Origin of the sequence: Hyphomonas sp. GM-8P (genome assembly GCF_003263315.1) — a bacterium.
Classification (GTDB): domain Bacteria; phylum Pseudomonadota; class Alphaproteobacteria; order Caulobacterales; family Hyphomonadaceae; genus Hyphomonas.
On the sequence record NZ_AWFE01000083.1, the window covers coordinates 113,562 to 157,293 of the forward strand.

A 43,732-nucleotide genomic window follows, 5' to 3' on the forward strand; every position below is an offset into this window, starting at 1 on the left:
ACCCTGTTCGAAGCGATCGCACTGGTCTTCATCGTCATCTTCGTTTTCCTTCAGAGCTTCCGGGCATCTTTCATTCCGCTGATTGCCGTGCCCGTCGTTCTGCTGGGGACGTTTGCCGTCCTGCTCATCATGGGCATGTCCATCAACACGCTGACCATGTTCGCCATGGTTCTTGCCATCGGTCTTCTGGTCGATGACGCGATTGTTGTTGTGGAGAACGTCGAGCGTGTGATGTCGCAAGACAAGCTGCCGCCCCGGCAGGCCACCATCAAATCGATGGAACAGATTACTGGCGCACTGGTCGGGATTGCTGTTGTTCTGTCGGCCGTCTTTATTCCGATGGCCTTCTTCCCGGGGTCTGCAGGCGTTATCTACCGGCAGTTTTCCGTCACCATTGTATCCGCAATGGCCCTATCGGTTCTGGTGGCAATTATCTTGTCCCCTGCTCTCTGCGCGACGATCCTGAAGCCTGGCCATGGCGAGTCCCATTCGCTGCTTTCCGCACCGGCGCGCATATTCAACAATGGGTTTGACCGGCTTTCGCAGGCTTATGAAGCCACGGTCGAGCGCGCCCTGCGGCGCAAGGGAATCATGCTGGCAGGCTTTGCCGTGATCGTCGCCCTGACCGGGCTCGCCTTTATCCGATTGCCTGCATCCTTCCTGCCCGACGAAGACCAGGGCAACTACTTTACGCTCGCCCAGCTGCCGGCCAATGCCAGCCTTGAGCGCACGGCAGAAGTAATGGATGGCGTTGTCGATTATTATCAGACGAACGAAGCCTCGAATGTTCGGGGCATCTTTTCGCTCGCCGGATTTAGCTTTGCTGGCCAGGGACAGAATAATGGCATTGCCTTTGCCTCGCTGAAGGATTGGTCAGAGCGTCCCGGACAGGAAAACTCCGTTCAGGCAATCGTCGGACGCGCCATGGGCGCTTTATCCCAGATCGATGAGGCCCGGGTATTTGCAATTTCCCCGCCTGCGATCCGGGAGCTTGGCAATTCGAGCGGCTTCGACCTCTTCCTCCAGAATGATGGAAACTACACGCACGAAGAGTTCATGAGCATCCGCAACCAGCTGTTGGGCATGGCCAGCCAGGACCCGCGTCTGACTGGTGTGCGCCCGAACGGTCTGGAAGATGGTCCGCTGTTCAATATCGACCTCGACTATCAGAAGGCCCAGGCCCTCGGCGTGTCGATCTCCGATGCCACCAACCTGCTGTCTGTCGCTTTCGGCGGCACCTATGTGAACGACTTTATCGACCGTGGCCGTATCAAGCGTGTCTACGTTCAGGGCGCGGCAGCTGACCGAATGCAGCCGGACGATGTCGGCGACTGGTTCGTCCGCACCAACACGGGCCAAATGGCGCCGCTGGAAGAGATTGCCAGCTCCAACTGGTCCTACGGCCCGCCACAACTACAGCGTTTTGACGGTGTGCCAGCATTCAACATTCAGGGCTCGGCGGCACCCGGTCAGAGTTCCGGTGTCGCGATGCTCGCAATGGAAGAGCTGATTTCGCAACTCCCGGACGGCATTGGCTATGCGTGGAGCGGCCTCAGCCGGCAGGAGCGTGAATCCGGCAACCAGGCCATGGCGCTGTACGGTATCTCGATCCTGTTTGTCTTCCTTTGCCTCGCCGCCCTGTATGAGAGCTGGACAGTGCCTATTTCGGTTCTGCTGGTTGCGCCTCTCGGCGTGGCCGGTGCCGTCGCTGGCGCCAGCCTTGCCGGACTGTCGAATGACGTCTTTTTCCAGGTTGGCCTGCTGACCACGGTCGGACTTGCCTCCAAGAACGCGATCCTGATCATCGAATTCGCACGATCCCTGGAGGACCAGGGAAAAGAACTGGTTGCTGCAGCGATTGAAGCCGTCCGCCTGCGGATCCGTCCGGTTCTGATGACATCGTTTGCGTTCGGCTTCGGCGTCCTGCCGCTCGCACTCAGCACAGGCGCCGGGGCAGCGGGCCGCAACGCCATCGGCATTATCGTGCTGGGCGGCGTGATCGCAGCGATGACGTTCAGCCTGCTGTTCGCGCCGATTTTCTATGTAGTCGTCCGGAAACTCACCAACCGCTTTTCCGGTCCTGACAATCAAGCGGAGACCCCCGCATGAATACCAAGTCACTCCTCGCAACAGCGCTGAGCACTCTGATGCTGGCAGGCTGCGTCAATCTCGCCCCGGCGTACAGTTCAGGTGAGCTGCCTGTTCCGGCCGCCCTACCCGGCGCGTCTTCAGATGCAGAAGCGGCCCAACCGCTCCTCTGGGACGAGGTCGTCACCTCCCCTGCCCTCAAACAGGTGATCGGCATTGCGCTGGAAGAGAACCGTGACCTCCGCGTCACGGCAGCAAACGTCCGCGCCGCGCGCGCGAACCTGCTCGTCTCCCGCTCGGCCCGCTGGCCCGCCATCGGTGCGAATGCATCGGTCCAGACAGGCGATGCCTTTGATGAAGGCTCCACTGGGGCGGCGGTTTTCGGCGACAGCACATACGCCCAGATCGGTGTCTCCGCCTGGGAACTCGACTTTTTCGGTCGGGTCCGCAATCTCAATGACGCCGCGCTACAGGCCTATCTCGCCAGTGAAGAAGGCGAACGCGCTGCAAAGATCTCTCTCGCCGGAACAGTTGCGGAAACCTGGATGCAGCTTGCGGCAGATCATGAATTGCTGAAGCTCGCGAACCGGACAGCCGAGAGCCAGACAGAAAGTCTCGACCTCACACGGGAATTGTTCGCAGCCGGAACCGCCAGCGAGCTGGATGTGCGCCGCGCGTCAGCTTCGGTCGCGCAGGCACAGGCTCAGGCAGCCCAGTACGAAGCCGCCATGCGCCGCGATATGAATGCCCTGCAATTGCTGGTCGGCGCACCCCTGCCGGGCGCACTGCTGGAGGAGGCAATCCTCTCCCCCGCCCCGGTCGCCCTCAACCTGCCCGTCGGCCAGTCCTCGCAAGTGCTGCTGGATCGCCCGGACGTTCGGGCTGCTGAAGCGCGCCTCAGGGCATCCAATGCAAATATCGGCGCCGCTCGTGCGGCCTATTTCCCAAGCGTCTCACTGACCGGTGGTGTCGGCGTCGCCAGCGGGTCCATCGACGACCTGTTCAATGGTGACGGATCGAGCGGCTGGACCTTTACCCCAGCGATCGACCTGCCGATCTTCGATTTCGACCGCCGGCGCGGAAATGTCGAGGCAGCACGCGCCGAAGCAGATGCGGCGCTGGCGACTTATCAGAGCACAATCCAGCAGGCATTCCGCGAAGTCGCTGATGCAGCGGCCGTAGCTGACACAATTGACCGGCGCCTGACGGCCCTTCAACAGCTGGCGGAAGACACACAAGTCACGTTTGACCTGTCAGGCGAGCGATTCAAATCCGGTCTCGACGGGTACCTTACGGTTCTCGATGCCCAGCGTGAGTATTATAACGCCCAGCAGCAGCTCATCCTCGCCCGCCTGGACAACAATCTGAACAGTATCGCGCTCTACAAGGCCCTTGGCACGTGGACCGAGGACTGACGGGAAAGTAAGTCTGGTGGCGGTGCAGGTAGTCGGGGCCGCCTTTCCACCCAGCTCACCGAAATCAGACACGGAACACAATATCAATAAAAATGCCGGACAAGCTTCTGAGCTTGTAGAGTAAACGGTGTTTTTGAATGCGTTCAGGGGCAACTTCCCTTCCCACGCCATGGAGTGAGGCGACAGGGTGGCTTGCAGACGGTGCCAAACGTGCGGGCAATGAAGTCCGGCGTCTTTATGCGTCGTTCGGAACATTTTCCATAAGTTGGTCCGCATACATCACAGCATTCCTGTTCCTACTTGCCGTGACCCTGTCGCAATCGCCTGTACATGGGATGGACCATGTTGTCTTCCCATTGGGATTCATCGCCACATGGCGATACGGCTGGCAGATGACACATTTTGTGCGGGCGGAGCACTACAGGAACAAGGTCTTTCCCCGTTTGCGCCAGCAGGCCCAGACGGTCGCGGCAGACCCCTCGACACTGCCGGAACATATCGGTGTTGTCGTGACCTCCTATCAGATGTCGGCGTCGGAAAACTTTGGCGTCTACTCCTCCCTGTTTCAGGAGCTGGCTGCTTATGGTGTACCGGCCACGGTGGTGGCGTCGGTGACCGATGACGGGGACGCCCGCCTCATCCACCAGATCTTTGACGAGGCCCGTCTGCCGGGACATATCGATCTGATCACCCAGCTCCAGCTCGGAACCGGGAAGCGTGATGCGATGGCAGCCGCACTGCGCGCCCTGCAGCGCAGCGATGAAACCGGCGAAGGGATTGTGATCCTCATGGACGGCGATACCGTCGTCACGCCCGGCCTGATGGAGAAGACCTGTCCTTTCTTCACAATGATGCCGGACCTGGCCGCCCTCACAGTCAACAATTCGGCCGAAGTCCGTGGCGGCGCTCTTGCGCAAACCTGGTACGCCACGCGATTTGCACTGAGGAATCTGTACATGAGTTCGCTGAGTCTCTCCCGCCGGGTTCTTTGCCTGACGGGACGGTTCTCGGTGTTCCGCGCAAATGTTGCACTGGACACGGCATTTATAGACAGGCTCCAGGTAGACATTCTGAACCATTGGCGGCTGGGAAAACTCCCGATGCTGACGGGTGATGACAAGTCTACCTGGTATCACTGCCTGAAGGACGGATGGGCAATGATCTATCTGCCTGACACCTATGTCAGTTGCATGGAAGAACTGCCGAAAGGCGGCTTCCTGAATGCATCCGCCCGGCTGATGCAACGCTGGTTCGGCAACATGCTGCGTAATTCCGACCGGGCCATCCTGCTGGGGCCCCGGCGCATGGGCCTGTTTACCTGGTGGTGCCTCGTGGACCAGCGCCTCAGCATGTGGACCAGCCTGACGGGTCCGATCTTCCTCACATTCTTTCTCCTGCAAGGCCAATGGGTCGCGCTTCCGGCGTACCTGTCCATCGTCCTTGCGACTCGGTTCATCCAGACCGTCAACGTCGCGCACCAAGGCGGCATTGCTTCACCGCTTGTGCCCCTGCTCCTGTTGCATCAGCAGTTTGTGGGCTCGTTCATCAAGATCCAGGTCCTGTTCCATCTCGATCGCCAGAAATGGACCCGCCAGAATATCGATTCGGGTACGGCGCCCGTCCAGCAATTGCGGACATCGATGTATGGAGACTGGCTCAAGGGCCTGGTTATCACGATCTTCATTTGTTCAATGATAACTCTGGCGGCAATCACAGCGGGAACCTGATCCAAACCACGATGAGCGCAGAAAGACGCCCCGACGACACACGGCCGAACCAGCCTGCCGAAAAGGAAGAGGCTGAAGACTTCGTATCGCTTGGAGATGCGATGGAAGCGGCCGGGCGCGACAAACGCAAGTATCCACGCTATTCTGCGCCCCTGACCATAGAGATCAACGGGCACGCCTATCCGGCGCTTGACTGGTCTCTCAGTGGTTTCAGGATCGGCGAAGTGCGCAATCTTGCGCTGGCCGGGGAAAAGGTCCGCACAACGGTCTCTGTCCGGATCTCCGATTTCGAATTCAGGTTTGAGACGCTTGCGGAGCTTCTGCGGATTTATCCGGAGAAACGGGAAGCCGCGTTCACATTCAGGGGCCTGTCACCTGAAGAGGTGCGGGCACTGGGTTTCATCTCCAGCGCGCATTTGTCGGGCAAGCTGAAAAACGTGGATGGCGTGCTCCGCAATGTCAGTGCCGGGACAACATCTGCAACCAGCGAGGAAGAGGTCGATCACGCTCTTCAGATCGGACGGCGCAAGATCCTTGTCCGGCGGGGCATTTTCGCGCTCCTGGCGGTGCTGGCCTTGTTGAGTGCCAGAGCCTCGGTCCTGGCCATGACAAGCGTCAGCAGTGTTGCCGCATGGGTGGACACGCAGCTGATCGAGATCAGCGCGCCGGAACCTTCGGTCATAATGAACATCCTTGCCGACGAAGGCACGCAGGTGAAGCCGGGCGATGCGATCGCGACCTTGTCAAACCGGCCGCTCGAAGCCGAGCTTGCAGACGCCGAAGCCAACAAGCGTGTCATGGAAGTCCGGTTGGAGGGGCTGCATGCCATCCTCGACGGCCGCAGCGGCATGTTGCAGTCGGAATCCGCTCAGGCGGTCAGGGCGCTTCAGAAGGCACAAACGCGCCGGGACGAATTGCAGGAATCACTCTCGGCAGCCATGGCTGAAGTCGAAAAGCTGAGGTCGGTCTCCACGCCGGGTCTTGTTCCTCTCAGTACCCGCACAAATGCAGAGCAGGCAGTTGCGGAGATCACCGAACGTATCGGTCAGGCCGAACGCGATGTTGAAGATGCACGGTCGCGGCTGAGTGCCGCCCGGTCTGGCTACTTCGTCGGCGATGCCCGGGCAACGGGATATGAACCGGCGACCCTGCAGGTGAGCATTCGCGAAGTCGAACAGGAAATCGCCGCGGCCGAAGTCCGGATTGAAGGGCTCAGAAGCCGGCTCGATGAGCTGTCTGTCGTCAGCCCCTGTAATTGCCGCGTGTCTGAAGTCATCCTACTGCCCGGTGAACGTGTGACGGCGCAGGAACCGCTCATGCGCCTTGAGGCGATGGGCGAAACACGCATGGTCTCGGCATTTGTGAAGCATGCAGATGCACGACGCCTGAAGGTGGGCCAGCGCGTCAGTGTCAGGCTCGCCGATGGCCGGCGGGACCAGAACGCAACGATCACCGATATCAGTACGACCATCCAGCTATCGAGCGAAACCAAGCTTTACAGCCGGGACCTCAACCCCGAGCGGTATGCCCAGTTGAGCATCCGGCTGTCGGAGGCATACGCCGACGCGCCGGGCGCGGCTGTTGAAACCACAATCCACCGGCCCATGTTCCGCTGGCTGGCTGAAATTTTCCGCTTGTAGCTGGCGGTGAGACAGGGATTCGAACCCTGGAGACTATTGCTAGCCTACACACTTTCCAGGCGTGCGCCTTCGACCACTCGGCCACCTCACCGTTTCCAACAGCGGTCCCTCTATCTTATGGGGGCGCACCTCGCAAGACTGTGATTGCCGTTGCAGCAGTCAGGGCCCATATGAAAGAACAGCTGAAGGAGGCCGCCATGCTGTTCACACGTAAGCCCGCTGCGATGCCGACGCCGGAAACGGCGCTGAAAGGCCGGGATCATGCTATCCCGACCGCTGATACACATTTCGTGAACGGGAAGGACCTGCTGGCGGATACGCCTGCCGGGTTTGAGCGCGCGGTCTTCGGTCTTGGCTGTTTCTGGGGCGCTGAGCGCAAGTTCTGGCAGCAGGATGGCGTCTGGCTGACCCGGGTGGGCTATGCTGGCGGATACACGCCAAACCCCACCTATGAGGAAGTCTGCACTGGCCATACCGGGCATACCGAAGTCGTCGATGTGATCTTCGATCCGGCGGTGGTGACCTTTGAAGGCCTGATGAAGGTCTTCCTGGAGAATCACGACCCGACCCAGGGCATGCGCCAGGGCAATGATGTCGGCACACAATACCGTTCCGCAGTCTACACGACGAGCGAGACGCAGGCGGACACAGCCCGGCGGATGATTGCCGCTTACGAGACATCCCTCGCCAACGCAGGCCATACCGGGAAGATCACGACCGAGGTCGCCCCTCTGGACAAGATCTATTTCGCTGAAGACTACCATCAGCAATATCTCGCCAAGAATCCGGCCGGATATTGCGGGATTGGCGGCACAGGCGTCTCATGTCCTGTGGGCCTCTCTGTCTGAAATTTGGTGATCTAGGTTCCGAAATTCACGGCGAAGCGCTTTCGCGTTTCCATCAGGCTCTGCGCCTTGAACATGGCGTCGGAAGCGGCCTGTGCACGCATGATGGACGGATCGGTGCGTAGCGCTTCGACGACCTGGGAGAGATAGCCGATCGCCTCTCGCACCAGCTCAGCCTCGTACTTCTTCGCTGCGCGGGCCAGCAGGGCCCGCCCGATATCCATCCGGGCCTGAATGGCGCGTTCGGGGTTCTCCTGAACTGCCCCTTCGGTCAGGTGTTCCCGGCGCAAGGCAATCACGCGGTCCAATCCGGCAAGGTCCCCCGCCTCTTCCGCCACATGGACGGCCGACGCGCAGAAATCCCCCTCGATCTCGTTGCGGAGTGCTGCGGACATGGGGCCGTCATGATCCAGCATGCCGGACAGCGCTTCGGCCAGCAGGCTGATTTTCTCGGGACGGAAGGATTGCGGATTGCCCAGACCGGGCTGCAGTTTCTTGGCCAGCAGGAACGCGGCCACTCTCGGCATCTGCCCCTCCAGGGACGTATCGCGGGCCGGCAGGCTCAAAGTGAACAACCGGGCATTCGCCGGGCTGAGACCGCCACCCCGGGTCAGGCCATGCAGGACCAGTCCATCCTCTTTGCGTCCATGGCGCTCGCCCCACACAAACAGGTCGGCGTCCGCCGCCGCCATGCGCCGGCGTGCCCGCGCGATGGTTTTCGGCGACAGCCCGCCTTGCAGAACGCTCATGCGTGCGATCCTGAACGGCGCCCCGAAATTGAAAGCGGAAAGATGATCCGTGAGGGCGGCCTGCAGCCACTTGATCGTTGCACCGCGCTTGCCTCCGGCCGGGCGGGCCACGATGATGCGGTAACCCGGCGTTTTGTCCATCCGCAGGGAACGGGCCGCCAGCATGTCGCCAAGGCGGCGGACCAGCCGCACGATCAGGCGGAATGTCAGGATCAGGAGAAAAGCGGCGCCGAGCACACCCAGAACAAGCCCCAGCGCTGCGAGATACTGGGTCTCTCGCACATGGGCGCCCGCCCAAGTTTCTGCCGTTGTCAGCCAGTCCGTCACAGGCATGAAAATAGGACCTTTCAAGCCCCTTGGCGATACGGTTCCTCAGCCGGGCATGCAACAGGGAAACGCTGTTGACGCGGGCACGGCGTATCGGACAGCATGCCAATCGGGTCAGGGTTGGCAGCAGAAGGCAGACAGAGCGAAATGACGGAATTCGTCACCCGTTTTGCGCCTTCGCCAACGGGATACCTGCATCTTGGTCACGCCTGTTCGGCGTTTCACGTCTGGGATACCGCCCGGGCCGCGAATGGCCGGGTCCTGCTGCGGATTGAGGATATCGACCAGACCCGCTGCCGGCCGGAATACGAAACAGCCATCCTTGAAGATCTGAAATGGCTGGGCCTCGAATGGGATGGGCCGGTCCGGCGTCAGTCCGACCATTTCAATGACTATGAAGCCGTTCTGCAGGATTTGCGCGGACGGGGACTGGTCTATCGCTGTTTCCGGACCCGCCGGGAAATCGCGGCCGCCATGCCGGCCGGCGGAAGACCGGACGAGTGGGGATTTGTCGGGCGTCCCCTGCCCGCCCTGGAAGAGGAAACCCGTCTGGCGCGCGGTGACGCGTTCGCCTGGCGGCTGTCACTGGCAGCGGCGCGGGACGCCCTGGGGCCGCGCTACGCCAGGCTGACCTATGTCGACGAAAGCACCGGCACCGCCCGCGCCGTACCGGCAGATCCAAAGCCGTTTGGCGATGTCGTCCTCGGCCGGAAGGAGACGCCGGCCTCCTATCACCTCGCCTGCTGTCGTGATGACGCCTTGCAGGGGGTGACCCATGTCATCCGCGGGGAAGACATCAGGGAGATGACGGCCGTGCATGCCCTGCTTCAGGCATTGATGGACTGGCCGCAGCCTGTTTACCGCTTCCATCCGCTCGTGCTGGGGCCGGACGGAAAGAAACTGTCGAAACGTGCTGGCGACAGGGGATTGCGCGCCTGGCGTGATGAAGGCAAGACGCCGGACGACCTTCGCCGGATGACAGGCCTTCCATGACAGCCATACCCGTTTCCCCGCCGACGCCGCGCTCCTGGACGGGGCCACTGATGGTTCTGGCCGGCGGTGTGGGCATCGGCTTTGCCCCGATCGGTCTGCGGTTCGGTCTCGATGATCTGGGCCCTCAGGCCATCGCGTTCTGGCGCTATGTCTTCGCCCTGCCCCTGTTGCTGGCGCTCGTCTTTCTGATTGAGCGGCGCGCGCCGCGCCTGCCCAACCGGTTCATCCTGATGGCAGGCACCTTCTTCACGCTGGATATCGCACTCTGGCATCACGCCCTGACGCTGACGACCGTTTCAAATGCGACCTTCATCGTGAACCTCGGCAACGTCTTGGTCGGCTTCGGGGCCTGGTTCTTCCTGAAACAGCGTCCGCACGGCTTCTGGTTCGTCGCGGCTGCCCTGGCCATCCTGGGCGCAGCCGCGCTGTCTCTCGGTGGAGGCGCGGAAGGCAAAGGCAATATTCGCGGGGACCTGTTCGCCGTCGGCGCCGCCTTCCTCGTCAGCGGCTATATGCTCTGCTCCAATATTGCCCGGCGCACGATTGGCGGCATCGAAGCGATCTTCTGGCTCACGCTGGTCGAGATCATTGTCTCCGGATGTATCGTTATGGCGGCGGGCGAAGCCTTCCTGCCTCAGTCGCTGGCGGGCTTCCGGGTGCCGATATTCCTGGCGCTGGTTTCACAAATCGCCGGCCAGGCTCTGATCGTGACCGGGCTCGGCCGAACCTCTGCCGCGGTCGCCGGCCTGCTCGTGCTCGTCCAGCCCGTGGTTGCCGCAGCCGTCTCCTGGCGCCTGTTCAATGAACCGCTGACCGGCCTGCAGGCAATGGGCGGAGTCGTGATCCTGTTTGCAGTCTGGCTGGCGCAACGCGGCCGCAAACCGCGCGTCGCAGTCGACTGACGGAGAAAACCGTCACACAAACACCTTACGACGCAGCAAAGTCGAATCCATCGGAGGTCCAAATGCGCAATTCATTCACCGCCCTGCCCGTCATTGCTCTCTTCCTTGCAGGTTGCGCGGCCACGCCCGCAGCGACGGATGCAGAGAGTGCGGCGGTGGTCGAGCCGATTGCCTCCCCGGTCGCAACGCTGGCGCGGGAACCCGCTGTGCCGCAGCAGGCAGGTGACGCCTACTACCTGAATGCGCAGGCCGCCATCGATGCAAAGATCGCGGCGCGCGGGCTGCGCCCGGCCAAGAATGTCATCCTCTTTGTCGGCGACGGCATGAGCATTCCGACCGTCACAGCCACGCGCATCTATGCGGGCCAGAAGCGTGGTTTGGACGGCGAATCCTACAAGCTGACCATGGACCAGCTGCCCTATTCGGCCCTGTCCAAGACCTACAGCAATGACGCTCAGGTGGCTGACTCCGCCTCCACTGCCACAGCCATGATGAGCGGCGTGAAAACCAATTCCCGCACGCTCGGCATCACCGGCGAGGCGTCCTATGACAATTGCGCCAGCATCGAAGGTCACAAGACTGATTCCATTTTCGAGATCGCCGAACAGGCTGGCCTCGCCACCGGTCTTGTCACCACCGCCCGCCTGACCCACGCCACACCGGGTGCCGCCTATTCGAAGACGCCAAACCGCGACTGGGAAGCCTATGTCGGCCGGGGCGGCGCGACGGCAGGGTCTTGCGCAGACATCGCGACCCAGTTCATCGACTGGTCGGCCGGCGACGGATTTGAAGTTGCCATGGGCGGCGGCCGCTCTGCCTTCCTGATGGGCGGCGCGGAAGACCCTGAATATCCGGGCAAGACCAGTGACCGGAAAGACCAGCGTGATCTCCTCGCCGACTGGACCGCCAAGCCGGCACACAAGCTCCTCATCGACCGCGAAGGCTTCGAAGCGCAGGATTTCACCAGCGAAGACAAGGTGCTGGCCCTGTTTGAACCGTCCCACATGGAATACGAACTCGACCGCGCTGAAGATCCGGCAGGCGAGCCTTCCATCTCCGAAATGACCCGCGCCGCCATCACCCGCCTGTCGCAGGATCCGGATGGCTATGTGCTTCTGGTCGAAGGTGGCCGGATCGACCATGCCCACCATGCCGGAAATGCCGCCCGCGCGCTGGAGGAAGCTGACCAGTTCGACCAGGCGATCAAGACGGCCCTGGAGATGACCAATCCGGACGATACGTTGATTATCGTCACAGCAGACCACTCCCACACGCTGACCATTTCGGGCTATGCCAAGCGCGGCAATCCGATCCTTGGCCTGTCGTCGACGTCGCTCGACGGCTCGCCGGACAAGGCGCTCGACGGCATGCCCTACACGACGCTCGGCTACATGAACGGCCCGGGCGCTTGTACCGCCTCCGAGGAGGGCTTCGACTGCTCCCGCAAGGACCTCACCGACGTCGATACGACCGACAAGGATTTCCTCCAGCAATCGCTCTACCCGCTGTGGTCGGAATCGCATGGCGGTGACGATGTGGCCATCTTCGCGTCCGGCCCCGGATCGGAACTCATCTCCGGCGTGATGGAGCAGAACGAGATCTTCCAGGTCATGGGCCGCGCCAGCGGTCTCGTCGCCGGGCCGGAGGGCGAGTAACCCCCCAGCCCTCTCTCGCTGGCGTCAGGACGCACGCAGCGCGCCTGACGCCAGGAGGGGGATGAAATAGGCAATCGCGAACGCCGTGTTCGACACAGCGTTCAGCCCAAAACCCGTCGCGATCGATATGATGCCGTCGATCACGTACCAGATGATCAGGGCCAGCGTCAGGGCACGCCAGCCTTTGGCCCCTGCGGCGGAAATGACGGGCAGCAGGAAGGCGATCGTCAGCCCCCAGCCCATCGTGACCACGCCCATCAGGCCCACGCTGAAACGCATGGCCCGGTCCGACAGAATGGCGCCGCCATCCGGCAGGCTGCCGAAAAGCGTGAGCAACGTGTGGGCAGGCTTATACACGCCCGGAAAGGCCCCCGCCGCAAGCAATCCCCCGAAGGCAACCACGCCCCAGGCCCAAATCGTCATCCACGTCTTCCAAATCCCGGTCATCTGACTCTCCTGCTGGTTTGATGCGGCTACCTTGCCGCGAGGCGTAAGCGCCGCAATTACGTGCGAGGTAATGGACATGCGCACACAAGGCTGCGACGGTGGCGCATGCCCCAGACTGACACCCGGTCCGAAGCGCAAGTTCTGGCGGGACGTCCGGCCTTCGCCGACGCCTTGCGGCATCACCGCACGGCCCGCCGGTTCAGCCAGCTGGACCTGTCTCTGGAATGCGGCATCTCGGCCCGTCACCTGTCCTTCCTCGAAACCGGCCGGGCGAAGCCCAGCCGCGAAATGGTCATGCAGCTCGCAGACGGGCTGATGCTGCCACTGGGGACGCGCAACGCATTGCTTCAGGCCGCTGGCTTCACCGCTGCCTTCCCGGCGTCGGAGCTCGATTCCGATGCCCTGAAGCCGTTCCGCGACATGCTCGCAGACATGATCACCCGCCACGCGCCGAACCCGGCCATGGTCTGTGACCGGCACTGGAACATCCTCGATGCCAATCCGGTCGCCGGAACGCTGCTCTCGGCCCTCGGAGAAGGCATCCAGCCGCTCAACGCTGTCCGCATCCTGACCGACAATCCGGACGCGCCCGGCCTTGTTGCGAACCTGCCCGACGTTCTGGCCGAAATGAGCGGCCGCATCCGGCTTGAAGCGATGGAAGCCCCGAGCGATGAGATCCTGATGGGCCATCTCGCCGTGCTGGAAGCCGCCTGCGCGCGCCATCCGGTCAAAGCGGCCGGGCCGCGCAGCCCGGTGGTTCCCCTCATTCTCAACACGCCGGGCGGCCAGCTCAGCTTCCTGTCGACGATTGCCCATTTCGGCACGAGCGAGGACGTCACGATCCGGGACCTGCGCCTCGAACTCCTGTTCCCGGCAGACGATGCGACGCGTCAGGCACTCGCGTAATTCGGCTGATCCGCCCTCACCCAGCGGCAACTCTGGTCAAATCCCGGTTTCGGCGCGATGCTGAGAAAAAACAGAACACAACCGGAGGAAATGCCATGAAAGCTGCCGTGATGCGGGAGCCCAACAAGCCGCTGTCGATTGAAGAGGTCACGATCGACAAACCCGGTCCGCGCGAAGTTCTCGTCCGGCTGAAAGCCGTCGGGGTCTGCCATTCAGACGTGCATTTCTGGGATGGGAACTTCCCGACCGAAGTGCCGGTGATCCTCGGCCATGAAAGCGCCGGCGTTGTGGAGGCGGTCGGCTCCATGGTCTCGGCGGTGAAGCCGGGTGACCATGTCATCTCCATCCTCTCACCCTTCTGTGGCACGTGCGAATACTGCCTCTCCGGGCACATGTCGATCTGCCACACGATCAACAGGGAACAGTTCCAGCGCCAGATGACGGAAGCCCCGCGCCTGTCGATCAAGGGCGAGAAGGTCGGCCAGTTCCTGAACCTCTCCTCCTTTGCCGAACAGATCCTGGTGCACGAGAACACGCTCTGCGCCATCGACAAGGACATGCCGCTGGACCGCGCCTGCCTGATCGGTTGCGGCGTGATCACGGGCGTCGGCTCGGTCTTCCATGCGGCGCAGGTGGAGCCCGGCTCGACCGTCGCCGTGGTCGGCTGCGGTGGCGTCGGCCTGTCCGCCATCAATGGTGCCGCGATTGCCGGAGCCAGCCGGATCATCGCCGTCGACCTGTCGGACGAGAAGCTTCAGATGGCCGTGCGTTTCGGCGCCACCGATGTGGTCAATCCGTCCAAGGTCAATGCGGTCGAGACGATCAAGGAACTGACCAAGGGCGGCGTGCATTATTCCTTCGAATGTGTCGGCCTGAAGCAGACCGCCGAACAGGCCTATCACATGCTGCGCCCGCGCGGCGTCGCCACGGTGATCGGCATGATCACACCGGGCGTGAACATCGAAGTGCCGGGCATCGAACTTCTGGTCACGGAGAAACGCCTGCAGGGCGCTGTCATGGGCTCCAACCGGTTCCGCATCGACTTCCCGCGCTTCGTGGAACTCTACCGGCAAGGCAAGCTGCACCTCGACGATCTCGTCTCCGACCGGATCGGTCTCGACGGCATCACGGGCGCCTTGCAGAACCTGAAGGACAACAAGGGCACCGTCGCCCGTCAGGTCGTTGTGTTTGACTGACCCGGACGCCGGGTCTCGTCGGCTTGCCGCAACGAGACTGCCTGAATATGCTGGCAAACGCTGGTGCGGCCCATGCGGGACGCACCAGCCATTCCTGTGTATTGACTGGTAGTGAGTTCCGACATCGTGAAACCGCCCTCCTCAGATACAGCGGCAGAAGCACCTTATATCGAATTGCTCGGCGTCGCTTATCAGGTCCCGTTGGACAACACGGCCTTTGAAAGTTTCCTGGACACAGCGCACGATTTTTTTGCCGTGAACCTGAAGACCGGCGAGATCAGCCCGTCTGTCCTGCAGAATGAGGCCGCACAATCGGAACTTGATACGCACACGGATCGGTTGCTGGAAATCTTCGACATGGCCGTCGCGCTGGAAAAGTCGCAATCAGTCAGTCAGGATCCGTATCACGCCGTCCTGCAGATCAGGCCTGGCAGCCTGCAGGTCAGCGGCAATGATGCTGCAGGCGTGTTACTGAAATGCGACCTGCCTGTGCCGCTGGAAGAGCTGCCACTGGATCCAGACACGCGGGGGCTGATCCACAAGACGCTGAACCGGGCAGAAGAACAGGACAGGATTTTCCTGGGCAATATCGGCGAAGATGCCGAAAGCACATGTCTTGGCCTGATCCACCGCCCGGCAGACCCGGACGCGGCCCTTCGCATCTCCCTGTCCTTCGTCCATTGGTCCGAGACATTGCTGGACAGGCTGGGCACGGCGCTCGGCCTGACAGAGTCTGAAACTCAGGTGCTCGCCGGCTACCTCTCCAACAAGGCCCCGAAACAGATCGCCGATGAGCGCGGACGTTCGACCGAAACCATCAAGGCTCAGTCAAAGAGCATCCTGCGGAAGACCGGCTGCGCCCGCATTGCCGACCTGGTGCAGCTGTCTGCTGGCATTGCCTTCATGCTCCATCAGATACCCGGGGCGTCCGGTGATGACCTGCTGACGAGCTGGACCACGCCGCGTGAACACATGCATACGCTGCAACGCGCAGGGCGAACGGTTGCCTTTTACCGGCACGGAACAGGCAAGCGTACGCTCGTCTTCCTCCACGCCCTGATCCAGGGGCCGTTCTTCCAGACTGAATTCCTGGAGCATCTTGCAGCGCGGGACGTCACGCTACTGGCTCCTTCCCGCCCAAGCTATGGCTATACCAGCCCGCCGGAGACCGAGGCGGCATTCGAGGAAACAAGCCTTCAGGATGCACTGGCTGTGATCGATCAGCATACGAGCGGAGAAGTGCATGTCATCGCGCAGCAACTTGGTACCAGCCATGGAGCACGGCTCGTCAATGCGCTTGGCCCGCGCGCCGCATCATTTATCCTGGTGAATGGTGGTATCCCCCTCTCGAAGGAACACTATTCCGGCATGGACAGGCGCGTCCGGCTGGCAGCCATGTCTGCACGGCATGCCCCATCGGTCCTGAAACTTAGCAATGCGCTGGGCCTGCGCAGTTTCAGGCGACGCGGCGCCAAGCATTTCCTGATCGACCGCTACAGCCAATCAGAGGCAGACATGCGGGCCCTGGCCCGGCCCGGTGCCTTGGAAGCGCACGCACTGGGAATATTTCACGCCTGCGAACAAGGCGGTTCGCCCTTTTATCTCGACGAATTATCCAAACACTCAGATTGGGGGCCGCATCTCAATGAGGTGCGCTGCCCGCAATATTGGCTGCAGCCAGAGAAATGCCGTATCGTCCGGCCTGACGATGTACGCGCAGTCACCGAACGCCTGCATGATGCACGCTTCACGATCGAGCCGGATGCCGGTTCGATCATCCTCCATGAGCGGCCCGGCCGGGTCGCAGAATTCATTTCGGAGGCAGTGGACGACGCACTATCGCAGAGAGAGTCGAGCCGATAGTGCGTCCCCCCCACCCAGCTCAGCAGCCCTTGCCTGCAGAGATTCCTGTCAGAGCCGTCCGGCGCAGCTCGGCCCGTCTGGCATTTTCTGCCTGTCGTTCAGCCTGCGCCTCGGCCTGTTGTTTTGCGAGGCCACCGGCAGCATTGGCGGCAAAACCCAGCCCGGGCATGCGGCCAAGCGCACCACTATAGAGCGCAGCATTGACCGCCGCACCGGTGGTGGCGCCCGCAGCAGCGCCTGATGCCTCCGCATTTGCCGATGCCTGTTCCGCCTCGACGATCAGCAGGTTCATATTGTCGATTTCGGCAGAGATCTGTTCACAGCTCATGTCACCGTCTCCGGGCTGATTCGCCACCAGCAAAGGGGCAAGTTCCGCCGTATCTCCGGACGCGCCGGCAGTCGTGCTGCAGGCGGCAAGGACCATTGCCAAAGCTGGGACTAGGATCAGGTGTTTCATAGGAGCGGCTCCATCGCTGTCATTGATGGAGCCATAGACGCCGGAAACACCGGCACCTTCATCACCCTGAAGGGTTAAATCTGGAAATTTCCGCCTGTATCAGGCCCGCAACATCAATTGAGCCCGAACCGGCCGGGATTGTCGTGGATCAGGGCTTCCAGCTTTGGCAGACCTTCGGCGATGCCCTTGGCCAGCTGCTTCGAAACAATGCCGCCAAGGAAAAGCGGCGCGCTCGCCTTGCCGGCCCAGCGCAGCTCACAGCCATCCGGTGTTTCGACCACGTGATAGTCTTCAACACCCGCGGAGATCGGCAGGGTCGACTTGTCGAAATAGAAGGCCATCCGCTTGCCCTCTTCCCAGATGAAGAAGACCTCGTCGATGACCATGTCGCCGATCTCGACCGTCCGCGTCGTGCCGACGGCATAGGGTTCCGGACTGGTCCAGGTCACCTTTGTGATCGCAAGCCATTCCGTCCACGCTTTCGCATCCAGCAGCGCCGCCCAGACGGCAGAGGCCGGAAATGGAAAGGCGTGCGTGACTTTAAGCTTCTCTCCCACGGTGGCGAGATACTCTTCGCCCACCGCCTTGTGCTGCTTCAGCTTCTTGGCCATGCGTGATTCTCCGCTTACCAGCGGATCAGACCGCGTTTCACCGGGCAGTGGAACCCGTGACGCCGCGGAACAGAAGCAGGCTGCCTAGTCCCGCAGCAGCTCGTTCACGCCGGTCTTGGAACGCGTCTGGGCGTCGACCGTCTTCACGATGACGGCGCAGGCGAGACTCGGACCGCCTTTCGGATCCGGCAGCGTGCCCGGTACGACGACCGAGTAAGGAGGGATCTTGCCATAGCTGATCTCGCCGGTCGCGCGGTTCACGATCTTGGTGGACTGGGTGATGAACACGCCCATGGCGATCACCGACCCCTCCCCCACGATCACGCCTTCGACGACTTCAGAACGCGCGCCGATGAAGCAATTGTCCTCGATAATGGTCGGGTTCGCCTGCAGCGGCTCAAGCACGCCGCCGATGCCCGTGCCCGCCGAGATGTGGCAGTTCGCACCGACCTGCGCACACGAGCCGACAGAGGCCCAGGTGTCGATCATCGTGCCTTCACCGACATAGGCGCCAATGTTCACATAAGACGGCATCAGCACGGCGTTCGGCGCAACGAAGGCGCCCCGGCGCACGGCGCAGGGCGGCACGGCTCGGAAGCCGGCTTCCTTGAATTCAGTCTCGCCCCAGCCTTCGAACTTGGAAGGCACCTTGTCCCACCAATTGCCGCCGCCCGGTACGCCGCCGATCATGCCATTGGCATTCAGGCGGAAGGACAGCAGTACGGCTTTCTTCAGCCACTGGTGCACAACCCATTCGCCGTCGGCGCCCTTCTCGGCGACGCGGGCCTCACCCTTGTCGATCAGGTCGATGGCGGCATCCACGACGTCACGCACTTCGCCTTTCGTTTCAGTCGAGAGCGTGTCGCGCGCCTCCCAGGCAGAATCGATTACGCGGGCAAGGGCTTCGGTCATGGGTTTTCCCCCAGTTCTGGTTCTTATTTCAGCGTGTCCCGCGCCGCTTCGAGGAAGGCCGCGAGGTCGCCGGTGACATAGTCGATGTGATCCGGCCCGTCATCCTTCAAAATGTCCTCAAGCGTCGCAGGGCGCGCTTCAATGGGCTCGTGGCTCCAGTCCTTTTCGGAATGCACCAGCACCGTCGTGAAGCCCATATCCTTTGCTGGAAGCAGGTTCCGGGCGAGGTCCTCGAAGAAGATGGACTGTTTCGGATCGACGCCGTGCAGGCCGCAGAACCGATCGTAGGAATCCTGCCGGGGCTTCGGCGTATAGGCCGCATCCTCAATGCCGAAGCTGTCATGGAACAGATGCGAGAGCCCCATCTTCTCGGTCACGCGCTCGGCATGACGGCGCGAGCCATTCGTGTAGACGAACTTGCGGCCCGGCAGTGCCTCGATCGCCGAGCGTAAATCCGGCAGATCCGGCAGCGGTGACAGGTCAATGTCGTGCACATAGTGCAGGAAATCGGCCGGCTCGATCTGGTTCACATGCATCAGGCCCGACAGGGTCGTGCCATAGGTCTTGTAATAGTCCTTCTGGACCTTGCGGGCTTCCTGGGGCGGCAGGGCCAGCACGCGGGAGACAAAAGCCGTCATGCGCGTGTCGATCTCGGCGAACAGGTCGCATTCGGCCGGGTACAGCGTGTTGTCGAGATCGAAGACCCAGTCGCTGACGTGGTCGAACTTCCCGAACGGGGCGATGTGGACGCCGGGGGCCTTAACGGTCATTGCCGCCTGCCTTGGCGAAGTCCCGCTCGAAGAATTCGAAGACCAGCTTGCGCTCGGTCGGAGGAGGCGTGGCCGCGAACAGAGCCGTGCGATAGGCCGAGGCCTCGCACTGGTCGCGCCCGGCGATGGCGAATTTCGCGTGGCCGACACAAAATGCATCCGATGCCTTGGACAGCGTGCGGATTTTCGAGCCGTCTTCCATTTCGCCATAGACGTAATATTCGGTGCCCCGCAGCGGCCGGTCGATCACACGGGCACAGCCGCCAGCCTCAAGCAGCCACCAGCCCCGGCTCTCCCAGCCTTCGGCCCCGCGCCGCGCGATGGAGCTCCAGATCCGCTTCTTGGTGCGATTACAGAGCGTGAAGCCGACATTACGGCCCCGCTCCTTCGCAACCTGTTCGAGGAAGTCGATCAGATCGTCGTCCGATGTGTCGGCCGGCAGCTTGTTCTGCTTGAGGAATTCGCCGATCGCGATACGGGTCCGTCGGCCGATGTTGCCATCGATGGCGCCGCTGGCGATGCCAGCCTCTTCCAGCAGACGCTGCAGCCCGGCTGCGCGGGCCTTGTCGAGGCTGTAATTCTCGATCTCGGTCAGGTCCGTCGTCCAGCGGACCTTGCTGGACACTTCCACCGCGCGGAACCCGCGGGCTTCCAGCCCCATGGGTGCGCATTCGGGCGGGTTTTCCAGCGTGAAGCTCCCCGTCGGGTCGACGCACAGCTCTGTACGGCCGCCCCACTCACGCGCACCGCCGCGATGGGCCAGCGAGGTCCGCGCATAGAGGAAATGGTATTTCGGCTCCAGCGGCGTCTCGACGGCAACCTTGCACTCGCCGGGGCGCAGCTTCAGCCAGCCTTCGACCGTGATGTCCTTTTCCTCAGGCACCCCGAAAGCGGCGTCGATGATGTATGACGTCTTGTTGCAAAGCTTCCAGCCGTCTTTCGCGCCGGATTCCTGCGCGGCAGCGGCAAGGCCAGGGAAACACACGGCAACCGCAAGGGCTGCCAGGACGTTACGAAATGAGCGTTCCAGCGCCATGTTCGGTAAACAGCTCCATGAGGAGGGCGTGCGGCGCACGTCCATCCAGAATAACCGCCGCCCCGACACCATGATTTACGGAATGCGCCGCGGTTTCAAGCTTCGGTATCATGCCACCAACAGCTGTACCGTCCTCGATCAGGCGCGGAATGTCGGCCACCTTGATGTCGCGCATCAAATTCTTGTCCTTGTCCAGCACGCCGGCAACATCTGTCAGGAGCAACAGGCGGCTGGCTCCCAGCGCCTCGGCGAGCGCGCCGGCGGCCGTGTCTGCATTGACATTGAAGCGGTGCCCGTCCGGGCCCATGGCGACAGGCGCCACTACCGGAATCAGCTGGGAATCGGCCTGCAGCAACGCTTCGATCACGCTGGTATCGACGCCTGTGGGCTCTCCCACAAAGCCGAGGTCAAGCACCTGCTCGATATGGCTGTCCGGATCGCGCTCGGTCTTCGTGGCCTTGGTCGCCTGCAGCAGCTGGCCATCGGAGCCCGAAAGGCCGACGGCGAGACCGCCTGCCTGGTTGATCGCCCGGACAATGGATTTGTTGATCGGGCCTGAGAGGACCATCTCGACCACTTCCATGGTCGCTTCGTCCGTCACGCGCAGGCCGCCCTTGAATTCCGAGACAATGCCCAGCCGGTCGAGCAGCTTGCCGATCTGCGGGCCGCCGCCATGCACGATCACCGGGTGGAGGCCGAGCGTTTTCAGCAGGACGACATCGCGCGCAAACATGGCGGACAGTCCTTCATCGACCATGGCGTGCCCGCCATATTTCACGACGACGATCTGCCCGACATAGCGCTGAATATAGGGCAGCGCCTCTGACAGGGTTTTCGCGGTGAACTGGGCGGCGGAGAAATCATCAGTCATGGCCGCCCCTTTAACGCGCTTTGTGCAATCACGAAACGGGTATTCGCCGCGGCAATCCGGGGCATCGGTTCCGCCATCCGATTCGCCAATACCGATAAGGCGCTTGCTGCACCTGAAAAGCCACCTAATGTTGCAAGTGTACGAGGTCGAGGGTGTGCAGCTGATGATACGATTTCTGTCCGGTCTCGGGGGGCTCGCCTTGGTCGTTCTTGCAGGTGCCGGGGTCTTCCTGTGGGATCCTCTGCCTGCGAACCCTTCCCCAGCTGTTCTGGCGGCCACCTCCGAAGGCTATGATGCGGAAATCCTGCGCGACGAATATGGCGTGCCCCACATCCGCGGCGAACGGGACCGGGATGCCTCCTTCGGTCTTGCCTACGCCCATGCCGAGGATGATTTCGAGACCATCCAGGAGGTCGTCGCCGTAACGCGTGGACGCCTGTCCCGCTATCGGGGAAAGGACGCCGCGCCCGCCGATTATCTCGTCTCCCTGCTGGGCGTGTGGGAGACCATAGACGCCCGGTATGAGCGCGACGTGCCAGAAGACGTGAAGGCGGTGGCCGAGGCCTACGCTGCTGGACTGAACCTCTATGCGTCGGAGCACCCGGACGAGACCTGGGCCGGACTTGCCCCGTTCACCCCGCAGGACATCATTGCCGGCTTCCTGTTCAAGACACCCTTCTTTTATGGCCTGGACGAAACGCTGACCGGCCTGTTCTCCGGCGATTACTCACAAGCCATCGCCCTTGATCCGCAGGGTGAGAGGAAAGCCTTCCTCATGGCGCCCAAAACCCTGTCCGAACGCGGATCGAACGCCTTTGCGGTGGCACCTTCCCGAAGTGGAGACGGGGTGACGCGCCTGATCATCAACTCCCACCAGCCGCTGACCGGCCCGGTCGCCTGGTATGAAGCGCACATGGTCTCCGACGAAGGCCTCGACATTACCGGCGGCATTTTCCCCGGCACACCGGTCATCCTGCATGGCTTCAACCATGATATCGGCTGGGCCAACACGGTCAGCGCACAGGATCTGTCGGACACCTACGTCCTGACCCGCAATCCGGAAAATGAGGACCAGTATCTGCTTGATGGCGCATGGCAGGATTTTGAAACATCCACTGCCACCCTTCATGTGAAGCTGTGGGGGCCGTTTGCCCTGAAGGTGAAACGCCCCGTCCTCCGCTCCGCCCACGGACCGGTGATTGAAGCACCGACCGGCACCTATGCCATCCGCTATGCCGGCATGGGAGAGATCCGTCAGCTGGAACAGTATTACCGGCTGAACAGGTCGGCCGGGCTGGACAGTTTCCTCGACGCCATGTCGATCAACGCCCTGCCCTCGATCAATTATGTCTTTGCCGACAAGGCCGGGAATGTCGGCTTCATCCATAATGGACAGTATCCCGCGCGGGAAGATGCCTGGGATTGGGACGGTGACCTGCCGGGTGACCGGTCGGACCTGATCTGGCAAGGCTATCGCGACTGGGCCCACGTGCCGAAACTGATCAATCCCGCTTCCGGCTTTGTCTTCAACGCCAACAACACGCCTTACAGCGCGACGGACGGACCGGACAATCTGAGGCCGGAAGACTTCCCACAAAGCATGGGCCTCCAGACCAACCAGACCAATCGGGCGCTCCGCATCATGGAACTTACGGACGGCACGATCACGATGGACCGGGCCCGCCTGCTCTCCATCAAGTTTGATACCGCCTATGCCGAAGGGTCGGAGGCCCGGCAGGTGATCGATGCCGTGCTCACGCGTGACTGGAACGACGAGCCTGAGCTGGCCCAAGCGGCGGCGTTCCTGGCAGAGTGGGACTTTGGCATGGACATGCACTCCCGCCACGCAGCGCTTGGCGGGCTGACAACCCTGCGCGAGATTACGGCGCGCTTCACCCATGAACCCGCACCCCCACCGGAAACAGCGTTCCGGGAAGCCGTCAGCTGGCTGATGGAACATCACGGCCGGATCGATCCGGAATGGAGCGAGGTAAACAAGCTCGCCCGCGGAGACCAGACCTGGCCGATCAGCGGCGGGCCGGATACGCTGCGCGCCGTCTATCCAGCCAAAATTCGTGATGATGGCGAACTGCACATGAATGCCGGTGACACATGGATTGCGCTGGTGGAGTGGGACAGCGACGGCAATCAGACCGCCCGGGTCATCCACCCCTTCGGCTCGTCCACGCTGGATCCGAATTCGACGCACTATGCCGACCAGTCCGAACTGTTTGCTTCGGAAAACTGGCGCAAGGCACATCTGGATTGGCTGGAAATCGCCGAAAATGCGACCCGGCGCTACCATCCCGGAAAGCAGGCGGACTAGATCAGGCCCGCAATCTCGGCGCGCAGTTCCGGGATGCCCCAGCCCTTCTCCGAAGACGTCATGCGCACAACCGGGTGAGCCGCGCCGCGCTTCTTGAGCTTTTCGGCGATCTTTGCGGCGAGCGTGTCGACTTCGCCCTTCGCGACCTTGTCCACCTTGGTCAGGACGATCTGATAGGTCACGGCGGACTTGTCCATCATGTCCATGACCTCTTCGTCCGTATCCATCAGGCCACGGCGGGCATCGACCAGCAGGAAGACCCGGCGAAGCGACGGGCGACCGCGCAGGTAGGACTTGGTGAGACGCGTCCACGCCTCGGTCTGTGAGCGGGACACTTTGGCATACCCGAAGCCCGGCAAGTCCACGAGGTAGAGCTGGCCTTCGCCAATATCGAAATAATTCAGTTCGCGTGTCCGGCCTGGTTCTGCCGAGGAGCGCGCAAGTTTCGCCCGGTTTGTCAGCGCGTTGATCAGGCTGGATTTGCCGACATTGGAGCGGCCCGCAAAGCAGACTTCCGGCCGGTCGGCGGCTGGCAGCTGCTTCAGGTTCACGACGCCCATGACGAAGGTGGCCTCACCTGCAAACAGGAGGCGGCCCGCTTCCAGGGCGTCGTCGCTGGGGCCCTGCCCTGCCGGGGAAATGTCTTCTGTCATCGGATCAGCTGGCGGGTTCCTTGCCACCCGTGAACAGCTTCTTCACGAACTTGCCGATCTCGGTATCCACACCGTTCCGGCGCATGATGAAGTATTGCTGGATGAAGGACAGCGTGTTCGACCAGATATAGTACATGACCAGGCCGGCCGGGAATCCTCCGAACACGAACAGGAAGATCAGCGGCATGAACTGGATCATGCGGCGCTGCATCGGATCCGGCGGCGGCGGAGACAGGGTCTGCAGGGCCGCCATGGTGGCCCCATAGAGGATCGGCAGGATACCGACGCCGATCACCATGCCGATGAACGGGATGGCCTTCAGGTCAGCCGCGGACCACCACGGGATGAGGCCGAACAGATTGCCGATCGCCGTCGGGTCTGGCGCCGAGAGGTCCTTCAGGAACATGAAGGAGGCGTGGCGCATTTCGATCGTGGCATAGAGCGTCTTGAACAGCGCGAAGAAGATCGGGATCGTCACAAGGATCGGGAGACAGCCGCCGAGCGGGTTTGCGCCTTCTTCCTTGTAGAGCTTCATGATCTCCTGTTGCTGGCGCTGTGGATCCGCCTTGAACCGTTCGCGGATTTCCTGCGTCGGCTCCTGCAGCTTCTTCATCTTCGCCATCGACTTGTAGCTCTGGTTATAGAGCGGCACGAGCGGCAGCTTGACGAGCACCGTAAAGGCAAGAATGGCCCAGCCGAATGAGCCAACAATGCCGGACAGCCATTCGAGCGCATAGAAGAAAGGCTTGGTAAGGAAGAACAGCATGCCCCAGTCGATGGCATCTTCGAAATTCGGAATGCCAAGGTTCTTTTCGTAATCCTTCAGCACTTCGTAGCGCTTGGCGCCTGCAAAGATGCGGTTTTCCATCGTCGCGCTGGCGCCAGGCGCAAGATCAAGCGAAGCGGACTCTGTGCGCAGCTCCAGATCCTTGCCGGTCGCAAGCTTCCGCTTGTCGACGAGGCCGGCAAAGAACATGTCCTGCTGCGGGATGAGCGCGCCCAGCCAGTATTTGTCGGACAGGCCCCACCAGCCGCCATCCGACGACGGGAAAGTGCCGTCCGCGGACTCTCCCTTGATGTCTTTCATCTTGTAGAGGCCATTGAACTTCTTCAGGCGCAGCGAGCCGTCGGTATGGCCCATCAGGCCCATATGCGCGGCCGTGGAAACCGAGGAACCGGGGTCCGTCGCTTCAAGGAAGCCTTTGAAATCGCCAAATCGTTCAATCGATCCGATCGCGCGGAAGCTGCGCGCCGTATCGGACGTGTTGGTCACCTTGTCGGTGAAGGTGAACATGTAGTTCTCGTCCAGCGAGACAGTCCGCTCAATCGTGACGCCATCGCCTTCCAGCTTCAGCACAATTGGCGAGGTCGGGGTCAGCTTGTCGCCGGAGACCACGGTCCATGGGGAATTGCGCCCGGCAACCAGCGTGCCGCCGGAAGCCCAGTAATATGTCGCGAAGTAGCCGTACTCACTGTTCTCAGGGCGGAACAGGCGCACTTCCTGCTTCTTCTCCACCGTAAGATAATAGTCGTGCAGGCTGACATCATCGATGCGCGCGCCGGCAAGACGGATGGAACCATCCACGCCCTGGCCTTCGAACCCGATGCGCGGATTGTCGGCGAGCGCCTCTTCCACTGGTTTCAGCTGGTCGACCGCCACAACACCGGTGTCGGTCGTCTTGGCCTGGGTTTCCGCTTCGATTGCGGCCTGCTGTGCCTCATACTTCTTCTGAGCGGGCTCAACGAAGAATTTCTGATAGCCCAGCACGAGCGCAATCATCAGCACCATTGCGAGCAGAAAATTGCGCTGGTCTTCTTTTTCCATCTCGGGGGTCCCGGAATCTTAAAGCAGGAGCGCCCGGATGGGCGGCGGGTTTAATCAGCGGCGAGGCTTATCAGTGCGCTTTCCATATCGTCAAGCAAACGCGGCCAGCCAATATCAGCGGTATCCTGACGCGCAATGAACACATAGTCCCAGCCCGGCTGCCCGAGGCGCGGCAATAGCTGGCGTGCGGCTTCGCGCAGGCGCCGCTTGGCCCGGTTGCGGATGACAGCATTGCCGATCTTTTTCGTGGCCGTGAACCCGGCCCCGGCATGGTGGCCCGGCTGTTCCCCTGCCCGCTTGCGGGCCTGCACCACGAGGGACCTGCGCCGCTCGGCCCGGCCGCCGCGGACGAAAATGAATTGAGGCCGCACGCGCAGGCGTACGACCTCAATCAAAGCTTTGTCGGTATCTGCCGTCACGGCCATCCCCTTCGGAGAGGCGGACTGGCGCCGGTCTTAAGCGGACAGGGACTTGCGGCCCTTCGCGCGGCGGCGTGCCAGCACCTTGCGGCCATTCTTGGTGGCCATGCGCTCGCGGAAGCCGTGCGTACGCTTGCGGCGGAGGTTGCTCGGCTGGAAAGTGCGTTTCATCGGTCTGCTCTGGAAGCTAAGTGTCTCGGAAAGAGGGGCCAATACAGGCCCGGCAGCGCCGGGTCAAGTCATGCAATCAGCATCAAAAGCGGTCATGCCAGCCCGCCGCCTGCCGGAAGAACCTACAGTTTTCACCCGGTTGCATCCATTGATCTTTACACGCGCCGGGAGTCTTGGTGTGAGTGAGCCTGGGCGGGCCGCTGAAGATGAGATGAGAATATGCGTTTCCTGCGCACGCTGGCGATCTGTCTTGCTGCAACGCTTCCGCTTCCCGCCGCCCTCGCACAGTCGATCGACTACAAGCGTCTGGATGAGCGGATCGGCCGTCTGGCGGCCAATGAAGAAATCGTCGGCCTTGCCGTTGCCGTGATCGACAAGGGCGAAATCAGTTTCGCGAATGGCTATGGCGTGACCGAGCGCGGCGGATCGCCCGTGACCCAGGAAACCGTGTTCCGGTGGGCGTCATTGTCCAAAGGCGTCGCGGCAACGGAAGTGGCGATCCTCGCCGACAGGCACCAGCTGAACCTGACCGACACGGTCTCGAAGTTCAAAACCTCCCTCCGGCTGCCTGGAGGGGCGGAAAATCGCGCGACGCTGGAAGATGTGCTGTCCCACCGGCTGGGCATCGTGCCAAACGCCTATGACACACGTCTGGAAGATGGCTGGGATGCCGCAAGAATCCGCCGAAGCCTCGCCAATTTGAAGCCGCTCTGCCCGGTTGGCGATTGCCATACCTATCAGAACGTTGCCTACGACACGGTTTCCGAAATTGTCGAAGACGTGACCCACGCGCCCTATGCGGATGCCGTCCGGCATTCGGTCTTTGAACCGCTCGGCATGGTGACCGCCAGCATCGGGCGGGTCGGGCTTCAGACCTCCCCCTCCTGGGCCCGCCCCCACACCAAGCGGTCCCGCGTGCCGGGCCCGCCGCAGGAAAAAATTGTCAATGACGACTATTACAATGTTCCGGCCGCCGGCGGTGTGAACGGATCCATCATGGACCTCGCCCGCTACGCCCGCGCGCAGATGGGGCTGGCCCCCGACGTGCTCAGCGAAGCGGCGCTGGACATGCTGCAGACTCCACGCGTCTATACGAGCGGCGAGCAGCGGCGCATGTCCAGCCGGTACCGGGGCACCGTGCGCGACGCCCGCTACGGTCTTGGCTGGCGGATCTACAAATATGGAGAGAATGGCGACCGCGTCATCGGCCACCGCGGCGCCGTCGAGGGCTACCGCTCCTACATCCTGTTCGATCCGGAACGCGACACGGGCGTCGTTATCCTCTGGAACTCCAGTTCCCGGCTTCCGAATGGCATCGGGTTCGAGGTCATGGACATGGTCTACAATCTGCAGCCGCAGGACTGGATGGAGATCGATACGCCCGCCACAGGCGGCTGACCGCCTGACATTCCAATCACGGGTCTTTGATCGCTGAAGATCAAGGCGTGACGGGCATATCCCGGCCAGCTGCGCTATGTCATGGCCTCATTTTGCCCATTCTGGAGCCAACCGCCCCATGCCCGGAGCCGCCTGCCGCCTTGCCCTACCTGTGGCCCTCGCCCTGACACCACTCAGCGCACTGGCGCAGCCAGCCGTGCCGGTTTCCGGCATGGTACAGCAACAACCTGCTGAAAAACCGGTGCATGCCGCGTGGACCTGCCTGCTGAAGAAATACGTCCAGCCCGGCATCGATGGGGTGAACCGGGTCGATTATGCCGCCTTCAAGGCCAATGCCGAGGACCGCGCGGCGCTGGATACCTATATCGCGAAATTCGCGGAGATGGATCTTTCCGGGACCGACGCAGCCACCTTCGCGGCGTGGGCCAACCTCTATAATGCTGTCACCATGCGCTACATCCTGGAGAATTACCCCACAGGCTCGATCCGCGATGGCCACTTGTTTGGCGGGCCATGGAAGAAGATCAAAGTGGTGGCGGATGGCCAAACCGTCTCTCTCGACGAGATCGAGCACGCCATCCTGCGCCCGCGTTTCGGCAATCCGCTGGTGCACTATGCGATCAATTGCGCGGCGGTGTCCTGCCCGAATCTTCAGGTCAAAGCCTGGCAGGCCGAGACGCTGGACGAAGACCTCGCCGCTGCCGCCCGGGCCTACATCAACGACCCCCGCGGCGTGACCGTAACGCCCCGTGGCCTCAGGGTGTCTTCCATCTATGACTGGTTCGAAGCCGATTTCGGCGGATCGAAACAGGCCGTCATCGACCATCTTCTGGCCTATGCCGATTCCGGTCTGGCCGAAAAAATCCACTCCAATCCGCGCATTCGTGCGTATGAGTACAATTGGTCCCTCAACGACACCAAGAAGGCCGAGACCGAATGACCGAGACAAATCACAAACCTGCTGCCCCACTCTGGCAGCGCCTCTGGCCGGTTTATGTGATCGCCGGCGGCCTCCTGGCCGGCTGGCGCCTTGGCCTGTTCGACTATCTGTCGCTGCAGACCCTGCGCGAACAGCATGAAGCCCTGCGCAGCTTTGTGGAGGGTAACCTCCTCATCGCGGTGGCGGCCTATGTCCTGATCTACGCGCTCTCCACGCTTTTCATGGTGCCGGGCGCCCTCTGGATCACCATTGCGGGCGGCTTCCTGTTCGGGCTGGCAGGCGGATCGGTCACGACCGTCGTGGGTGCCACTCTGGGCGCAAGCCTCCTGTTCCTTGCGGCTCGCACTGCCTTTGGCGGCATGCTGCGCGAACGGGCAGGTCCGTTCCTGCGAAAGATGGAGTCAGGCTTCCGTGAAAACCCGCGCTCCTACATGTTCGCCCTGCGCTTCCTGCCTATCGTGCCCTTCCCGGTGGCCAATATCGCCCCGGCCCTGCTGGGTGCACGCTATCCCGACTATGCCCTGACCACCGCTCTCGGCATCATCCCCGGCGTGGTCGCTTATACCTGGATCGGCGCTGGCCTCGGCGCGACATTCGAAGCCGGAGAGAATCCTGACATTGCCGCCGTTGCCGGAAACCTTGTTCCCGCCTTCGCCGCGCTCGCAGTCGTGTCTCTCATGCCGGTTGTCTGGAAGAAATTTTTTGGCCGCAAGATCCCCGAAATCGAAAGCCCGCCCGCATGAGTGACTCCGTCAAAACCCTGAAAGCCGACCTTTGCATCATCGGGGCCGGGTCGGGCGGCCTGTCAGCTGCCGCCGGCGCCGCCATGCTGGGCCTGAAAGTCGTGCTGTACGAGAAGCACGAAATGGGCGGGGACTGCCTGAACTATGGCTGCGTACCGTCCAAGGCCCTGCTCAGCGCGGCAAAGGCCGCAGCCGGCGTGCGCGAGGCCAAAAAGTACGGAATCCGGACTCAGGATCCAAAAACGGACTGGGACGCCGTCAAAGCACATGTTTCCGGCGCGATCGCCACGATTGCCCCGGTCGACAGCCAGGAACGCTTCGAAGGCCTGGGCGTCACCGTCATCCGGGAAGCCGCCCGGTTTGCTGACAAGAAGACAATTGTCTCGGACACATCTTGCACCCAGGCCCGGCGCATCATCATCGCCACAGGCTCGCGCGCCTTCATCCCACCCATCGAGGGGCTGAAGGATGTGCCTTTCCTGACCAATGAAACCATCTTCACCCTGCCGGAGCTTCCGGAACACCTCGTCATCCTCGGTGGCGGGCCAATTGGCGTAGAAATGGCGCAGGCGTTTACCCGACTTGGATCGAAGGTCACCGTGATCGAGATGGGGCGCGCCATGCCGCGCGCAGACGCCGATCACGCGGCCATCGCCATCAAGACCCTGCGCGAAGAGGGCGTTACGGTCCTCGAGCAGCATAAAGCCCAGCGCGTCATGCAGGAGAATGGCCATATCCGCGTGCACACGGACAATGGCACAGCGACGCCCGTGATCGATTGCAGCCATCTACTGGTCGCCACGGGCCGCCGCGCGGTTCTGGACGGGCTGGACCTTGAAAAAGGCGGCGTTGAGTACAGCCAGAAAGGCATCACCGTCGGCGACACACTGCGCTCGCACTCCAATCCGCGCGTCTGGGCGCTTGGCGATGCGGCCGGCATGGAACAATTCACCCATATTGCCGGATGGCATGCCTCGGTCTTTACCCGGCGGGCCTTTTTCAAACAGGGCACCAGGGCCTCCAGCCTGCCCGTGCCCGCCGTCACCTATACCAGCCCGGAAGTCGCGCAACTCGGCCTCACAGAGGCTGAAGCACGCACGAAATTTGGCGGCAAGGTCACCACCTCCGCCTTTCCCTTCCATGAAAACGACCGGGCGATCGCCGAAGGCAAGACGCTCGGCGAGTGCAAACTGGTGCTGCACAAGGGGAAACTGGTTGGAGCGTCCATTGTCGGCGAAGGCGCGGGCGACATTCTCCAGCTTGTCTCCGTCGCCATGTCGAACGGACTGAAACTCACCGCGCTGACCAATTTCATCTCGCCCTATCCGACACGCGCAGAGGTCGTGAAACGCGCGGCTTCCGCCCACTTCACGCCCGTCGTGTTCAGCAAGAACGCGCGGCGTCTCGTCGGCTTGCTCCAACGCATCCCGTAGGCTACTTCAGCGCGTGTGAACGGTAACGCACGCGCACCTCTTCCGGCCCCTGTCCGCCAGCCTGCGTCCGCACGCTGGTACCATGGGCTATCGTTCCGGCTTTTCGGCTTCACCCTCGCCGCGATCCTGTTTGTCGAAGGCCTGATCTTCATCCCCAGCGCCTCCGGATTCCGGAATGCATGGCTGGCCGAACGGCTTCAGGCCGCGCGGATTGCCGCTCTCGCCCTCGACGCCTCACCGTCCCGCATGGTGTCGGAAGAACTCGCCCAGCAATTGCTGGAAAATGCCGAGGTCCTTTCCGTGGCCGAAGTCGAAGATGACATGCATATTCAGCTGCTCGATTCCGGCATGGATATCGAGGGCAGTTTTTACCAGCTCGACCTGCGCGAGACGACCGCTGTCAGCCGGGTGATGCAGGTGATGGGTGCCTTCGCTGCCTCGAAAGACCGAATCCTGGTGATCACGGCCGTCGGCTCGACCCCTGAACGCGTCATCGAAGTTGTTGTGCCGCAGGCCCCGCTCCGGGAAGACCTTTACGCCTATGGCCAGCGCATCCTCGGCCTGTCTTTCCTGATCGCCCTGATCGCGGCGACCGTGATCTATGTGCTCCTGCACTTTCTGGTCGTGCGCCCGATGGCGCGGGTCACGGCCAGTGTCGAACAGTTCCGGATGGACCCCGGCGGCTGGTCCCGGCGGCTGCAGCCAACTTCCCGGCGGGACGAGATCGGCCGTGCGCAGAATGCCCTGTCCGACATGGAAGAGGCCGTGGCCGATGCCTTCCGCCAGCGCGCTCACCTCGCCGAACTCGGCACAGCCGTTGCCAAGATCAATCACGATTTGCGCAACTCGCTCGCCTCGGCGCAGCTTGTCTCGGACACGCTGGCCCGATCGGAGGACCCGCGCGTGCAGAAGGCTGCCCCACGTCTCGAACGCGCCCTCACCCGGGCAATCAATCTCGCCTCCGAAACGCTGGACTATGGCAAGGCCGCGCCCCAGCCGCCGGACATCCAGCCTGTCTCCCTGCGCGGCTGTATCGAGGAGGCCGCGTCGGAAGCGCTCGCCGCCTGGCCGGAAGTCGAGTTTATCGACGACCTGCCAAGCGCCCGGATCATCAATGCGGACCCGGAACATTTGCACCGGTTGGCAGCGAACCTGATCCGCAACGCTGCCGAGGCCATGGTGGCTGCCGCCTCCCTGCCAAAGCGCATCACCGTGACGCTGACACGTGATGGGGTCGAGTTCATAGACACCGGTCCCGGCCTGCCGCCGAATGCGCGGGACAATCTGTTCAAGCCCTTCGCGGCTTCCTCCCGCAAGACCGGCACGGGCCTTGGCCTCGTCATCGCGCGGGAACTCGCGGTCGGCATGGGCGGGGATCTTGTGCTCGCCTCCACCGGGCCGGAGGGCACCGTCTTCCGCCTGGCCCTGCCGGACCTCGTCGTGTGACCCGCTACGCCCCGCCGCAGGAACCTGTCCGCTATGTGCATGTCGACGATCATCTGATCGTGATCGACAAGCCATCCGGCCTGCTTTCCGTACCCGGACGAGGACGGGAAAAAGCAGACTGCGCCGTCTCACGGGTCAAGGCGGAGTATCCGGACGCGCTGACTGTTCACCGCCTCGACATGGGCACCAGCGGCCTGCTCATCCTCGCCCAGTCAAAGGTGATGCAGGTTGCGCTGTCCGGCCTGTTCGAACGGGGCGGCGTGGAGAAGGAATACATCGCGGATGTCTGGGGCGCGCCTGATCCCACCCAAGGCGAGATCGACCTGCCCCTGATCACGGACTGGCCAAACCGCCCGCGCCAGAAAGTGGATCACGAGATCGGCAAGCCGAGCCGGACCCTGTACGAGACCATTGAGACCGGAACGACCCATAGCCGCATGCGCCTCACGCCACTCACCGGACGCTCACACCAGCTACGCGTGCACCTCGCGGAAATCGGGCATCCGATCCTCGGCGACGAACTTTATGCCCACGAAGCTGCTCTCGCCGCCGCGCCGCGTCTTTACCTGCATGCCAGCGCCATCGCGTTCGATCATCCGGGCACAGGCGAGCGCCTCAGGCTTTCCCTTCCCTGTCCGTTCTGAAGTCAGAGCGTCTTGCGCATCTGGATGAACCGACCGCCGCCATGCCAGAGCGGGCGGTCCTCCGCGATCTCAACTTCGAAACCCAGCCGCTTGTAAAGCGCCATCGAAGCCTCCAGCCCGTCCGTGGTTTCGAGATAGATCGAAGTCCAGTCCTGCGCTTCGGCATGTTTCATTGCTGCATCCAGCAATCTACCGCCGAAGCCCAGCCCGCGTGTTTCCGGCATCAGCACCACCCAGCGCAGCTGGCCGGCATCACCCCGGTCCACAATCGCCGCGCAGCCAACCGTTTCACCATCCATCTCGACGAACCAGACGCAGCTTCCGGGGCGCGAAGGAATGTCGGCTTCTCCCACCGTACGACGGACATGATCCAGGAAGTCGGCGCCGTAGTGATGCCCGCCTTCCTGCTCATAGCCGCGTCGATGCAGGTCGACGATGCGCTCGACATCGCCGTCCCGCCAATCGCTGCGGATGTTTATTTCTTTGCTCATGACAATCGCTTCTTCGTCCGGCCTTCGTGCGCGCGGGCATTCGCCGGATCGTCCGGCCAGTCATGCTTGGGATAGCGCCCGCGCATGTCCTTCGCCATATCCTTGTAGCCGCCCTGCCAGAAGGCGGGCAGGTCCTGCGTTGTCGCAACAGGTTTCATGCCGGGTGACAGCATTTCCACCGTAACCGGCACGCGGCCCCCAGCAATCCGCAAATGCTCCGTACACCCCCAGAAGGCCTGCGCCCGCGCCGAGAGGAGCGGAGCACGCGGATCGAGATAGTCGACACGCGCTGACTGTCCGGACGGCAGTTCCAGCGACAGCGGCGCGCCCGTGCGCAGCGCTTCCTGCACCTGCCAGCCGAGCGAAGCCACAAGCGCCTCGCGTACCTTGTGGTCCGCCGGCACCTGCCCCCCGGCCTTCTTCAGACATGGCAACAGCCAGTCCCCGACCGAGGCAAGCAGGCTTTCTTCGCTAAGGTTCTGCGCCTCCACCAGTCCCGACCGCTCCAGAAGGGAGATGCGCGACAGCGTCTCCTCCACCACCTCCCCTGCGCTGATGGCGGCTAAACCCTGCTCACGCACGGCATCCAGCATCGCCTTCGCGGCGACATTGGCTGACGGTTTCGGCAGCGGCGCTTCGGACAGGACGATGGCCCCCAGCGCCTTCACCCGCCGCGCCGTGAAACGTCCCGTCTTCGGATCAAATTCAGCGCGGTCTTCGCTGACCACATCGCTGCTCGCCAAGGCATCTGCCTTACTGATCGGCACGGCGAGCGATATGCGCGCTTCTTTTGAAGCACCGCCAAGATCGGCCACGACCAACCAGTCCGATTTCGCCAGCGGATCATTTTCCGGCAGGGCCGCCGCCCGTCCCGAGGCGAGCAGGTAAGTGCCCGCACTGCCGGGCCGCTTGCGCGCCACCTCGTCCGGCCAGGCACGCGCCAGTAGTTTCGCAAGATCACCCAATGGCGCGGCCCCCTTGCCCCAACTCTTCGCCTGCTGTTGCAGCACGCGGGCGCGCGGCGAGCGTTCCTGCCGGAACCGGGCGAGTCGCTCGCGCAGATCGATGGATGTTCCGCCTACGCCTCGTTCTCCGGCGAGCGCCGCGACTTCGGCAGCCAGTGAACGTTCTCCGCCCTCCGCCCCGGCGACAAGCGCCGCCAGCCGCGGCGATAATGGCAGGCGCGACATCTCCGACCCGAGCGGTGTGAGCCGCCCGTCTTCATCCACCGCACGCAGGGTCACCAACAGGTCAACAGCGGCCTTCAGGCGGCCTGCCGGCGGCGCATCCATCCAGGTGAGGTTCGCTGCGTCCCGCTCACCCCATTCGGCGAGTGTCAGGACAAGACCGGACAGGTCGCTCGACAGGATCTCCGGCACGGGCGCGGGCATCAGACCCCGCGTGGCTTCCTCGTCCCACAGGCGGTAGCAGACGCCCGGCTCAAGCCGCCCGGCACGGCCCCGGCGCTGATCAACCGAGGCGCGCGACGCCCGCACGGTGCTGAGCCGCGAGCCAAGCCCGCCGATATTGTCTTCCGCGACCCGGGACAGGCCGGAATCGATCACGATCCGAACGCCCTCAATGGTCAGCGCGCTTTCGGCAATGTCCGTTGCCAGAACGATCTTGCGCTTGCCCTCCGGCGCTGGCTGGACAGCAGCATCCTGCTCAGCCGGGCTGAGCGTCCCGAACAAGGGCGCCACGATCACATCCGGGCCAAGCCCACCCAGCCGCTCGGCCGTGCGCTGGATTTCGCCCGCCCCCGGGAGGAAAGCGAGAACAGATCCGTCCTCTTCCCTGAGCGCCCGCCGGACGGCCGCCGCCATCCGGTCCTCGATACGGTCCTCCGACCGGCCAAGGTATCGCGTCTCCACCGGGAACATCCGGCCTTCACTCTCCACGACGGGCGCATCAAACACTTTGGATACACGGGCTGTATCCAGCGTTGCGGACATGATCAGCAGCTTCAGGTCGTCTCGGAACGCCGCCTGGCTTTCCAGCGCCAGAGCGAGTCCAAGATCCGAATTCAGCCTCCGCTCGTGAAATTCGTCGAACAGGATCGCCCCCACACCCGTCAGTTCCGGATCGTTCAGGATCCGCCGGGTAAACAGGCCATCCGTGATGACTTCGACTACCGTGTCGGCCGAAACTTTCCGGTCCACACGTGTGGTCAGGCCCACGCGCTTGCCGAGTGGCTCGCCAAGGCTTCTCGCCATCTGCTGCCCCGCCATGCGCGCCGCGATACGGCGGGGTTCCAGCATCAGGATGCGCCCGGTTACCACCGCAGGCAGGTCCAGGAACCCTGCCAGAGAAAGGGGCACGCGGGTCGTCTTGCCCGCCCCTGGCGGGGCAGCCAGCACAAGCCGCGGCGCCTCGCCAAGGCGGGCAGAAATGTCCCCCAGCACCTCATCTATCGGCAGGGAAGCGCGAATATTTGCCATCCCTTGCCGCAATAAGGCCGCCCCTGCCCCTCTGGCAAGCACTGGCGGTCCGATTACAGTGCCGGACAAAGCCCCAATTGCGTTCCCATGATCTCCTCCCTAGGGTCTGGCCAACTTTTGAGGGAGCTGTGGATGAAGTGGTGGTTTGAAATTGACCTGTGGAAGCGCGTGATCGCTGCACTGGTGCTCGGCACAATCGCTGGCATAGGGCTGCGCGCCGGTCTGGGTCCCGATGCGGCTGCGATTTTCGCGACTGACTGGGTCAAATGGCTGGGAGACCTGTTCCTTCGCCTGATCCGGATGCTGGTTGTTCCGCTTGTCTTCTTCACCCTCGTGTCCGGCATGATCGCCATGGGCGATCCGAAGCGGCTTGGCAGCCTCGGCCTGCGCACGATCGGCCTCTATTTCGGCACCACCGCCATCGCCGTCACGCTGGGCCTGATCATGGCCACCCTCTTCCAGCCGGGCGCCAGCCTGTCGCCGGAAATGTTCGAAGGCGTCGATGGCAGCGCGATGCAGAGCATTGCCGAAAAAGCGGATCAGGCAGGCGGCTTCGTCGAACGCTTCCTCGCCATCGTGCCAACCAACCCGTTCGAAGCCCTCGCGAACGGCGACATCCTGCAGGTCATCTTCTTCGCCATCCTGTTCGGTGTCGGCATCATGATCGCCGGGGATTTGGGCAAACCGGTTGCCGCCTTCTTCGACGGCGCCGCCGAAGTGATGATGAAAGTCACCGAATTCGTGATGGAAACCGCCCCGTTCGGCGTGTTCGCCCTGATGACCTGGGTGCTGGCCACGCAGGGCCTCGGCATCCTGCAGAGCCTCGGCGTCCTCGCCATCGCGCTCTACCTCGCCTGCATTCTGCACATCATGATCACTTATGGCGGGATCATCAAATTCGTGCTGCGCCTTCCGCTGATGCCTTTCTTCCGCGGCGTCACTGATGCGCAGGCCGTCGCCTATTCGACCTCGTCTTCCAGCGCGACCCTGCCGGTGACCATTGCCTGTGCCGAAGAAAACCTGGGCGTCGACAAATCCATCGCGGGTTCCGTCCTGCCGCTGGGCGCCACGATCAATATGGACGGCACGGCTATCTATATTGGCATGGTCGCCCTCTTCGGCGCGCAGGCGCTCGGCGTTGAGGTCACGCTTGGCCAGTATGTTCTGGTCGCCCTGATGGCAACGCTGGTCTCGATCGGCGCTGCGGGGATCCCCAGTGCAGGCCTGCTCCTGTCCGGCATGGCCCTGCAACAGGTCGGCATTCCGCAGGAAACCGCCTATCTCGTCATCGGCTTCATCCTGCCCTTCGACCGGCTGCTCGACATGATGCGGACCCTTACCAATGTGACGGGGGATGCCACCGTTGCGACTGCCGTTGCCAAATGGGAAAACGAGTTCGACTACGACATCTATATCGCCCGCGATCCGGTTTGACCTTTTCCAGTTCTGCCCTTGGGCCTATGCTCAAGGGCAGTATCGGGGTTGAATTCGGGCGATGAGGGACTTCCCGTGTTGCGTATGACATTGACAGGAAAGCGCGCGCCCGCGTGAGACGGCGGCCCCGCACCGTTCCGACCTTTGGCAGCCGCCAGCTTGGCTGGGCGGCGGGCGTGGCCATCCTTGTGCTCGTTATCCTCACCGCAGGCGCCGCCGGTTTCTGGCCCCTCGCCCCGATAGACCACCTGGTCGACAATCTGGTCGATGGCGCACGCGGCGGGTCACTCTACGATCTGATGCTTGTCGTCACCGCATTGGGGGACGGCCTGTTCCTGACGCTGGCGGCCGTGGTCACCGTTGCGTCCTTCCTTTTCACCGGCGCCCGCTGGCGGGCCATGTGTTACACGCTCTGCTTCGGGTCGATGCCGGTCGTGGTGCACACGATCAAGCTCTGGATCGCCCGGCCCCGCCCCTCGGATATTCCGTATACGGGCGTTGACATGTTCAGCTTCCCGTCCAGCCATGTCGCCCATTCTGCGCTGATCTATGGCGCCATTGCCGGGCTGACCTTCGTCACCTTCCGCGGCTGGATGCGCTGGGGCCTGACCGGATCTTTCCTGCTTCTGGTCGCGATGATCGGGGTATCGCGCATGTATCTGGGCGCCCACTGGTTCAGCGACGTGCTGGCAGGATACGCCTTGGCGGGCCTGTTCCTCGTCATGCTGGCCATTGCCGTAGCCAAGCACCCTGAGCCGCCGAAATTCTCGCGCGGCATCCCCATCGCCCTGTTCGTGATCGCCGCCGCTTTCCCGATTTACCTGAAGGTCTCGCTACCGGATTCCGATGCCCTTTACCGTGCCATCGAACTGCACCAGCGTCCCAGTGCGCCGGCAGACGCCCCGCCCTCGCCCTGAGGCGCAAAGCGGTCTAAACCCCGCCTCCCATGCTGACCCGCCAGAAGACCCTGCAGCTCGCCCTGCCGATCATCGCCGCCCAGGCGGCAACCGCTACGACCGGCCTTGTCGACACAGCTGTCATGGGCCGGTTCGGCGACAAGGCAGACCTCGCCGCGGTGGCTATCGCCGCCGTCGCCTACAGTTTCATCTACTGGGGCTTCGGCTTCCTGCGCATGTCGACCACGGGCCTCTCCGCACAGGCGGCAGGCCGGGACGATGAAGCAGAAAAGCGCGCCGTCCTCTTGCGCGCCCTGTCACTCGGCGGCGCCATTGGCCTCATCCTTTTGATCCTCTCCTCGATCCTGAAACCACTCGCCTTCGCGGCCTTTGCCAGTACCGACCATGTGGAGACGTTGGCCGGAGCTTATTTCGATGCGCGCATCTGGGGTGCACCGGCCTACCTTATGGGACTCGCGGTGACCGGCTGGATGCTGGGCACCGGCAAGACCGGCCAGATGCTCGCCTTCCAGATCATCATGAACACGGTGAATGCCGGGCTGGACACCTGGTTCGTCGCCGGTCTCGGGCTGGGCCCGGCGGGCATCGGCGCAGGCACAGCGATTGCGGAATGGACGGCGCTGCTCTTCGGCCTGGCGCTGGTCTTGCCGGCCTTCCGGGGTGCAGCGCCGCTGTTCGACCGCGCACGTCTTGCGGCCCTGTTCGGCGCCAACCGGGACATCATGATCCGTACGCTGGCGCTGGTGCTCTGCTTCGGCTGGTTCGTCAGATCGGGCACGCTGATCTCCACCGCAGTCACGGCGGGCAACGAGGTCCTGCTACAATTCATCACCGTCGCGGCCTTTGTGCTCGACGGGTTCGCCTTCGTCGCGGAGAAGGAAGCCGGGGAAGCCTATGGCGCCAACAGCGCGCCGCGCCTCGCCCGCGCCATGCGGCTGACAACGGAATTTGCCTTGATTGCCGGGCTCGCCTTCGCCCTCCTTTATTTCTTCGGCGGCGGCTGGGTGATCACGACCTTTGTGCGGGATGTCGAAGCGCGCGATGCCGCGCTCGCCTTCCTGCCTTATTGCGCGCTGGTGCCGCTGATCGGCATTGCGCCCTGGCAGCTGGACGGCCTGTTCCTGGGCACCACGCAAGGCCGGGCCCTGCGAAATGCCGGCGTCGCCGTCGCCGTGCTCTATATCAGCACAGACCTGATCCTACGTCCGCTCTATGGCAATACCGGTGTCTGGACCGCGTTCCTGCTGATGTATCTCTATCGCGCCGCCGCGCTGGGCATCTATGTGCCCGGCCTGTTCCGGCGGCTGCAGACGGCCTAGAGGTCCGTCCCGACTGCCTCGGCCAGCGTCGCGAACCCATCCGCCTTCAGCAGGGCGGGCAGGCCCTTGTTGATGCTCTGTGCGAGGCCCGGACCTTCATAGACCATGGCGGAATAGAGCTGCACGGCATTCGCCCCGGCACGAATCTTGGCATAGGCGTCCGCCGCGCTGGCGATGCCCCCTGCCCCGATCAGGTCAAATTCACCCTTCAGGGCGCGGGCAAAGGCCGACAGAACCTCCGTGGACGGCACCATCAGCGGTGCGCCTGAGAGCCCGCCCGTCTCACCTTTGAGGGAACTCTTCAGCGTGTCCGGCCGGGCCAGTGTCGTGTTCGACACGATCAGGCCCGACAGCCATGCGCCCGGCCCGCGTACGACGTCCACGATGTCGGCAATCGCCTGCTCGTCGAGATCAGGCGCCACTTTCAGGAAAACCGGCTTGCTCGCCCGGTCTGCCGCGCCGCACGCTGTCAACAGCGCCTCCAGCGAGGCCCGGTCCTGCAGGCCGCGCAGGCCCGGCGTGTTGGGCGAGGAAATATTGATCGTCACATAGTCCGCATGCGGGGCGACGACTTCGATGCCGGTCACATAATCCGCGATCCGGTCCTCACTGTCCTTGTTCGCGCCGACATTCGCGCCAACCGGCACTTCGCCGCGATAGGTTTTCAGATTGCGGACGAAATAGTCGAGCCCCGCATTGTTGAAGCCCATCCGGTTGATCACGGCCCGGTCTTCATTGAGGCGGAACAGACGCGGTTTCGGATTACCGGGCTGCGGGCGCGGGGTGACCGTGCCGCATTCGACAAAGCCGAACCCGAACTTCGCCATCGCATCCGGCACGTCGCAATTCTTGTCGAACCCGGCGGCCAGCCCGACGGGCGATGGCAGTTTCAGGCCGGACTTCGGAAGCACCGTTTCCAGCGCCGGGTCAGCCAGCGGCGGATTCAGCGGCACGCCAAGGCGCAGCTTCAGCGCCCGGATGGTGGCCGTGTGCGCCGCTTCCGGCGGCAGCAGTTTGACGATCTCCGCGCCGAGGTCGGTCAGACTCATCAATAATCCTCCGGAAAGCGGAGCGCCCCGTCCGCCCCCCTCATCAGATGCCAGACGACCTCGGCCAGCGACACTTCAAGCGGTGCATAGAGGTGCGGGAACATCTGCCCGCCCCGGCTCGGTTCCCATGTCAGTGGCGGCAGGTCCGCGACCGCGAAGCGCAACAGGCGCACGCCCTCTGCGCCGGCAAAATGCAGCCGTGCGGTCTCCGTCACCTGCTCCCGCGTCGACAGGTGAACATAGCCGTCCTTTTCATCGACTTCAGCACAGGTCACGCCCACGGTCGAAGCAGCCTGCCAGTCGGCGCCGGTCAGCAATTTGTAGACATGGGTTTCGCTGGTTTGGCTCATGCCCGCTATTCAGCAGGCTTTGCGCGGGCTGGCAATTGCGGCAAGCTTGCCGGACTTCGCGGGGAGACGCAGATGGCCAGGAAACCAACGGAAGAAGAAATCCGCGCCATGCTGCTGCCGAACGGGCGCACGATTGGTGAGGAACTTGCCGCGCTGGACGCGGTGTCACGCCTGCTCGATTCCCGCTTCGGCATGATGGGCGTGAATTTCGGCCTCGATTCGGTGCTGGGCCTTGTGCCAATTGCCGGGGACGTTGCCACCGGCGCAGCTGGCCTGCACGCCCTCGTCACGGCATGGCGGCTGAACCTGCCGGTGTCGGCATCAATCGGGATCGTCTGGAACCTTGTCTTCGACACAGTGCTGGGGTCTGTCCCGGTCGCGGGCGATGTCTTCGACATCTTCTTCCAGTCAAACCGGAAGAATTTCCGCATCGTGCAGAAGCATCTCATCCACCGGGCCGAGGCCCATGCAGCTTCGGTCAGGACGCGGAATTAGGCAGGCTGGCGGTCGTTACCTTCACCACATCGGTCGCGCGGGCGAGGGTCCAGCCGCCTTCGGGCGCCTGGCAGGCGGCAAAGCGGCCGCGCTCCTGTCCGGCAAAGGCATAGGCCACATCCCGGCACATGACGCTGACTGTCACCGGCGCCTGCTCGGTCACCACACGGGTCACCTGGCTAACACCCGGCGTGTAGGTGACGGTGCGCACAGTGGACTGGCCCATCTCACGGGAAACAGTCCGCTCAAGGACGATGGTCAGTGTGCGGCCATCCGGCGTGATGATCGCCTGTTTCGATCCGTCGGCGCCATTGTCGAGAATATTGCGGAAGGCCTGGCGCACAAGGTCCATATCCTCGGTCGGCATCGGCTCGGCCGCCGTACGCTCGATCCGACCGGCGAGGAAGGCTTCCGGCGTCTGCAAGCTGGTGGTGTCGGCCATGTTGCGGACATCGGTTTTGCTGGCAGTCAGCGCGGCCGGCGCCTTGCGCGTCACGGTCTTGCCTTCGTCCGGCGAATAGGAGGCGCGGATCAATTGGGCTGGTTTTTGAGGCTTGTAGGAGGCCGGCACAGGCACCGGGCCTTCATAGGCCGTGAAGACGATGGGTTCTGGCTTCGGCGCCGGGGCGGCTTTCGGTTCGGCCGGCGCGGGCGCGGCAACCTGTTGCACGCGCGGCTGCTGCGCGCGCTGTTCAGCCAATAGTTTCTCGGCGGCCAGACGGTCGGCGGCGGCCTGCGCAGCAACCTGTTCCAGACGGCGGGCTTCGGCAGCATCGGCCTCTGCCTGCGCCTTCAGCGCCGCGAGACGGAGACGCTCGGCCTCCCGTGACTTGGCAAGCTCGAAGACTTCCTGACGGGCGGCGGCTTCGGCGGCTTCACGGTCGGCCCGCAGTTTTGCAAGGCGCTGCGCATCCAGATTGGCAAGGCGCTGGGCCTCGGCATCAGCCTCAGCAAGGCGTTTGGCTTCAAGATCTGCGAGGCGCTGGGCTTCGGCTGCGGCGGCGGCCTGACGCGCGGCCTCAAGGCGGGCGAGCCGGCCGGCTTCGACCTCAGCCACGCGGGCCGCTTCGGCATCGGCGAGGCGCTTGCGTTCGGCTTCCTCAGCAAGGCGGGCCTCTTCGGCAGCAGCAGCCGCGGCAGCCTCCTCTTCCGCCACGCGGGCGGCTTCGGCATTTGCGATGGCTTTGGCGGCGCGCAGGCGGGCTTCTTTCTCGGCGGCCTCCTGGGCGAGCTTCGCTTCGGCTTCCATCTCGGCCTTGCGCTCGGCCAGCATGTCGGCGACGCCCTGGTAATTGAACCAGGCTTTCGGCGCGGCGGGCTCGGCGGCGCTGGCGAGTGCCACGGCAGACGCCCCGCCCGGCTTCAGCGCCGGGGCGAGTGCGCCGGTTTCACGCGTGCCGGAGACATTTCCGTCGGTCTTGTCGTTATTCTTCAGAGCATTCTGCGCGGCCAGCACGGAGAGGCCGGCGAGCCCCAGGATCGCAAGCCCTGCAAAGGCCAGCTGAGAGACATCACCCATGCGGGAAGAGACGTCTTCATGCCCCTCATGTTCGGCGACCTGCGGGCGGACCTCGGGACGGGCCGTAGCCGCCGCGGCTGCCGGAACAATCGCCGGAGCCGGTGCGCGGCGCTCTTCTTCCTTGCGGGCGGCGACTTCCTCGATGACCGAGACCAGTTCCTCATCGCTCGGCGGGGCTTTTACCTCGGCCGCCGGAACCTCGACCACGGATGCGGCGCGGATGCGTTCAGCCTCGGCCCTGGCGACCGCCTCCGCCTTCGCGGCAGCTGCTGCCTCTGCCCGCCGGCGGCGGGCCTCGTCGCGGACCGCATC

At 63.0% G+C, this 43,732-nt stretch carries 38 protein-coding genes, 1 tRNA gene and 1 pseudogene (1 of these 40 running past the window's edge); 22 read left to right on the forward strand and 18 right to left on the reverse strand.

From position 1 onward, the window contains the following. The 4 genes from HY26_RS13210 to HY26_RS13225 form a co-directional block, all read left to right on the forward strand. Nucleotides 1-2,109, forward strand: the 3' portion of a protein-coding gene (locus HY26_RS13210) for an efflux RND transporter permease subunit (RefSeq protein WP_034766725.1). Its footprint begins 1,026 nt before the window's first position; the window shows 2,109 of its 3,135 coding nt (coding positions 1,027-3,135); its start codon lies off the left edge, out of view; it ends in the stop codon at nucleotides 2,107-2,109. Continuing rightward, nucleotides 2,106-3,503 (forward strand): efflux transporter outer membrane subunit, encoded by a 1,398-nt coding sequence (locus tag HY26_RS13215; RefSeq protein WP_034766726.1) that lies wholly within the window; start codon nucleotides 2,106-2,108, stop codon nucleotides 3,501-3,503. The genes HY26_RS13210 and HY26_RS13215 overlap by 4 nt, the downstream gene beginning before the upstream one ends. Before the next feature lie 335 nt (nucleotides 3,504-3,838). After that, the gene (locus tag HY26_RS13220; protein ID WP_051600034.1) at nucleotides 3,839-5,230 is read left to right on the forward strand and encodes a glycosyltransferase; all 1,392 of its coding nucleotides are present in this window, start codon (nucleotides 3,839-3,841) and stop codon (nucleotides 5,228-5,230) included. Between the two features lie 11 nt (nucleotides 5,231-5,241). Continuing rightward, nucleotides 5,242-6,870: an HlyD family secretion protein gene (locus HY26_RS13225; RefSeq protein ID WP_034766727.1), complete on the forward strand. Its 1,629-nt coding sequence runs from the start codon at nucleotides 5,242-5,244 to the stop codon at nucleotides 6,868-6,870. 1 nt (nucleotide 6,871) lies between these two features. Here HY26_RS13225 and HY26_RS13230 read toward each other — a convergent pair. Next, a tRNA-Ser gene (locus HY26_RS13230) sits at nucleotides 6,872-6,961 on the reverse strand. 106 nt (nucleotides 6,962-7,067) lie between these two features. Between HY26_RS13230 and msrA the strand changes: the two genes are divergently transcribed. Beyond that, nucleotides 7,068-7,718, forward strand: a complete 651-nt coding sequence (gene msrA, locus HY26_RS13235; protein ID WP_034767043.1) for a peptide-methionine (S)-S-oxide reductase MsrA — start codon at nucleotides 7,068-7,070, stop codon at nucleotides 7,716-7,718. Nucleotides 7,719-7,729: 11 nt separating this feature from the next. Here msrA and HY26_RS13240 read toward each other — a convergent pair whose 3' ends face one another. Then, the gene (locus HY26_RS13240; RefSeq protein WP_034766728.1) at nucleotides 7,730-8,797 is read right to left on the reverse strand and encodes a hypothetical protein; all 1,068 of its coding nucleotides are present in this window, start codon (nucleotides 8,795-8,797) and stop codon (nucleotides 7,730-7,732) included. A 141-nt stretch (nucleotides 8,798-8,938) separates the two neighbouring features. On the opposite strand from HY26_RS13240, the gene gluQRS reads away from it, so the two are divergent. From gluQRS to HY26_RS13255, 3 genes are all read left to right on the forward strand, one after another. Beyond that, nucleotides 8,939-9,784, forward strand: a complete 846-nt coding sequence (gene gluQRS / locus HY26_RS13245; RefSeq protein WP_034766729.1) for a tRNA glutamyl-Q(34) synthetase GluQRS — start codon at nucleotides 8,939-8,941, stop codon at nucleotides 9,782-9,784. Continuing rightward, nucleotides 9,781-10,686, forward strand: coding sequence for a DMT family transporter (locus HY26_RS13250; RefSeq protein ID WP_034766730.1), 906 nt, complete (start codon nucleotides 9,781-9,783; stop codon nucleotides 10,684-10,686). The genes gluQRS and HY26_RS13250 overlap by 4 nt, the downstream gene beginning before the upstream one ends. Nucleotides 10,687-10,748: 62 nt before the next feature. Continuing rightward, nucleotides 10,749-12,341, forward strand: a complete 1,593-nt coding sequence (locus tag HY26_RS13255; protein ID WP_034766731.1) for an alkaline phosphatase — start codon at nucleotides 10,749-10,751, stop codon at nucleotides 12,339-12,341. Nucleotides 12,342-12,365: 24 nt separating this feature from the next. Here HY26_RS13255 and HY26_RS13260 read toward each other — a convergent pair whose 3' ends face one another. Beyond that, nucleotides 12,366-12,788: a hypothetical protein gene (locus HY26_RS13260; RefSeq protein WP_034766732.1), complete on the reverse strand. Its 423-nt coding sequence runs from the start codon at nucleotides 12,786-12,788 to the stop codon at nucleotides 12,366-12,368. Nucleotides 12,789-12,893: 105 nt separating this feature from the next. On the opposite strand from HY26_RS13260, the gene HY26_RS13265 reads away from it, so the two are divergent. From HY26_RS13265 to HY26_RS13275, 3 genes are all read left to right on the forward strand, one after another. Beyond that, nucleotides 12,894-13,694 carry a helix-turn-helix domain-containing protein gene (locus HY26_RS13265; RefSeq protein ID WP_051600035.1) on the forward strand — a complete coding sequence of 267 codons (801 nt, stop codon included), beginning with the start codon at nucleotides 12,894-12,896 and terminating at the stop codon, nucleotides 13,692-13,694. Nucleotides 13,695-13,789: 95 nt separating this feature from the next. Then, nucleotides 13,790-14,890, forward strand: coding sequence for a Zn-dependent alcohol dehydrogenase (locus HY26_RS13270; protein WP_034766734.1), 1,101 nt, complete (start codon nucleotides 13,790-13,792; stop codon nucleotides 14,888-14,890). A gap of 111 nt (nucleotides 14,891-15,001) precedes the next feature. After that, on the forward strand, nucleotides 15,002-16,753 hold the full coding sequence (locus HY26_RS13275) for an alpha/beta hydrolase (RefSeq protein ID WP_034766735.1): 1,752 nt from the start codon (nucleotides 15,002-15,004) through the stop codon (nucleotides 16,751-16,753). A 19-nt stretch (nucleotides 16,754-16,772) separates the two neighbouring features. Here HY26_RS13275 and HY26_RS13280 read toward each other — a convergent pair whose 3' ends face one another. The 6 genes from HY26_RS13280 to argB all read right to left on the reverse strand — a co-directional run bounded on the left by HY26_RS13280 (nucleotide 16,773) and on the right by argB (nucleotide 21,410). After that, nucleotides 16,773-17,081, reverse strand: a complete 309-nt coding sequence (locus HY26_RS13280) for a hypothetical protein (RefSeq protein WP_146740231.1) — start codon at nucleotides 17,079-17,081, stop codon at nucleotides 16,773-16,775. A 242-nt stretch (nucleotides 17,082-17,323) separates the two neighbouring features. Then, nucleotides 17,324-17,821 carry an SRPBCC family protein gene (locus HY26_RS13285; RefSeq protein WP_034766737.1) on the reverse strand — a complete coding sequence of 166 codons (498 nt, stop codon included), beginning with the start codon at nucleotides 17,819-17,821 and terminating at the stop codon, nucleotides 17,324-17,326. Nucleotides 17,822-17,905: 84 nt separating this feature from the next. After that, the gene (gene dapD / locus HY26_RS13290; RefSeq protein WP_034766738.1) at nucleotides 17,906-18,733 is read right to left on the reverse strand and encodes a 2,3,4,5-tetrahydropyridine-2,6-dicarboxylate N-succinyltransferase; all 828 of its coding nucleotides are present in this window, start codon (nucleotides 18,731-18,733) and stop codon (nucleotides 17,906-17,908) included. A gap of 23 nt (nucleotides 18,734-18,756) precedes the next feature. Further along, entirely contained in the window at nucleotides 18,757-19,503 is a 747-nt protein-coding gene (locus HY26_RS13295) for a pyrimidine 5'-nucleotidase (protein ID WP_034766739.1), read from the reverse strand. Further along, nucleotides 19,493-20,539, reverse strand: coding sequence for a DUF1036 domain-containing protein (locus tag HY26_RS13300; protein WP_034766740.1), 1,047 nt, complete (start codon nucleotides 20,537-20,539; stop codon nucleotides 19,493-19,495). The genes HY26_RS13295 and HY26_RS13300 overlap by 11 nt, the downstream gene beginning before the upstream one ends. Further along, on the reverse strand, nucleotides 20,514-21,410 hold the full coding sequence (argB, locus tag HY26_RS13305; protein ID WP_034766741.1) for an acetylglutamate kinase: 897 nt from the start codon (nucleotides 21,408-21,410) through the stop codon (nucleotides 20,514-20,516). Before argB ends, HY26_RS13300 begins: the two co-directional genes overlap by 26 nt. A 163-nt stretch (nucleotides 21,411-21,573) precedes the next feature. Between argB and HY26_RS13310 the strand changes: the two genes are divergently transcribed. Beyond that, nucleotides 21,574-23,736, forward strand: a complete 2,163-nt coding sequence (locus HY26_RS13310; protein ID WP_112073793.1) for an acylase — start codon at nucleotides 21,574-21,576, stop codon at nucleotides 23,734-23,736. On the opposite strand, the gene yihA is transcribed toward HY26_RS13310, so the two are convergent. The 4 genes from yihA to rpmH are packed head-to-tail and all read right to left on the reverse strand — an operon-like array spanning nucleotide 23,733 to nucleotide 26,804. Continuing rightward, on the reverse strand, nucleotides 23,733-24,389 hold the full coding sequence (yihA, locus tag HY26_RS13315) for a ribosome biogenesis GTP-binding protein YihA/YsxC (RefSeq protein ID WP_034766743.1): 657 nt from the start codon (nucleotides 24,387-24,389) through the stop codon (nucleotides 23,733-23,735). The two genes, HY26_RS13310 and yihA, sit on opposite strands and share 4 nt — an antisense overlap. Before the next feature lie 4 nt (nucleotides 24,390-24,393). Next, the gene (yidC, locus tag HY26_RS13320; protein WP_034766744.1) at nucleotides 24,394-26,214 is read right to left on the reverse strand and encodes a membrane protein insertase YidC; all 1,821 of its coding nucleotides are present in this window, start codon (nucleotides 26,212-26,214) and stop codon (nucleotides 24,394-24,396) included. A gap of 50 nt (nucleotides 26,215-26,264) precedes the next feature. Beyond that, nucleotides 26,265-26,639, reverse strand: coding sequence for a ribonuclease P protein component (gene rnpA / locus HY26_RS13325; protein WP_112073790.1), 375 nt, complete (start codon nucleotides 26,637-26,639; stop codon nucleotides 26,265-26,267). Between the two features lie 30 nt (nucleotides 26,640-26,669). Further along, nucleotides 26,670-26,804 (reverse strand): 50S ribosomal protein L34, encoded by a 135-nt coding sequence (rpmH, locus tag HY26_RS13330; protein WP_034766749.1) that lies wholly within the window; start codon nucleotides 26,802-26,804, stop codon nucleotides 26,670-26,672. Between the two features lie 219 nt (nucleotides 26,805-27,023). Here rpmH and HY26_RS13335 point away from each other — a divergent pair, with 219 nt between their 5' ends. The 6 genes from HY26_RS13335 (at nucleotide 27,024) to HY26_RS13360 (ending at nucleotide 33,408) form a co-directional block, all read left to right on the forward strand. Then, a complete protein-coding gene (locus HY26_RS13335; protein WP_112073791.1) occupies nucleotides 27,024-28,202 on the forward strand; it encodes a serine hydrolase in 1,179 nt (392 codons plus the stop codon). 118 nt (nucleotides 28,203-28,320) lie between these two features. Next, nucleotides 28,321-29,142 (forward strand): DUF547 domain-containing protein, encoded by an 822-nt coding sequence (locus HY26_RS13340; protein WP_233348771.1) that lies wholly within the window; start codon nucleotides 28,321-28,323, stop codon nucleotides 29,140-29,142. Further along, entirely contained in the window at nucleotides 29,139-29,885 is a 747-nt protein-coding gene (locus HY26_RS13345) for a TVP38/TMEM64 family protein (protein ID WP_034766751.1), read from the forward strand. The genes HY26_RS13340 and HY26_RS13345 overlap by 4 nt, the downstream gene beginning before the upstream one ends. Next, nucleotides 29,882-31,318: an NAD(P)/FAD-dependent oxidoreductase gene (locus HY26_RS13350; protein WP_034766753.1), complete on the forward strand. Its 1,437-nt coding sequence runs from the start codon at nucleotides 29,882-29,884 to the stop codon at nucleotides 31,316-31,318. The genes HY26_RS13345 and HY26_RS13350 overlap by 4 nt, the downstream gene beginning before the upstream one ends. A 15-nt stretch (nucleotides 31,319-31,333) precedes the next feature. Then, nucleotides 31,334-32,764 carry a HAMP domain-containing sensor histidine kinase gene (locus HY26_RS13355; protein WP_081813121.1) on the forward strand — a complete coding sequence of 477 codons (1,431 nt, stop codon included), beginning with the start codon at nucleotides 31,334-31,336 and terminating at the stop codon, nucleotides 32,762-32,764. Beyond that, nucleotides 32,761-33,408: a pseudouridine synthase gene (locus tag HY26_RS13360; RefSeq protein ID WP_034766755.1), complete on the forward strand. Its 648-nt coding sequence runs from the start codon at nucleotides 32,761-32,763 to the stop codon at nucleotides 33,406-33,408. Before HY26_RS13355 ends, HY26_RS13360 begins: the two co-directional genes overlap by 4 nt. Nucleotides 33,409-33,410: 2 nt before the next feature. Here the strand turns inward: HY26_RS13360 and HY26_RS13365 are convergent, their stop codons facing one another. After that, nucleotides 33,411-33,899: a GNAT family N-acetyltransferase gene (locus HY26_RS13365; RefSeq protein ID WP_034766758.1), complete on the reverse strand. Its 489-nt coding sequence runs from the start codon at nucleotides 33,897-33,899 to the stop codon at nucleotides 33,411-33,413. After that, nucleotides 33,896-36,337 carry an ATP-dependent helicase HrpB gene (gene hrpB, locus HY26_RS13370; RefSeq protein ID WP_034766760.1) on the reverse strand — a complete coding sequence of 814 codons (2,442 nt, stop codon included), beginning with the start codon at nucleotides 36,335-36,337 and terminating at the stop codon, nucleotides 33,896-33,898. The genes HY26_RS13365 and hrpB overlap by 4 nt, the downstream gene beginning before the upstream one ends. A gap of 132 nt (nucleotides 36,338-36,469) precedes the next feature. Between hrpB and HY26_RS13375 the strand changes: the two genes are divergently transcribed. The 3 genes from HY26_RS13375 (at nucleotide 36,470) to HY26_RS13385 (ending at nucleotide 40,007) form a co-directional block, all read left to right on the forward strand. Then, complete coding sequence (locus HY26_RS13375) at nucleotides 36,470-37,771, forward strand: dicarboxylate/amino acid:cation symporter (RefSeq protein WP_034766761.1); 1,302 nt, start codon at nucleotides 36,470-36,472, stop codon at nucleotides 37,769-37,771. A 113-nt stretch (nucleotides 37,772-37,884) separates the two neighbouring features. Then, nucleotides 37,885-38,688 carry a phosphatase PAP2 family protein gene (locus tag HY26_RS13380; protein ID WP_034766763.1) on the forward strand — a complete coding sequence of 268 codons (804 nt, stop codon included), beginning with the start codon at nucleotides 37,885-37,887 and terminating at the stop codon, nucleotides 38,686-38,688. A gap of 29 nt (nucleotides 38,689-38,717) precedes the next feature. Continuing rightward, the gene (locus tag HY26_RS13385) at nucleotides 38,718-40,007 is read left to right on the forward strand and encodes an MATE family efflux transporter (RefSeq protein WP_034766765.1); all 1,290 of its coding nucleotides are present in this window, start codon (nucleotides 38,718-38,720) and stop codon (nucleotides 40,005-40,007) included. Here the strand turns inward: HY26_RS13385 and HY26_RS13390 are convergent. Together HY26_RS13390 and HY26_RS13395 are read right to left on the reverse strand one after the other, a co-directional pair. Then, entirely contained in the window at nucleotides 40,004-41,056 is a 1,053-nt protein-coding gene (locus HY26_RS13390) for a quinone-dependent dihydroorotate dehydrogenase (protein WP_034766767.1), read from the reverse strand. The two genes, HY26_RS13385 and HY26_RS13390, sit on opposite strands and share 4 nt — an antisense overlap. Then, complete coding sequence (locus tag HY26_RS13395; RefSeq protein ID WP_034766769.1) at nucleotides 41,056-41,406, reverse strand: DUF952 domain-containing protein; 351 nt, start codon at nucleotides 41,404-41,406, stop codon at nucleotides 41,056-41,058. Before HY26_RS13395 ends, HY26_RS13390 begins: the two co-directional genes overlap by 1 nt. A gap of 72 nt (nucleotides 41,407-41,478) precedes the next feature. Between HY26_RS13395 and HY26_RS19035 the strand changes: the two genes are divergently transcribed. Continuing rightward, complete coding sequence (locus HY26_RS19035) at nucleotides 41,479-41,901, forward strand: DUF4112 domain-containing protein (protein ID WP_158531501.1); 423 nt, start codon at nucleotides 41,479-41,481, stop codon at nucleotides 41,899-41,901. Here the strand turns inward: HY26_RS19035 and HY26_RS19040 are convergent. Continuing rightward, nucleotides 41,885-43,732, reverse strand: a pseudogene (locus tag HY26_RS19040) (hypothetical protein); the annotation flags it as partial. The gene HY26_RS19035 and the pseudogene HY26_RS19040 sit on opposite strands and share 17 nt — an antisense overlap.

Coding starts and splice junctions, on each gene's coding strand:
- HY26_RS13215 (WP_034766726.1), top strand. CDS start 2,106: ATGAATACCAAGTCACTCCTCGCAACAGCGCTGAGCACTCTGATGCTG.
- HY26_RS13220 (WP_051600034.1), top strand. CDS start 3,839: ATGGACCATGTTGTCTTCCCATTGGGATTCATCGCCACATGGCGATAC.
- HY26_RS13225 (WP_034766727.1), top strand. CDS start 5,242: ATGAGCGCAGAAAGACGCCCCGACGACACACGGCCGAACCAGCCTGCC.
- msrA (WP_034767043.1), top strand. CDS start 7,068: ATGCTGTTCACACGTAAGCCCGCTGCGATGCCGACGCCGGAAACGGCG.
- HY26_RS13240 (WP_034766728.1), bottom strand. CDS start 8,797: ATGCCTGTGACGGACTGGCTGACAACGGCAGAAACTTGGGCGGGCGCC.
- gluQRS (WP_034766729.1), top strand. CDS start 8,939: ATGACGGAATTCGTCACCCGTTTTGCGCCTTCGCCAACGGGATACCTG.
- HY26_RS13250 (WP_034766730.1), top strand. CDS start 9,781: ATGACAGCCATACCCGTTTCCCCGCCGACGCCGCGCTCCTGGACGGGG.
- HY26_RS13255 (WP_034766731.1), top strand. CDS start 10,749: ATGCGCAATTCATTCACCGCCCTGCCCGTCATTGCTCTCTTCCTTGCA.
- HY26_RS13260 (WP_034766732.1), bottom strand. CDS start 12,788: ATGACCGGGATTTGGAAGACGTGGATGACGATTTGGGCCTGGGGCGTG.
- HY26_RS13265 (WP_051600035.1), top strand. CDS start 12,894: ATGCCCCAGACTGACACCCGGTCCGAAGCGCAAGTTCTGGCGGGACGT.
- HY26_RS13270 (WP_034766734.1), top strand. CDS start 13,790: ATGAAAGCTGCCGTGATGCGGGAGCCCAACAAGCCGCTGTCGATTGAA.
- HY26_RS13280 (WP_146740231.1), bottom strand. CDS start 17,081: ATGAGCTGTGAACAGATCTCTGCCGAAATCGACAATATGAACCTGCTG.
- HY26_RS13285 (WP_034766737.1), bottom strand. CDS start 17,821: ATGGCCAAGAAGCTGAAGCAGCACAAGGCGGTGGGCGAAGAGTATCTC.
- dapD (WP_034766738.1), bottom strand. CDS start 18,733: ATGACCGAAGCCCTTGCCCGCGTAATCGATTCTGCCTGGGAGGCGCGC.
- HY26_RS13295 (WP_034766739.1), bottom strand. CDS start 19,503: ATGACCGTTAAGGCCCCCGGCGTCCACATCGCCCCGTTCGGGAAGTTC.
- HY26_RS13300 (WP_034766740.1), bottom strand. CDS start 20,539: ATGGCGCTGGAACGCTCATTTCGTAACGTCCTGGCAGCCCTTGCGGTT.
- argB (WP_034766741.1), bottom strand. CDS start 21,410: ATGACTGATGATTTCTCCGCCGCCCAGTTCACCGCGAAAACCCTGTCA.
- HY26_RS13310 (WP_112073793.1), top strand. CDS start 21,574: ATGATACGATTTCTGTCCGGTCTCGGGGGGCTCGCCTTGGTCGTTCTT.
- yihA (WP_034766743.1), bottom strand. CDS start 24,389: ATGACAGAAGACATTTCCCCGGCAGGGCAGGGCCCCAGCGACGACGCC.
- yidC (WP_034766744.1), bottom strand. CDS start 26,214: ATGGAAAAAGAAGACCAGCGCAATTTTCTGCTCGCAATGGTGCTGATG.
- rnpA (WP_112073790.1), bottom strand. CDS start 26,639: ATGGCCGTGACGGCAGATACCGACAAAGCTTTGATTGAGGTCGTACGC.
- rpmH (WP_034766749.1), bottom strand. CDS start 26,804: ATGAAACGCACTTTCCAGCCGAGCAACCTCCGCCGCAAGCGTACGCAC.
- HY26_RS13335 (WP_112073791.1), top strand. CDS start 27,024: ATGCGTTTCCTGCGCACGCTGGCGATCTGTCTTGCTGCAACGCTTCCG.
- HY26_RS13340 (WP_233348771.1), top strand. CDS start 28,321: ATGCCCGGAGCCGCCTGCCGCCTTGCCCTACCTGTGGCCCTCGCCCTG.
- HY26_RS13345 (WP_034766751.1), top strand. CDS start 29,139: ATGACCGAGACAAATCACAAACCTGCTGCCCCACTCTGGCAGCGCCTC.
- HY26_RS13350 (WP_034766753.1), top strand. CDS start 29,882: ATGAGTGACTCCGTCAAAACCCTGAAAGCCGACCTTTGCATCATCGGG.
- HY26_RS13365 (WP_034766758.1), bottom strand. CDS start 33,899: ATGAGCAAAGAAATAAACATCCGCAGCGATTGGCGGGACGGCGATGTC.
- hrpB (WP_034766760.1), bottom strand. CDS start 36,337: ATGGCAAATATTCGCGCTTCCCTGCCGATAGATGAGGTGCTGGGGGAC.
- HY26_RS13375 (WP_034766761.1), top strand. CDS start 36,470: ATGAAGTGGTGGTTTGAAATTGACCTGTGGAAGCGCGTGATCGCTGCA.
- HY26_RS13385 (WP_034766765.1), top strand. CDS start 38,718: ATGCTGACCCGCCAGAAGACCCTGCAGCTCGCCCTGCCGATCATCGCC.
- HY26_RS13390 (WP_034766767.1), bottom strand. CDS start 41,056: ATGAGTCTGACCGACCTCGGCGCGGAGATCGTCAAACTGCTGCCGCCG.
- HY26_RS13395 (WP_034766769.1), bottom strand. CDS start 41,406: ATGAGCCAAACCAGCGAAACCCATGTCTACAAATTGCTGACCGGCGCC.
- HY26_RS19035 (WP_158531501.1), top strand. CDS start 41,479: ATGGCCAGGAAACCAACGGAAGAAGAAATCCGCGCCATGCTGCTGCCG.